Source organism: Aromatoleum toluclasticum ATCC 700605, from assembly GCF_000378245.1.
GTDB lineage: Bacteria > Pseudomonadota > Gammaproteobacteria > Burkholderiales > Rhodocyclaceae > Aromatoleum > Aromatoleum toluclasticum.
On the sequence record NZ_KB899495.1, the window covers coordinates 1 to 56252 of the forward strand.

Annotated in this window: 56 protein-coding genes and 1 pseudogene (1 of these 57 running past the window's edge); 19 read left to right on the forward strand and 38 right to left on the reverse strand. The window is 67.0% G+C overall.

The features are described 5' to 3' along the window. The coding region (locus F464_RS0109410) for an FCD domain-containing protein (protein ID WP_018989549.1) at window positions 1-591 on the forward strand (591 nt) is incomplete at its 5' end. A 267-nt stretch (window positions 592-858) separates the two neighbouring features. Here F464_RS0109410 and F464_RS0109415 read toward each other — a convergent pair. The 8 genes from F464_RS0109415 to F464_RS0109450 form a co-directional block, all read right to left on the reverse strand. After that, window positions 859-1788, reverse strand: a complete 930-nt coding sequence (locus F464_RS0109415) for a catechol 2,3-dioxygenase (protein WP_018989550.1) — start codon at window positions 1786-1788, stop codon at window positions 859-861. A 126-nt stretch (window positions 1789-1914) separates the two neighbouring features. Further along, window positions 1915-2967, reverse strand: a complete 1053-nt coding sequence (locus F464_RS0109420; RefSeq protein WP_018989551.1) for an NADH:ubiquinone reductase (Na(+)-transporting) subunit F — start codon at window positions 2965-2967, stop codon at window positions 1915-1917. Between the two features lie 10 nt (window positions 2968-2977). Further along, a complete protein-coding gene (locus F464_RS0109425; protein ID WP_018989552.1) occupies window positions 2978-3337 on the reverse strand; it encodes a phenol hydroxylase subunit P4 in 360 nt (119 codons plus the stop codon). 33 nt (window positions 3338-3370) lie between these two features. Beyond that, entirely contained in the window at window positions 3371-4924 is a 1554-nt protein-coding gene (locus F464_RS0109430; protein WP_018989553.1) for an aromatic/alkene/methane monooxygenase hydroxylase/oxygenase subunit alpha, read from the reverse strand. Between the two features lie 35 nt (window positions 4925-4959). Next, window positions 4960-5229, reverse strand: a complete 270-nt coding sequence (locus tag F464_RS0109435; RefSeq protein ID WP_018989554.1) for an MmoB/DmpM family protein — start codon at window positions 5227-5229, stop codon at window positions 4960-4962. A 10-nt stretch (window positions 5230-5239) separates the two neighbouring features. Further along, window positions 5240-6235 (reverse strand): aromatic/alkene monooxygenase hydroxylase subunit beta, encoded by a 996-nt coding sequence (locus F464_RS0109440; RefSeq protein ID WP_018989555.1) that lies wholly within the window; start codon window positions 6233-6235, stop codon window positions 5240-5242. A gap of 33 nt (window positions 6236-6268) precedes the next feature. Continuing rightward, the gene (locus F464_RS0109445) at window positions 6269-6535 is read right to left on the reverse strand and encodes a phenol hydroxylase subunit (protein ID WP_018989556.1); all 267 of its coding nucleotides are present in this window, start codon (window positions 6533-6535) and stop codon (window positions 6269-6271) included. Window positions 6536-6785: 250 nt separating this feature from the next. Then, window positions 6786-7103 carry a 2Fe-2S iron-sulfur cluster-binding protein gene (locus F464_RS0109450; protein ID WP_018989557.1) on the reverse strand — a complete coding sequence of 106 codons (318 nt, stop codon included), beginning with the start codon at window positions 7101-7103 and terminating at the stop codon, window positions 6786-6788. Window positions 7104-7413: 310 nt separating this feature from the next. Here F464_RS0109450 and F464_RS0109455 point away from each other — a divergent pair, with 310 nt between their 5' ends. Beyond that, window positions 7414-9096: a sigma-54-dependent Fis family transcriptional regulator gene (locus tag F464_RS0109455; protein ID WP_018989558.1), complete on the forward strand. Its 1683-nt coding sequence runs from the start codon at window positions 7414-7416 to the stop codon at window positions 9094-9096. A gap of 84 nt (window positions 9097-9180) precedes the next feature. On the opposite strand, the gene F464_RS0109460 is transcribed toward F464_RS0109455, so the two are convergent. From F464_RS0109460 to F464_RS0109495, 8 genes are all read right to left on the reverse strand, one after another. After that, entirely contained in the window at window positions 9181-10956 is a 1776-nt protein-coding gene (locus F464_RS0109460; protein ID WP_026295879.1) for a sigma-54-dependent Fis family transcriptional regulator, read from the reverse strand. 192 nt (window positions 10957-11148) lie between these two features. After that, the gene (locus F464_RS0109465; protein WP_026295880.1) at window positions 11149-12513 is read right to left on the reverse strand and encodes an OmpP1/FadL family transporter; all 1365 of its coding nucleotides are present in this window, start codon (window positions 12511-12513) and stop codon (window positions 11149-11151) included. An 11-nt stretch (window positions 12514-12524) separates the two neighbouring features. Then, the gene (locus F464_RS0109470; RefSeq protein ID WP_018989561.1) at window positions 12525-13529 is read right to left on the reverse strand and encodes a 2Fe-2S iron-sulfur cluster-binding protein; all 1005 of its coding nucleotides are present in this window, start codon (window positions 13527-13529) and stop codon (window positions 12525-12527) included. 39 nt (window positions 13530-13568) lie between these two features. Then, window positions 13569-14555 carry an aromatic/alkene monooxygenase hydroxylase subunit beta gene (locus F464_RS0109475; protein WP_018989562.1) on the reverse strand — a complete coding sequence of 329 codons (987 nt, stop codon included), beginning with the start codon at window positions 14553-14555 and terminating at the stop codon, window positions 13569-13571. An 18-nt stretch (window positions 14556-14573) separates the two neighbouring features. After that, window positions 14574-14888, reverse strand: coding sequence for an MmoB/DmpM family protein (locus F464_RS0109480; protein ID WP_018989563.1), 315 nt, complete (start codon window positions 14886-14888; stop codon window positions 14574-14576). Window positions 14889-14905: 17 nt separating this feature from the next. Beyond that, on the reverse strand, window positions 14906-15241 hold the full coding sequence (locus F464_RS0109485; RefSeq protein WP_018989564.1) for a Rieske 2Fe-2S domain-containing protein: 336 nt from the start codon (window positions 15239-15241) through the stop codon (window positions 14906-14908). A gap of 4 nt (window positions 15242-15245) precedes the next feature. Beyond that, window positions 15246-15506: a toluene-4-monooxygenase system B family protein gene (locus tag F464_RS0109490; RefSeq protein WP_018989565.1), complete on the reverse strand. Its 261-nt coding sequence runs from the start codon at window positions 15504-15506 to the stop codon at window positions 15246-15248. 25 nt (window positions 15507-15531) lie between these two features. Beyond that, window positions 15532-17037 carry a ferritin family protein gene (locus F464_RS0109495; RefSeq protein WP_018989566.1) on the reverse strand — a complete coding sequence of 502 codons (1506 nt, stop codon included), beginning with the start codon at window positions 17035-17037 and terminating at the stop codon, window positions 15532-15534. Between the two features lie 291 nt (window positions 17038-17328). Here F464_RS0109495 and F464_RS0109500 point away from each other — a divergent pair, with 291 nt between their 5' ends. The 4 genes from F464_RS0109500 (at window position 17329) to F464_RS0109515 (ending at window position 19393) form a co-directional block, all read left to right on the forward strand. Continuing rightward, window positions 17329-17643, forward strand: a complete 315-nt coding sequence (locus F464_RS0109500) for a gamma-glutamylcyclotransferase (protein WP_232428878.1) — start codon at window positions 17329-17331, stop codon at window positions 17641-17643. Window positions 17644-17957: 314 nt separating this feature from the next. Further along, window positions 17958-18341: a succinate dehydrogenase, cytochrome b556 subunit gene (gene sdhC / locus F464_RS0109505; protein WP_026295882.1), complete on the forward strand. Its 384-nt coding sequence runs from the start codon at window positions 17958-17960 to the stop codon at window positions 18339-18341. Beyond that, window positions 18338-18514 (forward strand): hypothetical protein, encoded by a 177-nt coding sequence (locus F464_RS28140; protein ID WP_018989569.1) that lies wholly within the window; start codon window positions 18338-18340, stop codon window positions 18512-18514. The genes sdhC and F464_RS28140 overlap by 4 nt, the downstream gene beginning before the upstream one ends. Window positions 18515-19024: 510 nt before the next feature. Next, window positions 19025-19393, forward strand: a complete 369-nt coding sequence (locus F464_RS0109515) for an integration host factor subunit alpha (RefSeq protein ID WP_018989570.1) — start codon at window positions 19025-19027, stop codon at window positions 19391-19393. A 134-nt stretch (window positions 19394-19527) separates the two neighbouring features. Here the strand turns inward: F464_RS0109515 and F464_RS30275 are convergent, their stop codons facing one another. The 4 genes from F464_RS30275 to F464_RS0109535 all read right to left on the reverse strand — a co-directional run bounded on the left by F464_RS30275 (window position 19528) and on the right by F464_RS0109535 (window position 22085). Next, on the reverse strand, window positions 19528-19998 hold the full coding sequence (locus F464_RS30275) for an acetyl-CoA hydrolase/transferase C-terminal domain-containing protein (protein WP_232428879.1): 471 nt from the start codon (window positions 19996-19998) through the stop codon (window positions 19528-19530). Continuing rightward, entirely contained in the window at window positions 19899-20330 is a 432-nt protein-coding gene (locus F464_RS31560; protein WP_018989572.1) for a hypothetical protein, read from the reverse strand. The genes F464_RS30275 and F464_RS31560 overlap by 100 nt, the downstream gene beginning before the upstream one ends. A gap of 13 nt (window positions 20331-20343) precedes the next feature. After that, a complete protein-coding gene (locus F464_RS0109530; RefSeq protein WP_018989573.1) occupies window positions 20344-21159 on the reverse strand; it encodes an AAA family ATPase in 816 nt (271 codons plus the stop codon). Window positions 21160-21374: 215 nt separating this feature from the next. Next, the gene (locus tag F464_RS0109535; protein WP_018989574.1) at window positions 21375-22085 is read right to left on the reverse strand and encodes a DUF1499 domain-containing protein; all 711 of its coding nucleotides are present in this window, start codon (window positions 22083-22085) and stop codon (window positions 21375-21377) included. 181 nt (window positions 22086-22266) lie between these two features. Here F464_RS0109535 and F464_RS0109540 point away from each other — a divergent pair, with 181 nt between their 5' ends. The 3 genes and pseudogenes from F464_RS0109540 to F464_RS32005 all read left to right on the forward strand — a co-directional run. After that, the gene (locus F464_RS0109540; RefSeq protein WP_026295884.1) at window positions 22267-22647 is read left to right on the forward strand and encodes an antitoxin Xre/MbcA/ParS toxin-binding domain-containing protein; all 381 of its coding nucleotides are present in this window, start codon (window positions 22267-22269) and stop codon (window positions 22645-22647) included. A 61-nt stretch (window positions 22648-22708) separates the two neighbouring features. Beyond that, a complete protein-coding gene (locus tag F464_RS0109545) occupies window positions 22709-23338 on the forward strand; it encodes an RES family NAD+ phosphorylase (protein WP_018989576.1) in 630 nt (209 codons plus the stop codon). Window positions 23339-23540: 202 nt separating this feature from the next. Next, a pseudogene (locus tag F464_RS32005) lies at window positions 23541-23618 on the forward strand (hypothetical protein); the annotation flags it as partial. Between the two features lies 1 nt (window position 23619). Here the strand turns inward: F464_RS32005 and F464_RS31565 are convergent. Beyond that, window positions 23620-23850 carry a hypothetical protein gene (locus tag F464_RS31565; RefSeq protein ID WP_018989577.1) on the reverse strand — a complete coding sequence of 77 codons (231 nt, stop codon included), beginning with the start codon at window positions 23848-23850 and terminating at the stop codon, window positions 23620-23622. A 12-nt stretch (window positions 23851-23862) separates the two neighbouring features. Here F464_RS31565 and F464_RS32125 point away from each other — a divergent pair, with 12 nt between their 5' ends. The 4 genes from F464_RS32125 (at window position 23863) to F464_RS28145 (ending at window position 26747) form a co-directional block, all read left to right on the forward strand. Continuing rightward, on the forward strand, window positions 23863-24369 hold the full coding sequence (locus tag F464_RS32125) for a MalT transcriptional regulator family protein (protein ID WP_018989578.1): 507 nt from the start codon (window positions 23863-23865) through the stop codon (window positions 24367-24369). A gap of 14 nt (window positions 24370-24383) precedes the next feature. Next, window positions 24384-25769, forward strand: a complete 1386-nt coding sequence (locus tag F464_RS32130) for a hypothetical protein (protein ID WP_026295886.1) — start codon at window positions 24384-24386, stop codon at window positions 25767-25769. 311 nt (window positions 25770-26080) lie between these two features. Next, window positions 26081-26452: a group I truncated hemoglobin gene (locus tag F464_RS0109570; protein ID WP_018989579.1), complete on the forward strand. Its 372-nt coding sequence runs from the start codon at window positions 26081-26083 to the stop codon at window positions 26450-26452. A 46-nt stretch (window positions 26453-26498) separates the two neighbouring features. Further along, complete coding sequence (locus F464_RS28145) at window positions 26499-26747, forward strand: hypothetical protein (protein ID WP_018989580.1); 249 nt, start codon at window positions 26499-26501, stop codon at window positions 26745-26747. Window positions 26748-26855: 108 nt separating this feature from the next. On the opposite strand, the gene F464_RS0109580 is transcribed toward F464_RS28145, so the two are convergent. Continuing rightward, window positions 26856-28565: a thiamine pyrophosphate-requiring protein gene (locus tag F464_RS0109580; RefSeq protein WP_040394853.1), complete on the reverse strand. Its 1710-nt coding sequence runs from the start codon at window positions 28563-28565 to the stop codon at window positions 26856-26858. A 376-nt stretch (window positions 28566-28941) separates the two neighbouring features. Here F464_RS0109580 and F464_RS28150 point away from each other — a divergent pair, with 376 nt between their 5' ends. Further along, window positions 28942-29484, forward strand: coding sequence for a MarR family winged helix-turn-helix transcriptional regulator (locus F464_RS28150; protein ID WP_018989582.1), 543 nt, complete (start codon window positions 28942-28944; stop codon window positions 29482-29484). Window positions 29485-29563: 79 nt separating this feature from the next. On the opposite strand, the gene F464_RS0109590 is transcribed toward F464_RS28150, so the two are convergent. The 10 genes from F464_RS0109590 to F464_RS0109635 form a co-directional block, all read right to left on the reverse strand. Then, window positions 29564-30166: a UbiX family flavin prenyltransferase gene (locus F464_RS0109590; RefSeq protein WP_018989583.1), complete on the reverse strand. Its 603-nt coding sequence runs from the start codon at window positions 30164-30166 to the stop codon at window positions 29564-29566. 57 nt (window positions 30167-30223) lie between these two features. Further along, the gene (gene idi, locus F464_RS0109595) at window positions 30224-30754 is read right to left on the reverse strand and encodes an isopentenyl-diphosphate Delta-isomerase (protein WP_018989584.1); all 531 of its coding nucleotides are present in this window, start codon (window positions 30752-30754) and stop codon (window positions 30224-30226) included. Window positions 30755-30780: 26 nt separating this feature from the next. Then, window positions 30781-32427 (reverse strand): MFS transporter, encoded by a 1647-nt coding sequence (locus tag F464_RS0109600; protein ID WP_018989585.1) that lies wholly within the window; start codon window positions 32425-32427, stop codon window positions 30781-30783. A 121-nt stretch (window positions 32428-32548) separates the two neighbouring features. After that, window positions 32549-32941 (reverse strand): Zn-ribbon domain-containing OB-fold protein, encoded by a 393-nt coding sequence (locus F464_RS0109605; RefSeq protein WP_018989586.1) that lies wholly within the window; start codon window positions 32939-32941, stop codon window positions 32549-32551. Between the two features lie 5 nt (window positions 32942-32946). Then, on the reverse strand, window positions 32947-34110 hold the full coding sequence (locus F464_RS0109610) for a thiolase domain-containing protein (protein ID WP_018989587.1): 1164 nt from the start codon (window positions 34108-34110) through the stop codon (window positions 32947-32949). 33 nt (window positions 34111-34143) lie between these two features. Next, window positions 34144-35004 carry a MaoC/PaaZ C-terminal domain-containing protein gene (locus tag F464_RS0109615; protein WP_018989588.1) on the reverse strand — a complete coding sequence of 287 codons (861 nt, stop codon included), beginning with the start codon at window positions 35002-35004 and terminating at the stop codon, window positions 34144-34146. Between the two features lie 14 nt (window positions 35005-35018). Continuing rightward, the gene (locus F464_RS0109620) at window positions 35019-35933 is read right to left on the reverse strand and encodes an SDR family oxidoreductase (protein ID WP_018989589.1); all 915 of its coding nucleotides are present in this window, start codon (window positions 35931-35933) and stop codon (window positions 35019-35021) included. 44 nt (window positions 35934-35977) lie between these two features. After that, entirely contained in the window at window positions 35978-37111 is a 1134-nt protein-coding gene (locus F464_RS0109625) for an acyl-CoA dehydrogenase family protein (RefSeq protein ID WP_018989590.1), read from the reverse strand. Between the two features lie 9 nt (window positions 37112-37120). After that, complete coding sequence (locus F464_RS0109630; RefSeq protein WP_018989591.1) at window positions 37121-38314, reverse strand: acyl-CoA dehydrogenase family protein; 1194 nt, start codon at window positions 38312-38314, stop codon at window positions 37121-37123. Window positions 38315-38361: 47 nt separating this feature from the next. After that, window positions 38362-40485, reverse strand: coding sequence for an acetate--CoA ligase family protein (locus F464_RS0109635; RefSeq protein WP_026295887.1), 2124 nt, complete (start codon window positions 40483-40485; stop codon window positions 38362-38364). Window positions 40486-40731: 246 nt separating this feature from the next. Between F464_RS0109635 and F464_RS0109640 the strand changes: the two genes are divergently transcribed. Further along, complete coding sequence (locus tag F464_RS0109640; RefSeq protein WP_018989593.1) at window positions 40732-41433, forward strand: GntR family transcriptional regulator; 702 nt, start codon at window positions 40732-40734, stop codon at window positions 41431-41433. Window positions 41434-41489: 56 nt separating this feature from the next. On the opposite strand, the gene F464_RS0109645 is transcribed toward F464_RS0109640, so the two are convergent. The 5 genes from F464_RS0109645 to F464_RS0109665 form a co-directional block, all read right to left on the reverse strand. Next, window positions 41490-43073, reverse strand: coding sequence for an ABC transporter substrate-binding protein (locus F464_RS0109645; RefSeq protein WP_051092269.1), 1584 nt, complete (start codon window positions 43071-43073; stop codon window positions 41490-41492). 61 nt (window positions 43074-43134) lie between these two features. Next, window positions 43135-44049 carry an ABC transporter permease gene (locus F464_RS0109650; RefSeq protein WP_018989595.1) on the reverse strand — a complete coding sequence of 305 codons (915 nt, stop codon included), beginning with the start codon at window positions 44047-44049 and terminating at the stop codon, window positions 43135-43137. 40 nt (window positions 44050-44089) lie between these two features. Further along, window positions 44090-45043 carry an ABC transporter permease gene (locus F464_RS0109655; protein WP_018989596.1) on the reverse strand — a complete coding sequence of 318 codons (954 nt, stop codon included), beginning with the start codon at window positions 45041-45043 and terminating at the stop codon, window positions 44090-44092. A gap of 13 nt (window positions 45044-45056) precedes the next feature. Further along, window positions 45057-47180, reverse strand: a complete 2124-nt coding sequence (locus F464_RS0109660; RefSeq protein ID WP_018989597.1) for an ABC transporter ATP-binding protein — start codon at window positions 47178-47180, stop codon at window positions 45057-45059. Between the two features lie 324 nt (window positions 47181-47504). Next, window positions 47505-49097, reverse strand: coding sequence for a UbiD family decarboxylase (locus F464_RS0109665; RefSeq protein ID WP_018989598.1), 1593 nt, complete (start codon window positions 49095-49097; stop codon window positions 47505-47507). A 626-nt stretch (window positions 49098-49723) separates the two neighbouring features. Between F464_RS0109665 and F464_RS0109675 the strand changes: the two genes are divergently transcribed. The 4 genes from F464_RS0109675 to F464_RS0109690 all read left to right on the forward strand — a co-directional run bounded on the left by F464_RS0109675 (window position 49724) and on the right by F464_RS0109690 (window position 55288). Beyond that, window positions 49724-50089 carry a ubiquitin family protein gene (locus F464_RS0109675; protein ID WP_018989599.1) on the forward strand — a complete coding sequence of 122 codons (366 nt, stop codon included), beginning with the start codon at window positions 49724-49726 and terminating at the stop codon, window positions 50087-50089. A 3-nt stretch (window positions 50090-50092) separates the two neighbouring features. Next, window positions 50093-52699 (forward strand): molybdopterin-binding protein, encoded by a 2607-nt coding sequence (locus F464_RS0109680; RefSeq protein WP_018989600.1) that lies wholly within the window; start codon window positions 50093-50095, stop codon window positions 52697-52699. Window positions 52700-52772: 73 nt separating this feature from the next. Continuing rightward, window positions 52773-54359, forward strand: coding sequence for an ABC transporter substrate-binding protein (locus tag F464_RS0109685; protein ID WP_232428880.1), 1587 nt, complete (start codon window positions 52773-52775; stop codon window positions 54357-54359). 128 nt (window positions 54360-54487) lie between these two features. Next, window positions 54488-55288 (forward strand): IclR family transcriptional regulator, encoded by an 801-nt coding sequence (locus tag F464_RS0109690; RefSeq protein ID WP_018989602.1) that lies wholly within the window; start codon window positions 54488-54490, stop codon window positions 55286-55288. A gap of 90 nt (window positions 55289-55378) precedes the next feature. Here the strand turns inward: F464_RS0109690 and F464_RS0109695 are convergent, their stop codons facing one another. Then, on the reverse strand, window positions 55379-56252 hold the 3' portion of the coding sequence (locus F464_RS0109695) for a porin (RefSeq protein WP_018989603.1). It continues 161 nt past the right edge of the window; 874 of the gene's 1035 nt are visible here — the last part of the coding sequence; the start codon falls outside the window, past its right edge; it ends in the stop codon at window positions 55379-55381.

A 56252-nucleotide genomic window follows, 5' to 3' on the forward strand; every position in this document is an offset into this window, starting at 1 on the left:
GAGCACCTGAAGGAGCAGTACGACGTCGGCGCCGGCACGCTGCGCGAGGCGCTGCTGCTGCTCGTCACCGACGCGCTGGTGGTCGGCCAGGGGCAGCGCGGCTTCCGCGTCGCGCCGATCTCGCTGGCCGACTTCGAGGACATCACGCGCACCCGCGTGCTGCTCGAAACCGAGGCGCTGCGGCAGGCAATCGCGCGCGGCAACGAGGAATGGGAAGCCGGCCTGGTCGGCGCCTTCCATCGCCTGTCGCGCGCCGAACAGAAGCTCGCCGAGCACGATCCCGGCGCCACCGAGGACTGGGAGAAGCGCAACCGCGCCTTCCACGAGGCGCTGATCGCCGCCTGCCCGTCGCGCTGGATCCGCCACTTCCAGCACATCCTCTACCAGCAGTCGGAGCGCTACCGGCGCATCAGCCTGTTCCGCCAGCCGATCCCGCGCGACATCCACGCGGAGCACCAGGCGCTCGTCGACGCGACGCTCGCGCGCGATGCGACGCGCGCGACCTCGATCCTGTCCGAGCACATCCTGCGCACGCTCGACGCCGTGAAGCAGATGCCGCAGGACTTCTTCGCACGCGGCAAGCGCCCCTGAGCGCGCGGCGCCGCGCCGGCGCGGCTACGCACCCCGCAGCGCATCCCGCACACGCTGGAGCAGGCCGGCATCGCGTCGAGATTAGTCGGAGAAGCTCCTTCGTTCCACTGCCGACGAGGCGGCCGGCGGGGATGAGACGCACACGCCCGTGCTGCGAGCCGATGCAAAAAAGCCTCGTCCGCACCGCGGGGGCGCGGGCGGCGAGGCAACGGGTGACACAGGGAAAAAGCGGGCTGCGCGCCGCTCGATGGCGGCGCCGGCCGGGTCTCAGGACACGACCGAGAGGAAGCGCTCGTTGAGCGCGCGGTCGTGATAGAACACGCTCGCGCCGACCTCGTCCCAGGTCCACTTGATCGGCTTCCAGTCCGGGTAGCACTGGTAGCCGCCGCAGAAGGTCTCGAAGCGGTTGCCCGACGGATCGAAGGCGTAGATCGTCGTGCCGCGCGTCACGCCGTGACGGGTCGGGCCGATGTCGACCGACACGCGGTTCATCGACATGAGGTCCGCCGCACGCAGCACCTTCTCCCAGCTCTCGAGCAGGAAGGAGACGTGGTGCAGCTTGCCCGGCTCGGGGTGGCGCACGAAGGCGATGTCGTGCGCCTTGATCGAGCACGACAGCCAGATCGCCAGATCGGTCTTGCCGTCCTCCATCACGATGTGCTCGACGAGGTAGAAGCCCAGCACATTGACGAAGATGTCCTGCACCTTCTCGATATCCGGCCCGTACAGCAGGCAGTGGTCGAGACGGATCGGCGCGATGCCGCGCTCGGCGTCGGGCGTCCACGGATCCGGGTTCACGTATTCCATGCCGTTGCCGACGTCGGTCTTCTCGGCGTAGAGCTCGATCTGGTGGCCCGAGGGCAGTTCGAAGCGGATGCGCTCGCCGGTTTCGAGCATTTCGCCCGGCGGGATGCGCTCGGTGTTGAGGCCGTAGGCGCGCAGATCCGCATTGAATTTCTCCAGCGTCGCCTTGTCGGCGACCTTGAAGCCGAAGAAATCCAGGCCCGCGCTGTCGGCCTCGCGGATGATCACGCTGTTGTGGTCGCGCTCGTCCCAGGCCTTGAAATAGACGCGCCCCTGCGCGTCGCGCCCGGTCTCGATCAGCCCGAGCACGTTCTTGTAGTGGTGGATGCCTTCCTCGAGGTCCAGCACGCGAAGTTGCGCGTGACCCGGACGCAGTACGCCAGTCATTGCCATTTTGTCGTCTCCTCCAGTTGTCTGCGGTACGGGCTCTCTTCGTTGCCCGCCCGGCGTTTTCCGGCTCGCCGGCGCAATCTCCATCGCGCCGGGCAAGCCGTTCACTAAGTCGTGTCGAACACCCCCTCAGATGCGCTTGAACAGCGGGCTGCGCACCTGCTGTACGTCGGCGGCGGAGAAGAACTTCTCCGTGTAGATGTCGTTCTCGAACAGCCGCCCCTGCATCAGCGTCGTGATGCAGGCGTCGATCATCATCGGCGGCCCGCACAGGTAGGCCTTGTGGCCGCGGAAGTCGCCGTCGAAGTGCGCCTTCGCCGCGTCATGCACGAAACCGCGGAAGCCCTCCCAGCCCGAACTGGCGGGCTCGTCCGAGAGCGCCGGCACGTAGCGGAAGTTCGCATGGCGCGCCGCGAGCGCGACGAACTCGTCGTGGTAGTAGAGTTCGGCGCGGCTCCTCTGCCCATACACCAGCGTCATGGGCCGCGCGTCGCCCGCCGCGAGCAGGTCGAGGATCATCGAGCGCGGGCTCGACAGGCCGGAACCGCCCGCCATGAAGAGCAGCGCCTCCGGTGCCGACTTGCGCACGAAGAAGCGCCCGTAGGGCCCGGACAGCTTCACGCGGTCGCCCGCGCGCAACGCCTCGTGCACCCAGGTCGTGCCCTCGCCGCCCGGCACGAGGCGGATGTTCAGCTCCACCTCGCGCCCGCCCGGCGCGCCGGCGAGCGAGAACGCACGAGTGCAGCGCCCGCCGTCGATCTCCAGGTTCACGTACTGCCCGGCCTGGAAGCGGATCGGCGCGTCGAGCTCGACGAACACCCCCTTGATCGTCGGCGTGAGCTGCTCGATGCGGCTCACCGTGCCGGGGAAATCGCGCACCGGAATCGACTCGGCATCCGGCTCCTCCTCGATCTCCGCCTCGATCGTCGCGTCGCTCTGCAGCCGTGCGCAGCACGCCAGCGCCTTGCCTTCGTCGCGCTCGAAGTCCATCAGCGCGAAGCTCGACGCCTCGCCGTGCTCGACCTCGCCGTCGGTAACCTGGATCTTGCAGGTCGCGCACAGGCCGTGGCAGCACGCATGGGGGATCCAGACGCCGGCGCGCAGCGCGGCGTCGAGAATCGTCTGGTCCTCCTCGACCGTGATCGTCTGGCCGAGGGGTTCGATCGTCAGTTCATAGCTCACGACATCACTCCTAGCTGCAGGAGCCGGCGATTCCCGTCAGCCCCTGGGTGCGGAAGCGGATCACGTCCTTGTGACCCAGCCCGTTGTCGGCGAGCGACTTGTCGAAGTCCGGCGTCCACGGCCGGCCCGACTTGAACCACTCGGCCTTCGCCCAGTCGATGCGGGCGAAGTCCGGGTGGTAGCCGAACGCACCCGGCAGCACCTGCTCGACCATGGCGCGGAAGGGCATCGTCGGCGGCAGCGGAAAGGCGAAGGGCGCGCAGAACATCAGGTGGTCTTCCCAACCCACGTACAGCAGTTGGGCGCCGTGGAATTTCGCCGGCGCGTCGGCGGGCTCGAACTCGTATTTGCGCAGGGCAGCAACGGCCATTTGTCTCGTCTCCTCTCTGTCTCTCGGTCGGCGTCAGGCGTTCTTCGTCGCCTGCCCGCGCCACTGGTCGAAGTTCTTCTGGTCCTCGGAGCCCTCGAAGTCGAGGTTGTCGCGGCCCATTTCGACGTGGTAGTACTTGAGCACCTCGGCCAGCGGGTCGAAGCCCTCGGCCGTGGGGTCGGCCCCTTCGGGGAAGCAGTTGCCCTGGTAGATCTGATGCACCGGCAGCCACGCCTGAACGTACTTCTCGGGCTCGTACTCGAAGATCTCCTTGCAGCCGTCCGAGCAGAAGTGGTACTTGCTGCCCTGGTAGTCGACCTCGCGGTAGCAGATCTTCGTCGGGTCGCCCGGCTCGGTGAACAGCATCGGGATCTGGCAGGTCTGGCACAGCATCGGCAGCGTCTTGTTGTAGAAGCGCTTGCCCTGCGCCGCCTGCTCGCGCCAGTACTCCAGGCGCGGGCGGTAGTACTTGTCGAAGCTGTTGGGGTACTTCTGCGACAGCCAGTCCATCTCCTCGTCGTTGGGCGTCCAGGTGTTGAAGGCCGCCGCCGCGCCGTACTGGTAGAAGGTCGCCCAGGCCTGGTGCGAGATGTGGTCCTTGTCGAAGGAGATCTGGTCCAGCCACTTCGGCGGACGGATGCCGTAGCGCGCCAGATCCTTGAACAGCGCCCCGCCGTTCTCCTCGAAATACACCTCCCAGGCTTCCTTCCAGCTCATGATGCGCTTGGGCAGCATGTAGTCCATCATCATTCCGACCAGCGTCAGCACGCGGTAGCCGCGCCACATCCACTTGTCGATCCAGCGCTGCACGATGGGCAGGTTGTCCGGATCCTGCTCGAGGATGAACTTGATCACCTCCAGGCCCAGCGTCATGTGGCGCGCCTCGTCCGACTGCGCGGAGAAGCCGAAGGTCATCGTCCCCATGTCGCCGTTGTAGGCCGCGCCCGAGACGAAGGGCACGAACAGCAGGTTCGTCAGCACGTACTCAAACGAGAAGCCGATGGCGACCATGAACTCGAACGGCCCGGCGGTCACCGCGTCGTCGAAGAAGGAGCGCGGCACCGACAGGTACCACACGCGCTCGAGCATGTGGCGGAAGTCGTGGAAGCCGTTGTAGTACTTGTTGTAGTTCGACAGCGAATGGATCTGCGTCTGCGCGTGGCGGATCTCGTCGATCGACTGCATCAGGCACGCCACGCGCGGGCCGGCGCCGGGGAACTGGCGGCCGACGTGCGCGAAGCCGCGGTGCGCCATGTATTCGAGCGGGCTGATGCCGGTGAGGAAGAGCTTCACCGCATTGAGGTAGCGCGCGTCGGTCACGTTGAGGTGGCCGTTGTTCTGCGCGTAGGCGTCGATGATCGCGTAGAGCTTCCGCTCCTTCTCGGCCTGGTACTTCCAGTAGGCGTCCATCGTCAGCCGGAACGGGTCCTCCCACTTGTCCCAGTCGTGGATCTTGATGCCCTCGTAGGCGGCGTACGGGTAGATGTCCTCCATCTTCTGGTACGAGGGCGTCCAGTCGAGCCCGCGCGTCATGACCTGGTAGCGTTCCTTCAGGCCGAGCTTCTTCTTCGCGACTTGCATGTCCATGAATCCGGTCTCCTCTCTGTTCTTGTGGCGGGCGCTCAGGCGCCCCAGCTCAGCGTCAGCTCGTCGTCGGACTCGTCGATATTGCCCGACAGCGAGATCAGGTTGATGTGCAGCTCCTGCAGGTCGAAATCGCGCCCGATCCGCTCCTCGATCGAGCTGCGGCGCACCACCAGCCGCCCTTCGGCGTCGATCTTCACCATTGCCGGCTGCTCGTTGAGCCGGGCGTGCGGGTTGTCGTCGAGGATCGCGCCGATGATCGGGCGGGTGTCCTCGTTGGTCTGCAGGGCGATGAATACGGTCGACATCACGGGCTCCTCAGATCTCGACGCCGGCTTTCGCCAGGCGTGCGTTGAATTGGCAGACGACCTCGGCCACGACTTCGTCGCTGCGCTCGCCGAGCGCGATGCGCGCCACCGGCAGCAGGGCCGCGGCGGCGCGGTCGCGCCAGTGCACGATCCAGCGCGCGAGCAACGCGCGGTTTTCGGCCGACTCGGCGGCGGCGGTCTTCACCGTCGCATCGACCCATTTCTTCGTCTCGCCGAACCAGTCGGTCATGAACTGCGTGAGCATCGCGACCGCGGTGCCGCCGCCCGCCGACAGCACGTCGTCGACGATGGTCTCGAACACCAGCGGATACAGCAGGCCGTCGAGCACGACGTTCTGCACGACGAAGAGCTCGAACGGGTCGTGCACGACGAAGCTGTCCTCGACCAGGCGGCGCAGGCCCTGCCACGCGTCGTCCGCGGTCCACGCGCGCTTGCCCTCGTCGAGCGCGTCGGTGTCGCCGAACAGCAGGCCGACGCGCGTCAGGTACTGCGCGATGCCGAGCTGGTCCATCGCGTGGTAGATGCACGGCTGCGAGAACGCGGTGCCGTAGCCGTAGGCGCAGATCGACGCGTTGTTCATGTTCGCGCCCCACGCGACGTGGCGCAGCGGCACGAGGAGCTTCAACACGGTCGCGGTGAGCTCGGCCGGCAGCCCGGCGGCGAGGCCGCGCGACTCGACGAAGTCGAAGTTCGCCTCGGCGGTGTCCTGCTGCTTCGCGCGCGCCAGCGTGTAGGCGCCGTAGTAGAACTGGCGCGGATCGCGAAACGCGTACCAGTCGGCCATGCGGATCGCCGTGCGCGCGGCGTCGAAGATCTCGTGCTCGGGATCCCAGGTCGGACGGTATTGGAAATTCGCCGTCGCCTGCAGGTCGAACGTGCCTTCCTGGTAGCGCGAGGCGGGCTTGTCGCCGCCGATGCGGCGTGCGACGTGATCGAAGGTTTGGCGCAGCGGCTTGATCGCCACCGTGCGCAGATCGATTTGCATTGAGGTCTCCTCCTTGGTTTTCTTTACAAGTACTCAGCGAAAGCGCTGCTGCGTGGCCTGGCGCATGTTCCAGTTCCAGCCCTCCGCCTCGTCCGCGACCGGCGCCGCGTCGCGGGGATCCAGGCGGATCACCCGGTTCGCGGCGCAGAACTGCTCGTAGGCCTCCGCGGGCAGCAGCATCTCGACGCACAGATCCGGCTCGCCGATCGCAAACTCGAACTCCACGAGACCGTCGGCACGGCGTTCGACGAGCCGCACGTACTTGCGGTCGATGTCGATTCCGGGGCTGTTTGCATCCATGCCTGCATCTCCTCGTTCATTTCGTCTGTTTTGCGGTGCCGCCGCGATAGAGCACTCAAGAGTCGTGCCAGATTTCGCAATTACCGATGTTTTCTGGCGTTTGCTCGATTTCTCGATATTTCTTACGATCTCCGCAATTTGCCGATCGATCAAATGATCAATCTGCCCGCAGGAAAAGTGATCAAATGGTGAAGCGGTTTTTGCGCGCTGCAGCAGGACCCGGAGCACACGGGTGGAATGGATTGCCGGGTCAATAACGCGGGCGCGCGAGCGCCTTGCGCAGGCCGCCGACGACGCGCAACGACAGGTCGCTGGTCGCGAACACCTTGCACGCGAGCACGACGCCGTCGCGCTCCTCTTCCTCGGAAAGGCAAGCGCGGCTCATCTTGCGCGTGCTGAACCGCCCCTCGGTCACGCGCACCTTGCACACGCCGCAGCCGCCGCCGCGGCAGCCGACGGGAATCCCCCGCCGGCCGAGGACCTCCATCGCGCGCAGCAGGTTCTGCTCGCCCGTGCAGTTGAACACCTCGCCGCTGTCCTCGATCCGCACCGAAAAACGCTCGCTCATCTCTCTGTCTCCTCGCTCGCCGGCCTGCGCCGGTCTCTCGTCGTTGATGATCCGGTCACCGCCGGACCACCGTCTGCAGCGACAAACAAGATCCGTGCCGCTTTTTTCGCGCTATTTTTAAATCTCGATATTTTCGTTTTATGGCAGGATAGCTCCGCAGGCCCGGGCGAACGCTGCGCCCACGGGGCGCCTCGGTGGTATATCGTTCGCACAACGACGGCCCCCGCCGACCGCGGTGTTCACCGCGGCGAGCCCGGCCGCAGCCCTCGCCCCCCGGCCCGGCGCCAGGGGGCGAGCCCCAGGAGGAGAGGTGAAGGACATCCGTTACCCCGAGAATTCGGACCTGCGCCAGCTGCTGCGCTTTTCGCCCAAGGAAGGCCTGATCTGGCTCGGCGAGCACCGCATGGTGCTGCTGCACACCGCCGCGCTATCGGAGCTGCGCAAGGAACTCATCGCGTCGGTCGGCAGCGAGCAGGCGCGCCGCATCCTCACCCGCATGGGCTTCGCGTCGGGCCTGCGCGACGCCGAGCTCGCGCGCAAGATCCGCGGCGGCGACAGCCTCGCCGACATGTTCGTCGTCGGCCCGCAGCTGCACATGCTCGAAGGCTGCGTCGAAGTCGAGCCGGTGCGCCTCGACATCGACGAGGCCGCCGGCGGCTTCTACGGCGAATTCCTGTGGCGCCAGTCGTGGGAAGCGGAAGTCCACGTGCAGCAGTTCGGCGAAGTCGACCACCCGGTATGCTGGATGATGATCGGCTACGCGTCGGGCTACACCTCGGCCTTCACCGGCCGCTTCATCCTGTTCCGCGAAGTCGAGTGCGCGGCGATGGGCGCCGGGCAATGCCGCATCGTCGGCAAGCCGGCCGAGGAATGGCCGGACGCGCACGAGCTCACCCCCTACTTCGAGCCCGACTCCATCGTCGGCCGCCTGCTGGAGCTGCGCGAAGAGGTCGAGGCGATGCGCCGCAGTATCGTCTGCCCCGCCGCGATGCCGAGCCTGATCGGCGCCTCCAGCGGCTTTCGCCAGGTCTACGAGCTCGTCACCAAGGCCGCCGCGACGAACGTCTCGGTGCTGCTCCTGGGCGAGACCGGCGTCGGCAAGGAACGCTTCGCGCGCGCGCTGCACGCGCTCAGCCCGCGCAAGGACGCGCCCTTCGTTGCGGTCAACTGCGCGGCGCTGCCCAACGAGCTGATCGAATCCGAGCTCTTCGGCGTCGAGCGCGGCGCCTTCACCGGCGCGGACGCGTCGCGCGCGGGCAAGTTCGAACGCGCCGACGGCGGTACCCTGTTCCTCGACGAAGTGGGCGAGCTGCCGCTGCCCGCGCAGGCCAAGCTGCTGCGCGTGCTGCAGGAAGGCGAGATCGAGCGCCTCGGCGACGAGCGCACGCGCAAGATCAACGTGCGGCTGGTCGCGGCGACCAACGTCGACCTGCAGCAGGCGGTCGCCGACGGGCGCTTCCGGCGCGACCTGTTCTACCGCCTCAACGTCTATCCGGTGACGATCCCGCCGCTGCGCGAACGCGTCGCCGACATCCCGCTGCTCGTCGACACGATGGTCGACCGCTTCCGCTCGCTCCACGACAAGCGCATCGCCGGCGTCACCGACCGCGCGATGACGGCACTGAAGACGCAGCGCTGGCCGGGCAACGTGCGCGAGCTCGAAAACGTCATCGAGCGCGGCGTCATCCTCGCGCCGCAGAACGGCTGGATCGAAGTGGAACACCTCTTCGTCGGCGCGCCGCCTGCCGCGGCGGCGCACACCTGCATCGACGGCAGCGGCAAGCTCGGCCAGACCCTGACGCCCAGGGCGCCCAGCGCCGGCCCCGACCTCACCGACGCGATGCTCGACGCCGGCATTTCGCTCGAAGTGCTGGAGCACGACCTGCTCGAACGCGCGGTGCAACGCGCCAACGGCAATCTCGCAGCGGCCGCGCGCATGCTCGGCATGACGCGGCCGCAGCTCAACTACCGGCTGAAAAAAACGAACGCCTGAGCGGCAGGCGCTCAGCCCCCCGCCAGCACAAGGTCTGGCAGCGGCCGTGCGCCACCTGCAGGCTGCAGGTGGCGCACGGCTGATTCATTCCGCTTCGATCTTGTGCTTGCGAAGGCGGTATGCAAGTTTGGGACGGGTGATGCCGAGCAGGCGGGCAGCGCGCGAGAGATTGCCATCGGCCTCGGCCAATGCCGTGCGCAGCATCAGCGCCTCCGTGTCGGCCAGCGTCGGGATGCTTCCCGACGCCGGCAGGGTGTGCGTGGCGGCGATGTGGTCGCGGCTGCGGGCGATGTTGCCGTTCCGTCTCAGGATGAACGAGGTGGAGTCGATCTCCTCGCCCGCGGTCAGGAGGTGGCACAGATCGAGTGCGCCATCCTCGTCGGCAAGGATCACCGCGCGCTCGATCATGTTCTCCAGCTCACGCACGTTGCCTGGCCACTCGTAGTTGAGGAGCGCGTCGACGGCGCGTTCGCGAAAACCGGTGATCGGCTTCCCGTGCTTCTTCGTGAATTTCCGGAGGAACCAGTTCATCATCAACGGGATGTCGTCGCGCCGTTCGCGCAGCGGCGGGACCTTGATCGGAAAGACGTTGAGCCGGTAGAAGAGATCCTCCCGGAAGGTGCCGTCCTTGACTGCTTCGCGCAGATTCACGTTGGTGGCGGCGATCACGCGCACATCGACGTGGCGTGCCCGGGTGTCGCCGACGCGGTCGATCTGGCCGAGCTGAAGCGCGCGCAGCAGTTTGCCTTGGGCAGTGAAGCTCAAGGTGCCGATCTCGTCCAGGAACAGGGTGCCGCCGTGGGCGCGCTCGAACCGCCCCGGGCGCGAGGTGGTGGCGCCGGTGTAGCCGCCTCTCTCCACGCCGAAGAGCTCGGATTCCATCAGAGGTTCCGGGATGGCTGCGCAGTTCACCGCGACGAAAGGGCCCTCCGCGCGCCGGCTCAGGCGATGCAGGTTGGCGGCGAAGACCTCCTTCCCCACCCCGCTTTCGCCGAGAAACAGCACCGTGGCCTCGGTGGGTGCCGCCTTCTTGACCATGTGGCACACGGCATTGAATCCGCTCGAGATCCCGACCATGCCGAAGTCGTTCTCCGCGCCTGCCCAGGGGCGTGCGGCGAGCCGGCTGGCCGCGGGGAGATCGGCCTCGGGCCTCTTCGACCATTTGACGAAGTCGCCGATCTGCAGGAAGCGCAGGTCGTCGTCGGCATCGTCCCCCCACTCCTCGACCGGTTTGCCCACGACCCAACACTTGTGGTGGCCCATCGAGCGACATTCGAGTTCGCGCCACAGGATGGGCCGCCCCATGAAGGTGCTGGTGTAGCCGCAGGCGTAGCCGACGAGCATCCAGCACACCGGCTCCTGGCCGATGCCGTAGCTGCCGATGTGGGCCTCGTCCTCGGCGCAGTCGATGAGGTAGAAATCCCCGAAATAGTGTCCACGTTCCACATCGATGTCGAGCGCAACCGGCTCGCAGTGAACGATCCCTTCGAGCGACACCAGCTGCGGGCCGGCGAGAAAGTCGTCGAAGGTGCCGGAAGCCGCCCGTACCTTCTTGGTCATTTCGGCATCGCGCGCGCCGGCCTGATAGCCGATGCGGGTGATCAGACCGCGCGCAGCCTCCTTGCCGATGCCCTCGATCAGTTCCTGCCGCAATGCGCCGAGCGAACTCACATGCAGCAGCAGCATGCGCTGGTCGTCGAGCCAGATGCGCCCCTGCTGGGGGGCGAAGCGCAGGCGCTTGGCGAGGTCCTGGATGTCGGGCACGCGAATCGTCGGAGCGTGCAGCTTGTCGCGCTCGATGATGTTGCCGACGAGCGCGAGGCCCTCCGACTCCACCCTGCGCGGGCTTCGAACGGTCATGTTCTCTCCTCCGTTGGATGCGGTCCGTACCCTTTTCCGGGCCGGAACTCTATGTCTGCGCGCGGCTCACTGGCCACACGCTAATTCTAGTCAGGAACGGCAGCGCAGCGCATTTTCTTTCCCGGCCGCAGGGCGCGGGCAGCCGGCGGACCGGCGGGGCGGTCCGGTCACGGCCTATTCTTCCCTCCCGCGTCAGAAGCGATACGAGTAGTTCACGACAAGATTGTCCTGTGCATGTTCGACACGAATCGGAGCCGAAGTGTTCGGCAACTGCCGGTTCGTCATCGTCTCCCTGAAAGCGTGCGAGTAGGCGACGTTCACGCTGCCCGATTTCCCCAGGTCGTAGGAAAAGCCGACGCTCGCATGTTTCGTGGGCGTTGCCGGCACGACGGCGAACAGGCGGTCGTCCGGAATCGCCTGGCCGGCGAAGCTTGCGCCGGCCCGCAGCGTCCAGCGGCCGATGCGGTAGGCCGCGCCCAGGTTCAGGACGTTGATGTCGCGATAATCCTGCGGCAGCCGGATGTCGAGATCGCCTCCGCCGTCGCTTTCATAGCGCACCTTTATGTCCTTCATCGCCTCCTTCCAGCGCACCCGCGAGAGGTCGGCAGCAAGCAGCAGGCGCTCGGTGGCCTGATGGGCGACGCCGATGGTGAGCGCGTCCGGCAGCTGGAAGTCGATGATGCGGATGTTGCCGGTGAGCGGAATCTGGCCGGCGACCGAGCTCACCGCGGTGAGGCGGGCGCGGCCCTTGAGGTCGTCGAGGCGAGTCTTCAACGTGTAGTAGGCGCCGATGCGTGTGCTCTCCGAGGCGCGGAAAGTGGCGCCGAGCCGCCCCCCCCAGCCCCAGGCATCGACGCCGCTGCGCACGTCGTTGCTATCGGACACGCTCATGTGGGCCCCCTGCAGGCCCGGCAGGCCGCCCAGCACCGGCACCAGCGAGCCGCGCACGCGGTTCTGCCCGATGAGGGTGCTCACCTGATCGGCGCCCAGCAGGAGGTCAAGGTTGATCCCGGTCCACACGGCCTCGAGCGAGGCGCCGACCTCGAGGCGGTCGCTCACGGCATAGGAGACGCCCGCCGGCACTTCCAGCACCAGCAGGCGGCTGGCGTTCTCCAGGCCCGTGGAGGTGCCGTCGGGCGTGCGCGACAGGAAGGAGTGGCGGCCGTACTCGGTGCCCAGGCCGGCGCCGGCGAAAACACCCGCTCCCCAAGTGAGCGGGCCGTCGCGGTGCACGTAGCTCAGCTGCGGCGCGTAGTAGGCGCTGGCGAGATCCTTGCGCGAGGACTTGGCGTGCTCGCCGGTGGCGAGATTGTCGGCCTCGATGTCGGTGACGACCAGATCGAGGCCGAGCTCGAGCTGGCCCCCTTCGGGGGAGAGGCCGAGGGTGGCCGGATTGGCCATGAGTGCGGCGTTACCGACGTCATGAGCGGCGGCGGTGCCGCCCATGGCGCGCGAGACCGGGCCGTAGCCCTCGAAACGGAACACGTTCGTGGCCTGGGCTTGGGGCGCGAGACACAGCCCGGCCAGCGCCACGGGGAGGTAGCGACATCTTTGCATGGAGGATTCCCTCAGAGAAAGCGGTCGAAGTGAAGCTGCTGGTAGGGGATGCCGTGGCGTTGCATCAGCAGGGTCTGGACGGCCTCGATCATCGGCGGCGGACCGGCGAAGTAGAACTCGTAGCGGTCGAGCGGCCCGGGCAGGTCGCGCTCGACCGCCTCGTGCACGAAGCCGCGCGCACCGCTCCAGGTCTTGCCGGTTTCACCGCCCGAGACGACCGGGGTGTAGCGCAGGCGGCCGCTCGCGGCCAGGCCGCCGAGCAGGGGCGCCGCGCACAGGTCGGCGGGCGTGCGAACGCCATCGAAGAAGTGCACGGGCGGCCCTTCCGGCCGGTCCGTGGCGGCCCGCGCGATCGACAGCATCGGCGCGAGCCCGGAGCCGCCGGCAATGCACACGATTTCGCGCGCGCCCTCCTCGCGCAGGAAGGCGTTGCCGTACGGGCTGTCGAGCGCGATCGCGTCGCCCACCGCCAGCCGGTCGAAGAGCGCATTGCTGCCCCGACCGCCGGGCACGCGGCGGACAATGAACTGCCAGCGGCCTTCCGCATTGGCCAGGTTGGACATCGAGTAGGCCCGCGCTCCCGGAGTGCCGGGCAGATAGAGCAGCGCGTACTGCCCGGACAGGAACGCGGCCGGTGTCGCCGTGCGGAAAGTGAATTCGGCCATGTCTGCGGTGAGCGGGCGCACCGATTCGAGCACCGCAGGCCGGCGCTCGGGCGGCACCGCCGGACGATACTCGTCGTCGCAGCGCATGCGCACCGTGCACCGGCCGCGCGGGCGGCACTGGCAGGCGAGCCGCTTGCCACGCCGCCGGTCGCGCTCGGACAGGCCGGGCGCCTCCGGCCACAGCTCGTCCAGCTCGCCTTCGATCAATTCGAAACGGCAGGCGCCGCAGCCGCCGACGCTGCACTCGTGGGGAAAGCCGATGCCGGCGCGCAAGGCGCCGCGCAGCAGCGTGTCTTCTTCTGCGGAGACGGCAAAAGCCTCCCCGCCCTCGATGAGGATGGTATGTTCCATGATGGAAGTCGGGCAGGGCGTCGCCGCCCCGCGCCGGAATCAGAGACCGAGACTGCCGCGGAAGGCGTGCGTCGCTTCGCGCGCCCGTTCGGCCCCGCCCTGTGCGTCGGGCAGGGCGAGGCAATAGGCGTCGATGGCCGCATCGCCCAGCGGCGCCCACTTGCGCACCCAGCGCGCCAACACGTCGCCGTTGCCCTCGTGCTCGAGCGCCATGCGCGCGAGCGCCGTCGCCCAGCGGCGGTGGCGGGCGGCATCGACGAGCTGGGCGTCGCACAGCATGCCGAGCAAGGTGTCGCCGTGATGCCGCCCGGCGTGGCCGAGACCGCGCAACACCGCCTCCTCGACGGCGGGCCGGGCGACCAGGTTGAGGGCGACGAAGCTCTCGCCCCAGTCCCACGCCACCAGGGCGCGCTCCATCAGCTCGCGGAAGCCCTGCCAGGCCGGGTCTTGCTCCCAGTAGCGACGCTCGTCGGTGCCGAAGCCGAGGTCGCCGAAGCCGTTCGCCAGCTCACGCGTGCGATAGGCGGTGTGGGTGAGCCAGCGCAGGGAATCGGCGGCCTGGTAGGTGGCGCAGTTGGAGATGGTCGAGGCCGGAGCGATCTGGCACAGATAGGCCGAACCCATCTGCAGGGAGTGGAACAGATAGCGCGCCGGCGTGTACAGGCGGGCGAGACTGCCGGCCCAGGGGCGCTCCACCATGGCGTCGTGGCCGCGCGCCGAAAACTGCTCGAACAGGCCGAAGACGTAGGCCTCCTGGCCGTCCTGCAGCATGTTGTAGGTGCGATAGACGATCTCGTCCGGGTCGCGGAAGGCGTTCCAGTCCGGATGCTGCAGCGGGCTCGCGTTGCGGTAGGTCTTGAACCACTGCGCCAGGGGAAAGTCGGGACTGAGCTCGAACGGCGCGTCGGGCCGGTCGGTGGTGTAGTGCAGGTTGGTCGAAACGATCTCGTATTCGCTCGGCTTGCGGCGCCGCGCGGCGAGGTGGCTCCAGGTCTTGAGCGGCTTGAGGACTTCGCTTTGGTTCATGTCGGCTGTCTCCGCGGGTCAGAGCATTTTTTCGTAATAGAAGCGGACGTGGTCGTCCGTCGTTTCGATGCGGCCGGCGAAGGAGCCGAGGTTCACCTCGAGCTCCGACATCTTGAACGGCCGCCCCAGCGTGCGCTCCAGCGTGGCGCGGCGCAGCACGAGCTCGCCCTCGGTGTCGATGCGCACGTAGGCGATCTTGTCGTCGACGCGGATCGTCTTGCCCGGGTTGTCCTCACGGGCGGCCTCGATGACGCCCTCGGTGATCTCGCTCAGGCGCAGCACCGGGCCCACCCGGTTGTTGCGGTAGCCGTCGGCAGTGTTTTGGGTAGTCAAGATCCATCGCTCCTGATTCAGCTGTGGGCGAAGAGGGGCTCGACCCCCTCCACTGCCACATAGACGTCGTCGCCTTCGATTCGCACCGGGTATTCGGCGAGCCGGCAGTCGCCGGGGTTGATGCCCTGGCCGGTCGCGGCGTCGAAGGTCCATTGGTGGGCGCGGCACATCACCACGCGGCCGTCGAACTTGCCCTCGACGAGCGGGATGTCCTGGTGTGGACAGATGCCCTGGAAGGCCCGCGGCGGGCCGCCTTCGGGGCGCACCAGCAGGATCAGGTGATCGCCCACCTCGACCTCGGTCATCTCGCCCTCCCACAGGTCGTCGAGGGAGCACACTTTTTCGAATGTCATCGCCTCAGCCCTCGCAGAAAATGAATTCGAGGGTTTCCATGGGGCGCACGTCGGTGTCGCTCAACCGGCAGTCGCGGGCGAAGAACTCGCTCGCGCCCTGGCGGCGCACGCGCACCACCTTGCCCGGCTGCGGGGCGACGCGCCGCCCCACCGAGTGGTGGGCCGCCGCAGCGGCGATCTCGTCCATGGTGTTGTCGCTATCGACGGGCAGGAGCTGCAGGACGAAGTCGTACTGGAAATTGGAAATGAGCGGGAACAGAGCCATTTGTCATCCTCCGGGGGGAGCCGCCTCAGGCGGCCTTCTTGTCGTAGGGTCTGTTGCGGAATGCCTCGGCCCAGGCGTACTGGTGGGCGTCGTCGCCGATCTCGCCGGGCGCGAGGTTCATGTACTGCAGGGCGCCGGCAAGGTTCGCCGGCTGGATCTGGCCGGCGAGGAAGCGGTCGACCAGGGTCATGTGGCCGCGATAGCGCACCGGATCCTGCTGGAACACCCAGCGGTCGATCTCGGAGTTGAAGTGGTAGCTGCGGCCCTGGTAGTCGAGCGGATAGTCGCGCACGTTCCAGCCGTTGCCGGGGATGGCGCAGATCGGGAGCTGGCTCATGTTGCACACGACCGGCAGGGTCTCGGGCAGGGTGAGGTCGATCCGGCCGGCGAGGACGTTTTCGGTGATCACGTCCCATACCTTGCCGAAGCTGTCGTTCCACCCCGGGTACTTCTCCTCCAGCCAGTCGCGCGACTCCGGGCTCATGCCGGCGGCGGCGTTCCACCACAGCGTCGGCCGCCAGTAGTAGAGGCCGATCTGGTAGGCGTGATGCTGGTAGTCGAACTCGGCGATCATCTTTTCCCAGTACCAGGGCAGGTCGAGGCCGAGGTCGATGAGCGAGCGCTCGAACTGGCCGACGATCCACTCCTGCATGAACTCCTTGAACGACTGCTTGCGGTGCGCGAGCGGCGTGTAGTAGTCCATCGACGGACCGGTGAGCACCGCGAACAGGCGCCACGCCCGGGCGATGGCGACATCCACCAGCTTCTGCGCTTCGGCCTTGCGGCCGTCGGCGATGAGCACCTGCAGCGCCGGGCCGCCGATCTGGGCATGGCGCGACTCGTCGGTCTGGATGCTCGAAATGACGCTGGAGAAGGTGAAGTCGCCCACCTCGGCGGCGTCGGCCGCGAGGCCGAGGAACTGCATGTTGGTGAAGCCCGTCTCGAAGGCGAAGGTGAGCATCACCGCGATCTCGGTGGCGCTCCTCGCCATGAAGAGGTCATCGAAGGTGTGGCGGGCGGCGATGGCGGCCCACTCGTTGGAGTGGTACGCCTTGTGGGCCCAGTCGAACTGGCGGTCCTTGGGGCAGTGCTCGTGCGGGAAGAAGAGTTGCAGCTGCGCATGGCGGTTCTCGTCGAGCATGCCGAAAGTCGCCATGTTGCGCATGCCCGGCGCGCGCCCGAAGCGCGTCATGCGGGCCTCGGCGCTCATCGCCGCGTACTCGCCCAGCGCGATCGCGCCGTAGTGCGCCTTGAGGATCGACAGCCACCCCGGATCGGCGTCCTCGAACAGGCGGTTGCGCTCGAGCGCCGCCTTCACCGAATAGGCTCCGGCATCCTTCTCGCGCTGCACCCGCACGTATTCGGGATACGACGTCTTGTAGGGCTCGTCGTAGGCCTCCCACTTTTCCACCGCCACGCCCTGGGCTCCGGTCATGACGTCGGGAAAAAGCTCGGACTCGGCGACGTACTTCGGCGTCCAGTTCGTGGTACGAGCCAGGTCGTACCAGTCGGAGCGTTCTAACAGTCCCATGTAATGTCTCCTCTCGTTGTTGGTGCCTGCGGCCGCTATTGCGACTCGCAGGCCAGGACAGTTCAGCAAGGGCGATGCCACACGCCACGCCGAAGGCCCTGCAGCGTCTCGAAGACCGAGCGGAAACCGTTGTGGAACATGAACTTCGATCTCTCCAGGCAAATAAAGGGAGGATTTACCGAGTCATCTAAAAGTGGGGGATTTTCACCAGTTGGTAAAATCCGAGGGGACTGCAGGCGACCTCAATTGTTTCCTTTTGGTTGACCACGAGGGGCGGCGCCCAGCCGAAGCGTGCACGCTGCTGTGCAGCAGATGCGCATCCTGTGGCGCCGCGAAATGATCTTCGGCGGCTATCAAGCCAGGATCCTGCGTATTTCGACGCCCCGTGACGAACTCGACGCCCTCGTCCTCGTCTCCGAGCCCTGCTCCCCTTGCCATGCCCCCGCGATGCCGCTGCGCGACGTGGCCGCGGTGATCGCCCAGGCCTGCGGCAACCGCGACACCGACCACGACTACCTGCGGCAAGCGGTCGAGCAACTCGATCGACTGGGGGTGAATGACGCTTACGTTCGACGCCTCGCCGGCCTCGTCGGCATCGGCTCCTGACGGGAGTCGGATCGCCTCGCCGCGAACCGGGGTCCCCGGACGGCAAGCCGCCACCGCGCCGCAACCGGACGCGTCTTTGCCCTCATAGTTAAAATGCGAAGGAATAGAGGGAAAGGGGCAGATCGAGTGCCGGGTGCCAAGCATCCGGCAGGACGCATCGATATCCGCGACAGCATGTCGGCCGGAATCCAAAGGCGCTCCGCGTCAGGCGCGCGGACATAGCAGCGGCCGGCGCGGCCCCAGCCTGTGGTCTATGGTTCCGTAAGAGCCGTTCCGCCGCCACCGGCGACGATTTGAACTGCTCGGGAGCCCACATGGCCAGGCATTCTCGTCGCTTGCCGGTATTTCTGAATCTGGCGCAGATCCGCTTTCCGATCGGCGCGATCGCATCGATCGCGCATCGCGTGGCCGGGGTGCTGCTGTTCATGGCCCTGCCCGCCGTGGCTTTGCTGCTCGACACCTCACTGCGCACCGAGGCGGGATTCGCTGCGGTGCGCGATCTGCTTTCGTCGCCCTTCCGGGTCGCGACGGCGGCCTTGTTGTTGTGGGCGCTCGTGCATCACGTGCTGGCCGGAGTCCGCCACCTGCTGATGGACGTCGGTATGGGCCGCGAGCTTGCCAACGCTCGTGCCAGTGCACGCCTGGTCCTGGCCGCCGCGCCCGCGCTCACCCTGTTTCTCGTCTGGGGGCTGACATGAGGCTGTTCGACGGACAGCGGGCCTGGGTGGTCCAGCGCATCAGCGCCTTGCTGCTGCTCGTGCTGATCGTGTGCGGCGTGTTTGCACAGCCCTTTGCGTCGCAGCTCGATTTCTCCGCGTGGCGCGCCTTCGCCGGCGGCGTGCTGGGAGGGCCGCTGATCGCACTGTTGTAGTGAAAACGGCTCGCTTTTCAGCGAGCCGTTTTGTAGAACGATTGGCGATTTGTAGATTGCCTACTTTCCCCAAGTCCTTGATTACTTGGGGCGACATACCGGGATCGAACCGGTGACACCTGGAGCCACAAGACTGTGTCCTAAACCGCCAAATCAAACACTTACGTCACTTTCCTTTCAAAACAACGTCTCGCCAAACCCAATAACCGCGCGGAACAACGGCGGAGTTTTGAAAGGTCGTCGAGCGTAACTTGAACTGTTTCTTTATCCTAATCTAACGTCAATCACCACGGCGCGTTGCTCAGTGATCCCCCTCGAATCGACCGGCAATCGCAGCCGCACGGCCGCTCGGACTGCAGCACTCCCGGTTCGGCGCCCCCTCTCGTCCCCTCACCTTCTCGCCGTCGATCCTGCGGTGGTCTTGTTGAGGCAGTCCTTTCTGCAGCTGCTGAAGGCATCGATTACTATGCTCGTAGCAATATCCCTCTACGTCGCGCGAGTCACCCCACCATGACCCTTACCAAGGCTGATCTCATCCAAGACATCGCTGCCGCCATCGGTCTCAACAAGCGAGAAGCCGCCGAAATGGTCGAAGCGTTCTTCGAGGAAATTGCCGGGGCACTCGTCGGCAGGCAGGAGGTCAAGTTGTCGGGCTTTGGCAGCTTTGAGCTGCGTGAAAAGCGTGCGCGTCCCGGACGAAATCCAAAAACGGGCGAAACGGCGCTCATCAGCGCGCGCCGCGTGGTGGTGTTTCACCCCAGTAACAAGCTCAAACTTGCAGTTGCCCCGGGCAATCGATCGTCGGGGGCAACCGGTACGGCGACCGCACCGACTGGTGCAACGCGGAGTTCTTTGCGTGAGGTCGAGGAATTCATGTAGGCCGCGAGCAAAGTGAGGGCCAGTACCCGCGACCCGCAAGCGGACAATAGTAGCAAGGAGTACCTCCGGCGGCGCGTCCTGTCGCTCGCATTCAGTAATGAACAGGGCCAGCCCCTGAAAATGGCAGCGATGTATTACCGGTTCGACAAGGCGCATGAAGCCGCCGCCGCTGCGATCGAGAATAAAGCCCGAGCAGAACGTCTTAAGTCAATCCAGTTCCGTGACTTGCAGGCGGAAGGCGCCGATTGGCATGGAAGCGCTGGACGAGGCGCAAAAGATGCACGACCCAAAAGTGCGAGCTCTACGTGTTCACATTCAGATGAACTGTTGCACCCCCGCCACCCCTCCCTGAGCTGCTCGCGGTGCCTCGGATCGGCAACGGCGACAAGGCGCGCCGCGCGTTCTCCGAGCGAGGCGCCACGAAGGTCGGCGACGCCGTGCTCAGTCACGATCAGATCGGGGAGATGGCGCGGCGCGCCGACGAGTGATGTTGTATCGAGACGGGCTACGATGCGCGAGGTTGCGCCGCCGGATGCGCTGGCAAGCAGAGCGAAAACCGCCCGACCGTTGCTCGACAACTTCGCGCCCGCAGCGAAAGCGGGCATGCCGCCGACGGTAATCCCCCCGGCAAACGCTCGGTGATCCGTTCGCAGCAACGCTCGACTTCCAGCACGAGAAAACGCTGCCGCTGCTCGATGCTGCCGACCAATGCCCGCAGGCCCACCGCCTTCAGCGCCCCGCCGGCCAGCAAGACACATTGCACCAGCAGTTCGCGCCCGCCCTCGCCCGCCTGGCGCTCGGCCGACAGGTAAATGCGTTCGCCGTCGGTCCAGCAACGCGCGCCCGGCTCGGTCAGGTGGCTGATCGCCACCGGCGACCCGGCGACGGCAGCCGCGAGCATCCTTAGCGGATGGGTGTTGATTGGCGAGGCAACCATCGTCTCCTCCCGCTCAGTCGGGCAGGTAGGTATTCACCACCTCGCGCAGCCCGCGCATCACTTCCGCGTCGTCGCACAGCGGAAGCAACATCGCCGCCATCGCCGCAGCACGCGAGGAGAGCCCTTCGCACAGCAGGCGTGCGGTACTGACCAAGGTGCGCGTCGAGCAGACGTCCGGCAACATGCTGGCGTCCAGCCCGCGGATCGCGTGGGGGAGCGTGACTAGCTCCACCGCGTGCACCTGGTCGATGCCGCTTTCCTGCATCAGGATCCGGATCTCCCGCTCGGCCGGCGGATAATCGAATTCGATGCCGACCATGCGCTCGCGCGTCGACTGCTTCAGATCCTTCAACACGCTCTGGTAGCCGGGGTTGTACGACAGCACCAGCATGAAGTTGTCGGGCGCGTGCAGCGTTTCGTCGAGCCGTTCGAGGTTCAGCTCGCGGCGGTGGTCCGCCAGCGGATGGATCGCGACCGTGGTATCGGCCCGCGCCTCGACCACCTCGTCCAGATAGCAGATCGCGCCGCGGCGCACGGCCCGCGTCAGCGGCCCGTCGACCCACACCGTTTCGCCCCCGTGCAGCAGGTAGCGGCCGACGAGATCGGCCGCGGTGATGTCTTCGTGGCAGGCAATCGTGATGAGCGGCACCCCGAGCCGGGTCGCCATATGCTCGACGAGCCGCGTCTTGCCGCAACCCGTCGGCCCCTTCAACATCAGCGGCAGCCGCTGGCGATGCTCAGCCTGGAACACCTCGATCTCATTGCCGCTCGGCAGGTAGTAAGGCTGCTCCACCGTCCGCCACTCATCCGCACTGAAGGCCACCTGCATCGCCTGTCTCCATCGTTATCGACCTCTTCCGATGGAGAAGTTAGCCCTAGCCGCGCAATCGCCCCCCTACCGATAGTTAGGAAGGCAAAGATGCGCGCGGTCAACCGGCGACGCGATCAACCCAGCCGGCGCCATTTCGCAAGAGCGCCGGCCGTGCAGGCGCGCCCGCATCGCGGCACCGGGACGTGGGGCGGCATGCACGCCGCCCCGGCCACCTATCTGCGGAGTTTTGCCAAGTACGCGCGGATCCGCTTCGCATTCGCACCGACGTCGCTGACGCCCACGCGCGACACGGAACGTACGTCGATGCGGCTGCCGCCGCCCGATGGCGTGATGCGGACGACGACGTCGTCCTTGAACCCGAACCACATCGTCGTCGCCGTGGCTTCGATGCGGCCGGCGGCTTCATCCTGCGCGATGAGCTCCCAGCCCATGCCTTTGGCCGCCGTGACCGCCCGCGCGAACGCCGCGGGCGGTGCCAAGGGCACGGTCAGCGGCTGGATGTCAGGATACGCGAGGCGTTGCGCTTCGGCGACCTCCATGCTGCGGTCGATCACGGGATTCGCCGTCTCGCCACGCCGTGCGAGCGCCGCGGCGAAGGCCGGAGGATCGCCGGCATCGGTACTGATGTCGTGAATCGCCGGCAGCGTTCGGGCCTGCTGCAGCCAGTATGCGGGTATCGCCGCAACCGCGAGCCCGAGCACCAGCGAAACGGCGAACACCCCGGATTGTCCGCCCCGAAGCTTCGGCAGCAGCAACCCCGCGAGCCCCACCGCCGCCGCAGCAAGGCCAAGGAAGGCGGCCCAGGTCAGCAGTTGGAAACCGACCGGGAACGGCCACAGGCCGAAACGGGTGCCCGAACCCGACACGAACATCGTCATGCCGCCAAGCAGCGTGACGGCCAGCGTGAGATGCGACAGTTTCATGGTGGCGGCCTCCTCTGTGCTTGGCTCCGTTGCGGCATGAACTTACTCGATGTTGCACCTGAATCTAGAGTATGCCCCTATGGGTTGAGATTGCCGTGGCGGTCAAAGCCGAGACATCGGGTGGACCTGGGCGACCATATCCACTAGAATAAAACTGCAATTATTAATTCTGGAGAATGCCGTGCGAAAGCAATCCGCTCCCTCCCCAGCCGATCGCGCGAGCGTGCTGGGACAGGCGGTGAGTGAAGCCGCAAAGCGGCTCCACATTGGCCCCACCGACCTCGGGCAGATCATCGGCGTCAGTCAACCCACCGCCTCGCGCCTGCTGAAGGGCGAATACGGTCTGCGTGCCTCGACCAAGGAGTGGGAACTCTCCGCGTTCGTCGTGCGACTCTACCGATCGCTGTTTTCCCTGGTCGGCGGCGACGACAACCTCGCTCGCGGCTGGCTGCATTCTCCGAACCGGGCTTTTCCGGGTCAGCGCCCGATCGATCTGATCAAGCGTGTGGACGGTCTTATCCATGTCTGCGAATACCTGGACGCCTACCGCGCTCGCGTCTGAAGTCCAGCCGTGGTCCGGCTCGGGCTGGCGCGCCGTCGAAGCCCAGCACAAGGTCGCCACGATGGCTCTCGTCGGCGGCGATCTCGTCCATCAGGCTGTGCTCGAAGACATCCTCGAAGAAGCCAAGCCCCAGCTTCCCGAGGCGACAAAGGGACTGCACTGGCTACTCGCGACGCCTTTCCGCTACTGGCCGCTGCCGGGAGGTTCACGCTTCCGCCGGCGACACGATCCCGGTGTGTTCTATGGCGCGGAGGAACGACAAACCGCCTGCGCGGAAAGCAGCTATTGGCGACTTCGCTTCTGGACCGATAGCGAGTTCCTGCAGGGACAGTCGAAATCTGTGTCCATCACGCTCTTCGAATTCTTCGCGGCGACGCGACGGGCCCTGGACCTCTCGACACCTCGGTTGGTCGAAGACCGCGCGGAATGGATGCACCCGTCCGACTATTCCGCGACTCAGCAACTGGCCGAGGCGGCGCGCAAGGCCGACGTCGAAGCCATACGCTATGAATCCGTGCGCAATCCCGGTGGCTACTGCCTCGCGCTGCTCGCCCCGGACGTCTTCAAGGCCGTTGCGGATCCGTATCGCAACACTCAGCAAAGCTGGATGCTTCTGATCAACCCGCCGCACCGTGTCGTGTGGCAACGCGAACTGTCGGGAGAAAACTGGCTGTTCGAGTTTGCGGCTTAGGATCGGTTGCCGAAGGCAAGCGGACGCTTTGCTCGACATCGATACCGGTGTGCCCACGCCATGCGCGGCGATAATGCCATACGATTATTTCACCTTCAAACCTCGTGCCACGTCAGCCCCGAACTATCAATGCTACGTTGGACCGATGCTCGAACGCTCAGGGTGAAATGGCAATCGAGAACGTACGGCAAAAGGAGCCCACATGGCCAAGCGCCCCATCATCCGCTGCGGGGACCGCACAACTCACGGTGGTACGGTCGTCAGTGCCGACGCCACGTACATCATCGATGGCAAACCAGTCGCTCGAGTGGCTTACCGTCATGCACGCTCGCCACCTCGAGCGCCTCGACGCGCCCGTACTCGCGGCCTTCCCAAGAATTGCGGATATAGGGGGTGGGCTGCATCGCCAGCGGCGTCGACATCATCGACACCTGTTCGACAGACACCGACGCCCAGCCGGGATCGCCCGGGTCTAGCATCGGCGCAACGTTCTTGACGCGACGTGTGCGCAATTTCGTCTCCTGTTGTCGTGCGCATCCGGCGGCACGTGTCGGCCGCCTCGTGAGCTGGATGAAGGCCGCCCCGATTTCGCCGCCGCCGTCGCGCACATCGAGCGGCTGCTAGGCTGCGACACCGAAGGCGCCGGCATGATGTTCTACGGCGTGCCGATGATCGAGATTGACGCGCGTATCGACGCCATCCTGCAAGCCGCCGAGCGGCTCGAAGAGGATGTCGTCCTGCTCATCGACGGCTTCGACGCGAATCGCGATGGCGAGCTCGGCAATCGCATCGAACGCCTGGTGCTCAGCCGCCAGACGCGACTGCGCATCGTGGTGAGTTCGGTCGAACTGCCGATCGACAGCTTCCACCGCATCCGCCTCGAAGACGGATTGCGCGAACTGGGCGCGTCGGACCTGAGCCTGCGCAGCGAAGAGATCCGCAGCCTGTTCGATTCAAGCTCGAATCCCGTCCCGCTGTCGCCGGAGCAGGCCAAGATCATCCACACGCAGACCGAAGGCTGGCCGAGCTGATCCGCCTCAACCTGATGATCTTCCCGGCCGCCGACCGCCCCGGCTGGTTCCGCTTCCACGGCCTGTTCAGCGACTACCTGCGCCGCGAATCGCGCGCCACCCGCAGCGAGGCCGAACGCCACGCCGTGCTCGGGCGGGCCGTGCAGTGGTGCCGCAAGCACGGCGAATACCGCGATGCCTTCGAACTGGCGCTGACGATCCGCGACGGCGCCCAGGCCAGCGACATCCTCGCGGGGCGCGCCCAATGCCTGGTGCGCGACGAGGGCCGTCACCTCTTTTACATCAACGCCTACGAACGCCTGCTCGAGATCGAGCCCTTCCCGGCCGACGAAGCGCATTACTGGTACGTTTGGGCGATGCTCTTCGCACGCCAGTACGAGAAGGCCTACCGCGTGCTCGCGGCGATGCGCCTCGGCACGAAGAGCGACGACCTCGTTGCCGACCGCATGCCGGGACGCAAGCAGGCCCTGCTCTCGATCATCCTGCTCTCGATCATCCTGTTCTCGCTCGACCGGGTTCCCGAAGCGCGAATGCGCGGCGAACGCTGGCTCGAGAGCGACGACGGCCTCGATCCCTTCGAGAGCTCCGGCGTCGCCTGCGTCGTCGGCACTTCCGCCGTCGCCGATCTCGACTTTCCGGCCGCCCGCTGCGCCATCATGCTCGCGCGCAACTCGATGAGCCGCACCGGCAGCGAATACGGCCTCGGCTGGATGTCCTGCCTGGACGCGCTGATCGACATCGAGGAAGGCGACCTCGCCTTCGTCCACGACACGCGCATCGCCTGGCTGATCGCCCAACGCGACTTCCAGGCCGCCCTTGCAGCCACCGACATCGAGCTGCATTCGGCCCTGAAATCGCCCTGCGCCACCTGGCAGGTGCACCTGCTCCTCACGCGCCTGCAGATCGAGGCCGCGACCGGCCATGCTGCGCAGGCCTCCAAGACGCTGCTGCGCGCGATCGGCATCGCCGCGCCGCGCCGCCTCCTGCAGCCCTTCATCGAACATGGCGACGTGATCCAGCCGCTCATCATGGCCGACCCGAAGAAGAACTGGCCCCTGGTCAACGACAAGGAGTTCGTCTTCTTCGCCGACCTGCGCCAGCGCCTCGGTTCCGCCCTTGCCCCCGCAGCAGGAAGCCGCCGCCGACAGCTTCGAACTCGACGCGCCGACAAGCCGCGAGATCGAGTTGCTGGGCTTTCTCGACAGCGGACTGTCGAACCAGGAGATCGCCGATCGCCTCGGCCTCACGGTGGGCACCGTGAAGTGGCACCTGCACAACCTCTTCATGAAGCTGCGGGTGCGCAACCGCTCCGCGGCGATCTTCAAGGCCAAGCGCGCGGGGCTGCTCAACCGCTAGTGGGCTGCGGCGCGCGTCAAGGTAGTCGTCGCAGAGGACGTTGAAACCGAATCGGCGTGGAATCAACTGGTCGCCCTCGGCTGCGACACCGGTCAAGGCTATTACATGGCCAAACCCATGCCGGCGGACCAGTTCAGCGATTGGCAGATGCAGTACGACGCCGGCATCGGCACCTACCGGATGCACTGAAGAGCGTCGGGTCGACTCCAGCGACGCATCCGCGGCTGCAGATTCCGGTTGCGGTCAGGGGGCCATCGTCTAAGTTGAATCAATCCCACAAGGTTCGGTGCCGGGGAGCAAGGCGGTCCCCGAACATCGAAGTCATGTCCAATCGCAACAAGAAGGAGACAAGTCGATGACTGCGAAAACGCTCTATGAACGTCTTGGCGGCTATGACGCCATTGCGGCCGTCTGCAATGATCTGTTGCCGCGTTTGCAGGCGGACCCGCAACTGGGGCGCTTCTGGCTGCATCGAGGCGACGATGGCATAAGTCGTGAAAAGCAGCTCCTGGTAGATTTTCTGTGTTCGAGTGCGGGCGGCCCGCTGTACTACACCGGACGAGACATGAAGATCACCCATAAGGGCATGAAGATCAGTGAAAGCGACTGGTCGGCATTCATCGGGCACCTCAATGCCACGCTGGACGCCTTTCAAGTCCCGCAAGCCGAATGCGACGACGTGCTGGCATTTGTACAGAGCACGAAGTCGGACATGGTGGAGGCATGACTGAGGACGCATCGGAGCACGACTGATCTGGCGCTTGGGGCATCGCATGGCCACGTCGAACGACTCCATGCTCCAGCGCCTGATGGCCACCTTTCCTCGCCCGGGGCGTATCGAAGCGATCTATCTGCGCGCCGCGCGGAATGAGCCGGTCCGCTTGGCCGAAACCGCGACAGCCATCGCCGGCCTCGGACTCGACGGCGACCGTGCAGCGCGCCAGCCGCGTACCGGGCAGCCACCCTCCGACCGCCAGGTCACGCTCATCCAGGCCGAACACCTCCATGACGCCTCATTGTGAGGCAAAAGGGTGTCTAGGAAACCCGGGGCGATTCACACATCCTTTACGGGTACAACGTACTTCAACTCTTCTCCTTCCACACGACAATTTAGTTCTGTGTCGACGATGTCAGATCGACCTGATCCGCGCCACGAGGATGGCTGATCGTCCCTCCGCCAGCGCCCGCATGCAGCGTCCGATGGCGCCGGGAAGGGCGGCGGGGTCATCGACCCATTCACCGTGGGCACCGGCCGCCTCCCCGACCTTTTCGTAGCGAATACCGTCGGCGATTGCCGCCTGATAATCTCCGCCGGCCCGGGCGGCCCCATCAGGATAGACCCTGAGCGTCGCGCCCTTGACGGCACCCCATCCGCCGTTGTCGAGCACAATCGTGAAGATCGGCAGGTTCCGCTCCCTGGCGACGATGTAGGCAGGCGTCGGCCCCGAGAAACAGAAACTGGCGTCGCCGGTGATATGGAAAACGGTGCGCTCAGGGTAGGCGAGCTTCGCGCCCAGCGCCGCGCCGGCACCGAATCCCAACCCGCCTCCGCCGTTGCCGAAGAGTGTACCGGGGCAGTTGCGGCGGATCTGGCCGAGCACGGGCAACACGTTGGTGATCGCCTCGAGAATGACGATATCCTCGTCGTCGATGACCTCGTTCAGCCGCGCGGCCACATGCGCCGCAGACATCGGCTCCGAGATGCATTGCGCGTCAGCAGCAGCCTGCGCAGCCTCGGCCTGCCGCCGCTTCGCGAGCTCGGCGAACCGGGCCTGCGCGGCGCGGTGGTAATCGTCCGAAGCCCTGTCGCGCACCACTTCCAGCAGTCGCCGCAGCACGCGGCAGCTGTCGGCCTGAATCCGAAGGTGGCTCGGGAAACCCCACATCGGCATGTCCTTCTTGATGACGTCGACGTCGAGGTGCACCCACTGCGTCGCCGGGTTCTCCCGCGCGAACTTCGGAATCCACGGCACATCCACATCGACGAGCAGCCCGAAATCGCAGTCGGCAATCGCCGGCGAAGCCGAGTACCCGCCGAAGCACGGCGAGTCGTGCGGAATGTTCAGATAGGTCGGATTCGACTCGTACACGCGCATACCCGTCAGCCGCGCCAGTTCGTCGATGACGGGCGGACAGGCCGGATTGCGCCCCGAATAAGAGGTGATCAGCATCGGATCTCGGGCGGCGAGCAGCCGATCTGCGATCTCGATCACCGTCGCGTCGTCGACGCCGCCAACGGCCACGGCACCGTAGCGCTCGGCACCGAAGCTGCGGCCCGCCTCGTTCGGGCAGTCGGCTGCCAGCACTTCGCGTGCGGCGGTGAGGAACACCGGCCCCGGCGGGTCGCTGTGCATCACCGAATGCGCGCGGCGCACGACCTCCTTGGCGACTACTCCCGACGGCAGGTCGTAGGCCCATTTCACGTAGGGCCGCACGAGGCTCGCCATGTCGTAGGGGTCCTGCACGAAATTCACGTAGGTGTCGCGCGTCCCGAGCAGTTCTCCCCGCTGCGAAAACGGAGCCTTGCCCGCGAACAGCAGGACCGGCACGCGCGTACGGAACAAGTTGTGCAGCCCCATTGCCGCGTTCGCGGCGCCCACATCGACATGCACGAGAACCGCCTGCCCGCGGCCGGTGCACATCGCGTAACCGCCAGCCATATGCACGGCGAGATTCTCATGCGGACAGAGAATCACCGTCGGCGCTTTACGTCCTGACTCGCGCCAGCGCGCGATCTCTTCAATGAGCGGAACGTGGTCGGTGCCTAGGTTGCAGAAGAGGTACTCGATCCCCGCCTCCTGAAGCCCTTCGAGAAACCAATGCGCGGTCGTTCTGTTCATCGTTTCCTCCGTGCCGGGCATCCCCGGAAGGTTGTCGTATGGTCAGCTACCGATTCCGTCCGAGCCGCTCAAACGATTGCTGCGAAATAAAGTTGTTTATATTTCAATATATTCTGAACTTTTCGTCAGACGTATGTCAATTATGCAGGCACGCAGGCGCGATCCCGGTCGAACCCGCTGGCGGCGACACCGACCACCCGTCACGATTCGCGCGCCCACGCCGAAGATCCGCGCCGGGAATGGTCCACGCCGTCCGATGGCGGAGGCACCGTCGGAGAAACAACGAGACGCCTCTTCGCGGCAGCGGCAAGTTGAGCTAAATTGATCATCCGACGTCTGCCGATGACGGCCGCAGCACCGCGGCCGCGCTCCTCTCATGACCGCCCCCTCCAAACTCGATGATCTCTACTGCCGTCCCGGCTTCCTTTTCAAGCGCTGCCATCAGGTCGCCGCGGCGATCTTCATCGAGGAGTGCCGCGAGTTCAACGTGACCTCGTCGCAGTTCAGTGCGCTTTACGTCCTTCATACACACCCCGGCGTCGACCAGATCGCGCTCGGCCGTCTCACCGGCCTCGATCGCTCGACGGTCGGCCTCGTAATCCGGCTGCTCGAAGAGCGTAAGCTTCTCGAGCGATGGCCCAATCCGCACGACAAGCGGCGCATGCAGCTGAAACTATCGGCAGCGGGCGAGCGACTCCTCGAGGAGGTCACGCCCGCCGCGGAGCGCGCGCGGCAAAGAGTCCTGGCGATCCTGCCGCCGTCGCAGCGGGACGAGCTGATGCAACTGCTCGTCAACTTACTCGAACGACATGGCGCCGTAATCGACGCGGAGGCGATTCTCGAAGGAAAACACCGGCCGGGCCGATTCGATTTTTCCGAAGCCAAACCCGCGCGGCCCGCCCGGCGCCGCGGCGCCTGAGCGGTCGCCGCGCAGCTGCCCGACCTCAGCCAATGCAACCGTCCGTCCGAGCGGACGCGGTAGGACGGGCTTGCTCCCGTCAGACCGCCACCTTCAGCGGCGCCGCGAGCTCGCCCGACTCCGGTTCCTTCCAGCGGCGGAACAGCCGGTGCGGAATATCGAACTGGTCGAGCGCCTTGCCCACGCTCTGATTGACGATGTCGTCGATGCTCTGTGGCCGGTTGTAGAACGCCGGCATCGGCGGCAATAGCACTGCACCGTAACGCGTCGCCTGCGCGAGCAGTTCGATGTGGCCGAGGTGCAGCGGCGTCTCGCGGACAAGCAGTACGAGCCGGCGCCGCTCCTTGAGGCACACGTCGGCCGCGCGCGTCAACAGATTATCGTTGTACGACGCGACGATGCCTGACAGCGTCTTGATCGAGCACGGAGCGACGAGCATCCCCATGGTGCGGAACGAGCCGCTCGCGATCGCGGCACCGATGTCGCGGTGCGGATGGACGACGTCGGCGAGCGACTCGACTTGCTCCACCGTCCAGTCCGTTTCGTCGTGAATGGTGCGTCGGGCCGAAGGCGACATCACGAGGTGAGTCTCTATATCCGGGAATTCCTTCAGTGCTTCAAGCGCACGAATCCCATAGATTGCGCCGGATGCGCCAGAAATTCCGATGATCAGACGTTTCATCTTGCCACCTCCAGCCCGTTATAATAAGTCTCACAGTATGAGATTACAAAATCAAAGTCAACGTAAAACCCACCCTGTTTCGAAGGATCGCGTGACGTGCTCGAAGCAGTCGCCCAGCCAGTAGGTGTACGCGTCCGGCCGCGCCTTCAGCTCGGCGCGCAGCCGCGCGAGGTCCATCCATGACCAGCGCGCGACTTCCTCCGGCGCCGGGGTCGGCGAACCGTCGAAACGCCCGAAATACACATAGTCGTACTCGTGTTCGATGAGCCGGTTCGGCAGCACGGCGCGATAGACGAAGCCGAACTGCTCCTCGAGCGCGCAGTCGATGCCCATCTCCTCGCGCAGGCGCCGGCGCGCGGCCGCGGCACGCGGCTCGCCGGGGCGCGGGTGGCTGCAGCAGGTGTTGCTCCACAGTCCCGCTGAGTGGTACTTGCCCGCGGCGCGCTGCTGCAGCAGCAGCCGGCCGGCGGCGTCGAACAAGAACACCGAGATCGCACGATGCAGCCGGCCGTCGACGTGGGCAGCGAGCTTGCCCGCGGTGCCGATCTCGGCGTCGTGCTCATCGACGAGTATGACCCGATCTTCCATTCTCTTCCCTCCCGGTGCCGTCGCTTTCAGCCCGGCCCCTTCGGCACATCGGCGCCGACGAAGGCCTTGACGAGCGGCGGGCGCTCGCCCACGTGGAACGCGAGCTTGCGGTTCTCGATCGCGCGCTCGGCGGCGGTCACGCGTTCGCGATGCCGCAGGTGCGCGAGCCAGTTCTCGTCGATGAACTGCTCGACGTAGCGGCCCGCATGCGCGACGTCGCGGAAGATTGCCCACGACATCGCGCCGTTTCTCAGCCGCGTGCGCCGGCTCGCCTGCATCAGCTTGAGGAAGTCAACCGCCCGCCCGGGATCGATCAGGTATTCGACCGTCACCATCACCGGGCCCTGCGCGGGTTCGAGCGGAACCGCGAGCTTGACCGCGCGGCGGTACGGCGACGGCGTCAGGTCGCCGTCGCCGTGCCCGTCAAGTTTCAGCCGCCACGTCGCCGCGAGGCCGACGAGCGAAGTCACCGCGGCAGTCAACAGGCTCGTCGCCACGCCCGCCTTCGTCGCAAGCTGCCCCCATACCGCGCCGCCAAATGCCATACCGACCCACAGCGCCATCAGCACGAGCGCGAGACCGCGGCCGCCGACCCAGCGCGGCAGCGCCATCTGCGCGGCGACCTGGAACGCACTGAACGCAGCCATCCAGCCGAAGCCACCGGCGACCATTGCAGCGCCGACGGCATATGCGCTCGACGACAGGCCGACGACGGCGGTCGCGGCGGCGCTCAGCGTCCATGCGCTCGCAAGCAGTTGGTCGCGCGACACGCGCCGGCGGACGCGGCCGAGCACCAGCGCGAGCACGAGTGCCCCCAAGCCGAAGCACGATACGAGCAGGCTGTAAGTCGTGGGGCCGGCCTGCAGTTGGTTCTTCGCAACGACCGGCAGCAGTACCAGCGGCGCCCCACCGAAGAACGAGCAAACCGCGCCGCGCGCGAGCACTGCGAGGAGCGCTGGCGTGTGGAGCGCAAACTGGATGCCGACGCGGATCGCGCCGATGAAGCGCTCGCTCGGCAGGTTGCTCGCCGGGGACGCGTCGCGCCGCCAGCGGAGCAGAAAATAGACCGCGACAGCCGACAGCAGCGCGTTAAGCAGGAAAACCTGGCCTGCACCGGCCGAGGCGACGATCGCGCCGGCGATGACCGGCCCTACCGCGCGCGAGCTATTGAGCGCGACGCCATTAAGCACGACGGCGCCGGCGATCTCATCGCGCGGCACAACCTCCTGCATCAGCGACTGGTAGGTGGGCAGCCGCATCGCGAGACCGCAGCCCATCAGGAACGCGACGAAAAAGAGCCACCTGCCCGTGAGAGCGCCGCTGACCGCGAGCACGCCCGCGAGCAGCGACGCGGCGGTGACCCAGCACTGCGAGAAGATTAGGTAGCGGCGCCGGTCGATGATATCGGCGAGCGCGCCGCTCGGCAGCGCGAGCAGGAATACCGGCGCGGTGGCCGCCGTCTGCACGAGTGCCACGAGCAGCGGCGTACTATCGGGCATCGTCGCCATCGTCCAAGCGGCCGCGACCTCGAACATCCAGCTGCAGATGTTCGCGGTCAGCGCGGTGATCCACAGCAGCCGGAACACAGGGCGGCGCAACGGCGCCCAAGGGTCGATGACGGTGGCGGACGCGGGCGGCCCGGCGTCCGCGACAGGCGACGTGTCGCGCTTCATCCGTGTCTCCGTGGAAGTGGCGAGCCGCACGCGAGCCGGCCCGTGCGGGCCGCGGCCCGCACGCGCATCCGTCCGCCTTTCGCCACTGTGGCCGCCGTCGCCACGCTCTGCCCCTCGGTGCTCACGCCGGCCGGAACATCGGCACCGGCGGGCCGCCTTCGGTGGGGACGAACACGACCGACACCGACTGCCCGATGGCGAGCGCCGCTGGATCGCAGTCGATCAGGTTCGTCAGCATCGTCACGCCTTCATCGAGCGTCACATACGCGAGGGTATAGGCGGATTCGGCTTTGCCCATCGTGCTGTACGAATAGATCGTGCCGCGGCCTGAGGCGGTAAGCCACTCGGTACGCCCGCTCAGGCAGTGCGGGCAGATCGCCCGCGGGTAGTAATGCACTTCGCCGCAGTCGCCGCATTTCTTTAACAGCAGCTGCCCTTCGCCGGCCGCCAGCCAGAACGGCTCGGTCTCCGGATGCGGGCGCGGGGCAATAATCTTTCTGTTGACCGTGGTCATGCTGCTCACTCCCTTCCGAGGATCACGGTGCCGGCGACATGGCGCGACGCGAGCGCGCCGCCAATGCCGCTGGCGATCGCGAGATCGCAGTTGCGGACCTGTACCTTCTCGTGCGCCTCGCCACGCAGCTGGCGCACCGCTTCGATGATCTTCGTCATGCCGCCGCGATTGGCCGGGTGGTTGTTGCACAACCCGCCGCCGTCGGTGTTGAACGGCAGCCGGCCGATGCCGGCGATCAGATTGCCGTCGGCGACGAAGCGGCCGCCCTCGCCTTTCCTGCAGAAGCCGAGGTCCTCAAGCTGCACGAGCACGGTGATCGTGAAGCTGTCGTAGAGCGATGCGTAGCGGATGTCCGTCGGCGCGACGCCCGCTTCGGCGAACGCGGCGGGTCCCGACCACGCGGCGGCTGAGAACGTCAGGTCGACCTTGCCCGCGGCGGCGTTCTTGGGCGCCTCGCCCGCGCCGAGCACGGCGACGAGCGGGCGGTTCAGGCTCTTCGCGATTTCGGGGCGCGCGACGATCACCGCGCCGCCGCCGTCGCTGACGACGCAGCAGTCGAGCCGGTGCAACGGGTCGGCGACCATCGGCGAATTGACGACCTCCTCGACGGTGACCACCTGGCGCAGCATCGCGTTCGGGTTGTGCTGCGCATGGTGCGACGCGGCGACCTTGATCCACGCGAGCTGCTCGCTCGTCGTGCCGAACTCGTGCATGTGACGGCGCGCGACCATCGCATAGAGGTTCTGCGTCGCCGGGGCGAACGGCAGCTCGAACTGGACGTCCGGCGTGTCCGGGTCGGGCGGGCGCAGCGCGAGCGACGCCGCGGCGGCGCGCGGCCGCCCGGCGAGCGTCACGAGCGCGACGTTGCACTTGCCCGCCGCGATCGCCTGCGCCGCATGCGCGACGTGCAGGATCGGCGCCGAGCCGCCCGACTCGGTCGAATCCATGTGGCGCACCTTCAGGCCCATGTACTCCACCATCGACGCGGTGCCGAGCCCCGGCGCGTCGCCGGCGCAGAAGTAGCCATCGATATCGGCCTTCGTGAGACCCGCGTCGTCGAGCGCGCCCTTCGCGACGTCGGCGTGCAGGCGCGCCACCGACAGCGTGTCGGCCTTGCGCGTCGGATGCTCGTAGGCACCGACGATGTAAGCCTTGCGTTTGATGCTCATCGTGTCATTTCCTCGTTCGTCAAGAGCCGGACGTCAGCCGGCGAGCACCGCGCGGCCGTTGTCGAGCACGGTCGCGTCGCGCTCCTGCACGCGCGCGCGGAAGGACACGACGTTGCCGCGCTTCCAGAACGCGAACGTGACCGTCTCACCGGGAAAGGTGGGCGCCGAGAAGCGCACGTCAAGCTCGCGCAGCGCCGCCGCGTCGTAGTCGCAGAAACGCCGCAGGATCGCGTGCGCCGCGATGCCGTAGGTGCACATGCCGTGCAGGATCGGCCGCGGAAACTTCGCGCCGCGCGCGGCTTCCGGGTCGGCGTGGATCGGGTTGCGGTCGCCGTTGAGGCGGTAGAGCAGCGCCGCCTGGGGCGACGTCGGCATCTCGAGCACCGCGTCGGGCTCACCCTCGGGGATCGGGTGCACGGGGCGAACCGGTCCCGACGAGCCGCCGAAGCCGCCGTCGGCGCGCGCGAACACCGTGCCCTTGACGGTCGCGTAATGCGTGCCGTCGGCGGCGTCGGTGATCTCGCGCTCGAGATACAGCAGCGCGCCCTTGTCGTGACCCTTGTCGATGACCTCCGCGACGCGCGTGACCCCGCGAACGCGGCCCGCGGGGGGCAGCGGCCGATGCACGACGAGGCCCTGCTCGCCGTGCAGCATCATGCGGTAGTTCAGCCCCGCGCGCGGATCGACCGCCCAGCCCTGCGGCAGGCACAGCACGACCGGCATCGTCGGGAAGGCCGCGAGATCCTTTTCGTAGACGTAGCGCAGCTGGCCTGCGTCAAGCGGGTCGGCGCCGAGTCCAAGGCTCAACGCGTAGAACATCGTCTCGCGGTCGGTGTAGGACTCCTCGACCGGATCCATCTTCCAGCCGAGTAGAAAATCTCTGTCGATGGGCATGTCGTTTCCTCCGCTCAGAGCGAGTCCCAGGCGGCGAAGTACTCGCCGCCGTCGAGCGGCGTCAGGAACGGGCGCATCGCGGGGATCGCGTTCTCGGCGATCGTCTGCAGCGACCAGCCGTCGCCGTAGGTCACCGAGCGGATCGGGCGCATCTGGTTGAACAGCATGATCTCGTTGCGGCGCACGCCGAAGATCTGGCCGGTGACATCCTTTGCGGCGTCGGAGATCAGGTAGGCCGCGAGCGGCGCGATCTTCTCGGGCGTGTTGAGCTTCGCGCGCTCGAGCCGCGCGGCCTGCTCCGGGGTCTTCGGCTCGATGCCCGCGAGCATGCGGGTGAAGGCCTGCGGGGAGATGCAGTTCGAGCGCACACCGAAGGCCTTCATGTCGAGAGCGATGCCTTTCGACAGGCCGATGATGCCGGCCTTGGCTGCGCCGTAGTTCGCCTGCCCCATCATGCCGACGACGCCGGTCGGCGACGTCATATGCACGAACGCGCCCGAGCCCTGCTCCTTGAAGAACGGCGCGGCGGCAACGGCGACGTAGAACGCGCCGCTCAGGTTCGTGTCGAGCACGAGCTTCCAGTCCTCGACGCCGAGCTTGTGGAACATCTTGTCGCGCAGCACCCCGGCATTGTTGACAACCGCGTCGATGCGGCCGAACCGCTCGACCGCGGTCTTGACGATGCGCTGCGCGCCGTCCGGGTCGGCGACGCTGTCGAGGCTTGGCGCTGCGACCCCGCCCGCCGCCTCGATTTCGGCGCAAACCTCCTTCGCCGGGCCTTCGCTGCGTCCGTCGCCCGACAGCGACGTACCGATGTCGTTGACGACGACCTTCGCGCCGAGCTGCGCGCAGTACATCGCGATCGCGCGGCCGATGCCGTTGCCCGCACCGGTGACGACGACCACCTTGTCCTTCAAGCCATATTCCATTCCTGTATCCCCCGTTGGATGTGTGATGAATCGTGATGAATGGGTCAGGCGAGCGCTTCCTGGCCGAAACGGCGCAGGTGATGCCGCACGTCGCCGAACGACTGACCGATGACCAGCAGGCGCTTGGCGTAATGGCCGACCTTGCATTCGTCGGTCATACCCATCGCGCCGTGCATCTGGATCGCCTCGCGCGTGACCAGCCGCGCCGCGTTGCCGACCTGCACCTTCGCCGCCGAGACGAGCCGCGCGCGCTCGGCGGCGTCGCCGCCGTCGACCGCCATCGCCGCGACCCCGGCCATCGCGCGCGCCTGCTCGCACGCGATCAACATATCGACGAGACGGTGCTGCAGCGCCTGGAAGCTCGCGAGCGCGACACCGAACTGCTTGCGCACCTTCACGTAGTCGACGGTGAGTTCGAGCAGCGCGTCGAGCGCACCGACCGCTTCCGCGCACAGCGCGGCGATGCCGCGGTCGAGCGCCGCCTCGACGAGCGCGAGCCCTCCGCCGGCCTCGCCGAGCACGCGGTCGGCCGGCACGCGCACGTCCGTGAAGCGGAAATCCGCGGCGCGGCGCCCGTCGAGCGTCGGATAGGCGTGCAGGTCGACGCCGCGCGCTGTCGCGTCAACGAGGAAGAGCGTCACGCCGTCGCGATCTCCGGGCGCACCCGAAGTGCGCGCCGCGACGATCAGCGTGTCGGCGGCGTCGCCGTCGAACACCAGCGTCTTGCGCCCGTCGAGCCGGTAGCCGTCGCCGTCGCGCATCGCCTTCGCCGCGAGCGGCAGCGGGTCGTAGCGCGCACCGGGCTCGTCGAGCGCGATCGCGAGGCGTCGCTCGCCGCGCACGACGGCTGGTAGCAGCGCGTCGGCCTGCGCCGGCGTGCCCGCGGCGGCGACGAGGCCGCCGGCGAGCACGACCGTCGAGCAGTACGGCTCGCACGCGAGCGCGCGGCCGAGGCCTTCCATGACGATCATGACGTCGACCGCCGACAGCTCGCTGCCTCCGTGCCCGGCCGAGAACGGCAGCCCGAGCAGGCCCATGTCGGCCATCAGCCGCCAGCGCTCGTCCATGCGTGCCGGGGCGTCCGGGACGCCGCGCGAGGCGGCCGGGTATTCGTGTTCGCAGAACCGCTGCACCGCATCGCGCAACTGCAGCTGCTCGTCGGAAAGGGAAAAGTCCATCGCGTTCTCCTAGAGGCCGAGCAGCGCGCGCGCGGCGAGGTTGCGCTGGATTTCGTTCGCACCGCCGTAGATCGACAGCTTTCGCGAATCGAGGAAGTTGGCCGCGAGCGCCGCGAGCTCGGGCTCGACCGGCGCCTCATCGGCGCGCTCGAGGAACAGCGCCTCCTCGACGAAGGGCACCGCCGCGGGGCCGGCAGCCTCGAGCAGCAGCTCGTAGATCGCCTGCCGCAGCTCGGTGCCGCGGATCTTCAGCAGCGACGCATCGACGCCGGGCGCCGCAGCGATCTGCGCACCGCTCAGCATGCGCAGCCCCATGTATTCGAGCGCCAGCAGCTCGACCTCGAGCGCGGCGATGCGCTCGCGCCAGCCCGGCGATTCGATCAGCGGACGGCCGCCATCGCGCACCGTCGCGGCGATGCGCTTCAATCGCGCGAGCTGCTGCTTCGACGCGCCAACTCCGGCGATGCCGGTGCGCTCGTGCCCGAGCAGGTACTTCGCGTAAGTCCAGCCCTTGTTCACTTCGCCGATCAGGTTTTCGGCGGGGACGCGCACGTTGTCGAGATAGACCTCGTTGAGATCGTCGCCGCCGTCGATGCCGCGGATCGGCCGCACCGTGATGCCCGGCGTCTTCAGGTCGATCAGCAGGAACGAGATGCTCTCCTGCGGTTTGCCACTGCCGGTGCGCACGAGGCAGAACAGCCAGTCGCAGAAGTGCGCGTACGACGTCCAGATCTTGTGGCCATTGACGACGAAGTCGTCGCCCTCGCGCACCGCGCTCGTGCGCATCGACGCGAGGTCAGACCCCGCGCCGGGCTCCGAAAAGCCCTGCGCCCACCATACCTCGCTCCTGCGGATCGGCGGCAGGTGGCGCCGCTTCTGCTCCTCGGAGCCGAACGCTATCAGCACCGGCCCGAGCATGTTGATACCGCTCGCGATGATGCGCGGCGCATTGCCGAGCAGCGTCTCCTCGTCGAAGATGTAGCGCTCGACCGGCGTCCAACCCGGTCCACCGTGCTCGACCGGCCACGACGGCGTGATCCAGCCGCGCTCGTAGAGCTTCGCGTACCACGCGACATAGTCGTGCCGCTCGAGCCGTAGGCCGCGTTCGACCTTCCGGCGGACGTCCTCGGGCAGGCGCTCGCGCACGAAGGCGCGCACCTCCTGCCGGAAGCCTTCCTCTTGCTCGGAAAACTGGAGTTTCATCGGTTCCCTGTCCCGTTGGTTGGATTCAGTGGGTCGACTTCACCGCTTCACAGCGGGTCGCACACGACGAGCGCGTCGAGTGCGACGACGCGGTCCGGGTACGCGACCAGCGGATTGATGTCGATCTCGGTGACGGCCGGCGTCGTGCGCATCAGCGCGCCGACCCGCGCGACGACGCGCGCGACCTGCGCCATGTCGACCGCCGGCGCACCGCGCAGCCCCCACAGCAGCGCCGCGCCCTTGAGCCGGCAGAGCTCCTCGACGATCGCAGCCTCGTCGAGATCGACCGGCAGCAGCCGCACGTCGGCAAGCGCCTCGATCCAGATGCCGCCGAGCCCGACGAGCAGCACCGGGCCCCAATCGGGATCGCGGCGCGCGCCGACGACGAGCTCGAGCCCCTTGTCGGCCATCGTCTCGACGAGCATGCCGTCAAGCGCGAGACCGGGCCGTGCGCGAGCGACGCTGTCGACGACGCGCGCCCACGCAGCACGCAGCGCCGCCTCGTCGGCGAGTCCGACCGCGACGCCGCCCGCGTCGCTCTTGTGCGGCAACGCGGCCGCCTGCGCCTTGAGCACGACCGGGTAGCCGATGTCGGCGGCGATGCGCACGGCCTCGTCGGCGTCGCGCGCGAGCCGCCCGCACGGGATCTCTATGCCCGCCGCGGCGAGCCACTGCTTGCCGCGGTATTCGGCGAGCGTGCCGCCGCCCCACGGCAGCGCGACGGTCTCGCCGAGCGCTGCACACCCGGCCCCGGGCTTTTGCAGGCGTGCGACGGCATAGCGCGCGACGTGCGCCATCGCGCGCAGCGCGCGGTCCTGCGAGCGGAAGAGCGGCACGCCCGCGTCGCGCACCGCGTCGAGCAGCTCCGGCTCGAGCGGCGACTGGTCGCCAACGATGACGAGCACGACCGGCTTCGCCGCGCTGGCGAGCGCGGGCACGAGGTGGTTCGCGCGGTCGATCTGCGACACGCGCGCGCCGCCCACCTGCGACACGACGAGACTGCCGACGCCAGGATCGTCGAGCAAGCGGCGCGCGATCTCGCCCGGAACGGCCGGGCGGCCGACATGCACCGTCGTGACGTCGAGCGGGTTCTCGATCGCCGCATAGGCTGGCAGCGACTCGCGCAGAGCCTCGGCAGTCGCGGGCGCGAGCGCCGCGAATTCCAGTCCGACGTCCTCGCCGAGATCGAGCGCGGTGTTCTTCAGCGCGCCCGACATCGTCATGAACGCCGCCCCGCCGGGGCATGGCGCCGGATAGCGCGACAGTACGGCTGCGGTGTCGACGAGCTCGTCGAGCGTGTCGACGAGCACGACCGCATGCCGTGCGAGCATCGTGCGCATCATCGCGAAGTCGCCGGCGAGCGCGCCGGTGTGCGACTGCGCGGCGTCGCGCGCGCGTTGACTCCGCCCCGTCGACAGCAGCACCAGGGGCTTGCCGAGCCCGCGTGCCCGCGCCGCGAGCGAGAGGAACTCGCGCGGCCGGCGGATCTGCTCCAGGTACAGCGCGATCGCGTTCGTCGCGCCGTCGGTCAGGAGGTATTCGACGAAATCCTCGGCGCCGAGCACCGCCTCGTTTCCGGTCGAGATCGAATGGCTGACCGGCTCGCCGCGCGCGAGCAGCGCGTCGCGGATCGTCGCGGCCATCGCGCCGCTTTGCGCTACGATCGCGACGCCCGCGCCCGTGGGCGCGCCGCAGCGCTCGAGCGGCTCGAAGGTGAGCGGCACTCCATCGACGTAGTTCGTGAGGCCCATGCAGTTAGGGCCGACGAGCGCGACGCCGCCGGCGAGCGCGGCCGCGGTCAGCGCGTCCTGCTGCGCCTTGCCCTCGTCGCCCGTTTCGGCGAACCCCGACGAGAAGATCACCGCCGCGTTCACGTTGCGCCGGCCGCACTCGGCGACGGCGTCGAGCACGCCGTTCTGCGGGATTGCGATCACCGCGACATCGACACCCCGCGGCAGGTCGGCGACGCGCTGGAAACACGCGCGAGCGCCGATCTCGCGCCGGTCGCGATTCACGAGGTGGATCTCGCCTCCGAAGCCGAAGCGCTCCAGATTCGCCAGCACGAAGCCGCCGAACGAGCGCGGCTCGGACGACGCGCCGACGATGGCGATCGAGCGCGGGCGCAGCAGACGCGCGACCACCGCAGCGCTATGCAGATTGCTTGTTGTCATTTCCCTAGTCACCGAAAGCCTCTCGAAACCGACTCGCGTCCTACGTCCGGCGGCCGTCCTGGGCGCCACCACCACGGCAAGCTGCAGTCGCAGCGACGCCGTTTTCATTATTCTGCAACAGCATTGTGGTATACACAAGATAATTTATTGTGTTCCACGTGCAAACAATTGAGATCAACCGGTGTCGAATATTTTATCCAGACGTCTTGGTATAATTAGTACTCTTCGCATTCGATTGGTCCCTTCATGAGCCAGATCCGTAACCAGAAACCAAATCTCGCTTCGTCGATCCGCGACACGCTGCAGTCCGAGATCGAAAGCGGGAAGGTTCCGCCGGGCGCGTCGCTCGACGAGCGCGAGCTCGCCGCACGCTTCTCCGTGTCCCGCACGCCGGTGCGCGAAGCGCTGCAACAGCTTGCCGCGCAGAAGCTCGTGCGCATCACGCCGCGGCAGGGTGTCGCGGTCTCCCGCCTGTCGATCCCGCAGCTGCGGGACATGCTGGAACTGCTCGGCGAACTCGAAGCCTTGTGCGCGAAACTCGCCGCGCGGCGTGCGTCGGAGGAGCTGCGTGCCGCTCTCGACGCGGCGCTCGCACACGGCCGGGCGATCGCTGGCGGCGCCGGCGACGCGGACGATTACAGCGACGCGAATCTGGAATTCCACGAGGCGATCTACGCCGGCAGCCGCAACGAGCTCCTCGCGCAGCAGGTGCGCCCGCTGCGGCGCCTGATCCAACGCTACAATGTCAACAACCGGCAACTGCATACCACCGTTCAGATCGAACGTTCGGTGGCCGCGCACGAAAAGATCGCACAGGCGATCCTCGCCGGCGACGAAGCGCTCGCTTACCGGCTGATGCTCGAACACGTGCCGGCCGGCGGCAGCGGCTTCTCGGAGTTCCTGTCGGCGCTGCCGGCGAGCCTGCTAGAGGAGACCGCCGCGGCCTGAACGCGCGTGACGGCGCAGCGCCGGACGTCGGCGCCGCCCGCCCCTTCCGTCTCCCGTCAGCGCTTGATCCAGAACTGGCTCAGGTCCTGCCCGACGTAGTTCGTCGGCGCCGGGACGTAGCCCTGCAGCCTGGAATCGACGACCGTCGTGCGCCGGCCCCAGAACAGCGGCAGCGTGTAGCCCTGGGTCAGGATGTACTCCTCCAGCTGTCGGATCACCACCAGACGCTTCGCCGGATCGCCGATGCGCGACTGCTCCTCCATCAGCGTGTCGACCTTCGGGTCGTTGTAGCGCGCGATGTTCGCCGGATTCTTCTCGTGCGAGACGAAGATCGACCACTTCGCAGTCGGATCGTCGAGGTAGTCGGGCAGGTACTCGACCGCGAGGTCGAACTCGCCCGCACGGCGGCGCGCGAAGAATTGCGAATCCTCGACCTGCTCCTGCACCATCGTGACGCCGATCTGCCGGAACTGGTCGATCAGATAGACGCCGAGGAACGGCCACGGCTTGCGGTTCAGAAAGGTGAGCTTGAGGTTCGCCTGCCCGGCCTCGGCGAGGAGCCGCCTCGCCTCGGCGCGCGCCGCGTCGACGTTTCGGCCGAAGCCCGGCAGCTTTTCGAGCTCCGCGTTGCTGCGCGCGAACTCCGACCCGGGGCGCGCGAGGCCGCCGACGACGCTCAGCGTCGTCGAGCGCTCCATCGCCTTCGAGCCTTCCCAATGGTCGAGCGCGAGCGCGAGCGCCTTGCGCACGCGCGGATCGCGGAGCGCGGGCTTCTGGGTGTTGATCATCGCCATGAACAGCGTCGAGATCGCCGGATTCGCTTCGAAGATCTGCACGTCCTTGCCCCGAGTCGAGACGATGCGGTCCGCCTCGAGCGGCGAGACGCCGCGGAAATCGACCATCACTTGCCCCCCCGCGAGCGCGTTGACGGCGGACGGCGGCGTCAACGAAATCGCCTTGAAGCCGTCGAGATGGGGCAACCCAGGACGGAAATAGTCGGGGAAACGCTCGCCGACCCATTCGGCGCCGGGTGTGTAGGACACGAACTTGAACGGCCCCGTGCCCATGACTTTCTTTGCGGGATAGGTCGGATCGCTCTTCAGCAGCGCTTCGGAATAGATGCAGCCGTACGGCTGCGCGAGCAGCGCCAGCATCGACACGTTCGGCTTCTCCAGCCGGAACACCACGGTACCTGCGTCGGGCGTCTCGATCGAGGCGACGTCGGCGAGCAGCTCCTTGCGCACCGACAGCACGCCTTGCGGCGGATTGCGCATGCGCTCGAAGCTCGCGCGCACGTCGCCCGACGTCAGTTTGGTGCCGTCGTGGAACTTGACGTTGGGCCTCAGCTTGAACTCATACACCAGCCCGTCGGGCGACACGGTCCACGACTCGGCGAGATCGCCAACGACCTTCGGATAGTGTGCGGCGTCGATCTGAAGCAGCGTCGAGTAATGGGGAGCGACGCGGTACATCACGTTGAGCGAGCCCGCCGCGTGGCAGTCGAAGGTCGCCGGCTCGCCGAGCGAAACTGCGAACACGAGGTTGCCGCCGCGCTGCGGCGTCGCGTTGGCGAGCCCCTCGGCACTGAACAGGACCGCCGTCGCGGCCACCACCGCGCACACCGAACTTCTCACTTTCATGGTCTCCCCCTATGGTTTTGCAGTCCGTCATCGCGGACATCGACTTGCATGGCATCCGCCGTCAGTGGCGGAACTTCGGGTCGAGCGTGTCGCGCAGCGCGTCGCCCAGCAGGCTGAACGCGAACACTGTGAGGCTGATCGCGAGGCCCGGAAAGATCACCGTCCAGGGCGCCTGCGAGAACGACTGCACCGCGACGCCCGACAGCATCAAGCCCCACGACGGCGTCGGATCGGTGACGCCGACGCCGAGGTAGGACAGCGCCGCCTCGAGCAGGATGGTCTGTGCGGTGAAGGCCGAGACCAGCACGAGCCACGGCGCAGCGAGGTTCGGCGCCATGTGGCCGAGTACGATGCGCGGGTGCGAGAAGCCCGCGGCGCGCGCCGCGTCGATGTAGGGCATCGTGCGCACCGTAAGCGCAGCCGCGCGGATCACGCGCGCGGCCTTCGGCATGTAGGGAATCGCCACCGCGAACATCAGGTTCGCGTCGATGCCGTAGATCTCGTGGCGGCCGAGCACCGCGGCGACGATCAGCGCTAGGATGATCACCGGCAGCGACAGCAAGATGTCGACGAAGCGCTGCAGCACGGTATCGACCCAGCCGCCGAAGTATGCCGACGTCACTCCGAGCAGGCCCCCGGCGATGCCGCCCAGCAGCGACGAGCAGATGCCGAGGATCAGCGCGGTGCGCGCACCATAGACGAGCCGCGAGAAGATATCGCGCCCGAACTCGTCGGTGCCGGCCCAGTGCGTGGCGTCGGGCGGCAGCAGCAGCTTCGCGAAGTCCGTCGCGAGCGGATCGTACGGCGCAACCCACACGGCGAACACGCCCGCGAACAGGATCACCAGGATGATCAGCGCGCTCGCGAGCCCCAACGGCTGCTCGCGAGCGAACCGCCCGATTCCCTTCAGCCACCTCAGCCCGCGTCGCCCTGCCGGGCGCGCCGCGCGCTCGAAAGGCACAGCCATCGCTTCCATGTCGATCTCTCCGTTGATTGTGTCCGTCGGGTTCCCGCGTTCAGCGCAGGCGCACGCGCGGGTCAAGCGCTGCGTACAGCAGATCCGTCGCGAAATTGACGCTGACGAAGAACACCGCGAACAGCATCACCAGCCCCTGGATCAGCGTGAAGTCGTTCTGGCCGACGGCTTGGATCAGCAGCTTGCCGATGCCGTTGAGGTTGAACACCTGCTCGGTGACAACGAGCCCGCCGAGCAGGAACGCGAACTCCATGCCGACCACTGTCACCGCGGGCAGCAGCGCGTTACCGAGCGCGTGCCGCGCGACGATGGTCGATTCGCGCACGCCCTTCGAGCGCGCGGTGCGGATGTAGTCCTCGTTGAGCACTTCGAGCAGCGACGAGCGCAGCATCCGCGCGATCATCGCCGACATGCGTGCGCCCACCACGAGCGCGGGCCAGATCAGCTGCGTGAGGTTGCCGAGTGGATCTTCGAAGAGCGAGATGTGCTCGATCGGCGGCCCCCACTCGAACACCAGCAGCAGGCCCAGCAGCACCAGCATGCCGAGCCAGAACGCCGGCACCGACAGCCAGGCGACCGTCAGGACGCGGATCGCCTGGTCAAGCCAGCTGCCGTGCGCGAGCGCCGACGCGATACCGAGCGGCACGGCAATGACGATCGCAATGACGGTCGCCATCACCGCAACCTCCATCGTCACCGCGAGCCGGCTCGAGATCTCCTCGGCGACCGGGCGGCCGGTCCACATCGAACGGCCGAGCTCGAGGCGCACAAGCCCGCCCATCCATTCGGCGAACTGCTCGTGCGTAGGGCGGTCAAGGCCGAGGCGCGTGCGCTCGGCGGCGAGCACCTCCTCGGACACATTGCCCCCTTCGGCCAGATACTTCGCCTCGACGACGTCGCCGGGCAGCACGCGCAGCAGCAGGAAGATCAGCGCGGCCACGCCCGCAAGCGTGAGAACGAGCTGGAGCAGCTTGGCACCAAGATATCGCGGCACGGATCATCTCCCGTCAGATTTTCAGGCAGGCCACGCGGTGGCCGGGGCGCACTTCGCGCAGCTCAGGCACCGTGAGGCTGCATTCAGCGTCGGCAACGGGGCAGCGCGTGCGGAACGGACAGCCCGACGGCGGCGCGAAGGGGCTCGGTAGTTCGCCGCGGATCAGCGCCGCCTCGCGCTGCTTCTCCTTCACCGGGTCCGGCGTCGGGGCCGCCTCGAGCAGCAGGCGCGTGTAGGGATGCAGCGGCTCGCGGTAGAGACTTTCGCGGCTCGCGACCTCCATCACGCGGCCGAGGTACATCACCATCACCCGCGTCGAGATGTGGCGCACGACCGCGAGATCGTGTGCGATGAAGAGATACGCGATGCTGTGCTTCTCCTGCAGGTCGGCGAGGAGATTGACAATCTGCCCCTGGATCGACACGTCGAGCGCCGACACCGCCTCGTCGCAGACGATGAAGGACGGCTCCATCGCGAGCGCCCGCGCGATGCCGACCCGCTGGCGCTGTCCGCCCGAGATCTGGTGCGGGAAACGGTCGTGCAGGTCGGGGCGCAGGCTGACCTGCGCCAGCAGCTCATCGACACGCTCGCGCGTGGCGGCCGCGCCGCTCGTTATGCGGTGTACGCGCAGCGGCTCGGCGATGATGTCGCCGATCGACTTGCGCGGGTTCAGCGACGCGTACGGGTCCTGAAACACGACCTGGAAGCGGCGCCGCAGCGCGCGCAGCTCGCCGTGACCGGCGTGCGTGACGTCGCGCCCCTCGAACTCGATACGTCCGGCCGTCGGCTCCTCGAGTCGCAACAGCAGTCGGCCCACCGTCGATTTGCCGCAGCCCGACTCGCCGACGAGCCCCAGCGTCTCGCCGACGTCGATCGTGAAGCTCACATCGGAGACCGCCTTCACGGTGCGGTTCGGCCCGCCCCAGCTCGACTGCACCGCATAGTGGCGCGTCAGTCCGTCGACGCGCACGAGGACCTTGCGCGCCGGCGCCGCCGGTTCGTTCTGCCCGGGCTGCGCGGCGCCATAGGCGTTGCCGACCCAGCGCACGCGTCCGTCGGCGAGCTCGTCGGCGCGCAGGCATGCCGACAGCCCTCCGGTGTCGGTCGGACGCAGCGCCGGCACCTCGCGCAGGCAGGCCGCGACGGCCTGCGGACAGCGCGGTGCGAAGCGGCAGCCTTCCTGCGCCTTCGACAGATCCGGCGGCAAGCCTTCGATCGCTTCGAGCCGCGCACGCCGCTCGCTGTCGAGCCGCGGCACCGAGCACAGCAACCCGGCCGTATAGAGATGGCGCGGCCGGAAGAACACCGCTTCGGCGCTGCCCTGCTCGGCCACGCGCCCCGCGTACATCACGACTACGCGGTCCGCGTAGCGTGCGACGACGCCGAGGTTGTGCGTGATGATGACCATCGCGATGCCCAGGCGCACCGACAGGTCCTTCATCAGCTCGAGGATCTGCGCCTGGATCGTGACGTCGAGGGCGGTGGTCGGCTCGTCGGCGATGATCAGCTTCGGATCGCACGCGAGCCCGATAGCGATCATCACACGCTGGCGCATGCCGCCCGAGAACTGATGCGGATACTGGTCGAGCCGGGACTCGGCCTCCGGCACGCCGACCAGCGTCAGCAGCTCGGCCGCGCGCTGCCGCGCCTGGTCGGCGCTCATGCCCTTGTGGATGCGCAGTGACTCGGCGATCTGGTAACCGACCGTCAGGATCGGATTCAGCGACGTCATCGGATCCTGGAAGATCATCGCGATGTCGCGGCCGCGGATCTCGCGCATCGCCTTCGCGTCGAGCGTCAGCAGATCGCGGCCTTCGAAGTTGATCCGCCCCCCGGTCACGTGGCCGGCGTCAGGAAGCAAGCCCATGATCGACAGCGCGGTGACCGACTTCCCCGACCCCGACTCGCCGACGACCGCGACGACCTCGTTGCGATCGACCTCGAAACTGACGTCCGTGAGCGCTTCGGTGTGCCCCCGGGCGGTCTTGAATGCGACGTGCAGTCCCTGCACCGACAGCAACGGACCGTTGTAACAGCGCTCGCCGAAGGGCGCGTGCCGTCCGTCGGGCGTGTGCCGGCCCGCTCTACTCGGCTCGTCCGCAACGCGCGCCATCATGGCTTCGCAGAAAGCCACCATGTCTCACTCTCCTCGTCTCCACCGATGGTGCACTGGAGCCCAGCGCTAACGGTGTTTTTTTATGCTTAGGTATACACAACGTTCGTATTTGTATTTTTAACGATCATACTCCGATACGGATCGTGTACCACAAAAAAATAAAATTTCGACGAGTCGGGCCCGCCTCACCGCGCGCACGTCGCGGCGGGCGCGCCTTTTCCCGGTCCCGCTTCCCGCTGCGGGAAGCGGGCGATCCCGTCGGCGGCCCCCGCCGGATACGCTGCCGGGCCTCCGTTTCGAGCCCGGCAACCGCCGTGCGGACGTGGATCGCCGCGCCGCCCCCGCTCACTCTTCGCCGGGCTGCTTGCCGGGCTCGAAGCCGCCGACTTCATGGTAGACGACCTTGTTCTCCTCCTCGAACGCCCGCACCGTAGGGATCTGTCCCGGCAGGCCGAGCTCGCTCCAGCGCGAGGCGACCTTGTCGTAGGTCTGGCGACTCAGCGTCGTGCGCTTCGAGAACACCGGCAGATGGCGGTGATCCTTGCATGCGTTGATCAGCGCCTTCGAGCCGTACGGGCGCTTCTCGGGCGGGTTCTGCGTGGGATCAAGCCAAGTGCTCCAGGTGTTGCGCAGGATGTCGATGTCGTCGATCGGGTTGCAGCGGCTCGCCATCGCCCAAATCACCTGATCCATGTCGGTCGGGTCGATGTCCTCGTCGACCGCGATGATCAGCTTCGTGTAGTACGCGCCGCCCGGGCACTGCGCGGCGAGCGCGAGCGCCTGCGCGGCGTGGCCCGCGTAACGCTGCTCGAGGCTGATGACGGTGACGCCGAAGCCGCCCGCCGCCGCCGGATGCGCGTAGACGCCGGCGATGCCGGGGATGCCGAGCTTGTCGAGGTCGTCCCAGATCTTCGCCGAGCGCACGATCGAGAAGAAACCGCTCTGCTCGCACGACGGGTAGTCGGCCATCAGCGCGTTGGTCAGGATCGGGTTCGAGCGGTGATGCACCGCGGTGACCTCGACCAGCGGACAACCCGCCTCGGGGCGGCCGTAGTAACCCGGGAACTCGCCGAACGGACCTTCGGGCTTGACCGAATTCGGCCGGATGATGCCCTCAATGACGAGTTCGGCGTTCGCGGGCAACAGGAGGTCCGTTGTCGTGCCGCGCACGACCGGGATCGCCTGCCCCTTGATGCCGCCGGCGAACTCGTACTCGGACACGTTCTTCGGGAAGGTCTGCGAGCCCACCATCATGAACAGCGGGTCGATGCCCCACGCCGCGGCGACCTGGATCGGCTCGCCCTTCTGCCAGGCGCGCGTGATGTGCAGCCGCGCATCCTTGCCCGGCGACATGTACAGGCCGACCTGGTTCTTGCCCTGCAGCATCATCCGGTAGGTGCCGATGTTCAGATACCCGCTGTCCGGGTCGCGCGTGATCACCGCGTCGGCCGTGCCGGCGTAGCGCCCGCCGTCGAGCGGCCAGTGCCTCGGGATCGGCAGCTGGTTGAGATCGATCTGGTCGCCGGTCAACGTGTTCTGGCACACCGGTGCTTCGGCGCGCGACACCTCACGCGGCGGGATGCGCTGCTTGAGCTTGTCCTTGGCGCGGCGGATCAGTTCGACGGTCGGCGTATCGACCGGCTCCTCGAGCGTCAGCGCGACGCGTTTCAGGCTCGGGCCGAGGATGTTCCACAGCAGCCGCGCGCCGATCTTGCTGTCCTCGAAACCGGCGGCCTTCTCGAACAGCACCGCGGGCGACGGCTGCTGCTTCGCGAGCAGGTAACCGACTGCACTCATTTCCTCGTCGCGATCGACGGGCTGTTTCACGCGCACGAGCTCGCCCATTTGCTCGACGCGGCTCAACCACTCGCGCAAGTCCTGGATCGGCTCGCTCGCCGTGCTGCTGTCGATCCGTTCTGCCTCAAGACGCTTGTTCATTCCAGCTCCCCCAAGAAAAGGTAAGACCCGCCATCCTTAGCGCACGCCGGCGGTCGCGTGATTGCTTTTTACATGTCTCATATTGTGAGACTGTAGAATGCTTGTCAACGAAAATTTTTCTGAACCGGAAAAAAAGTTTTCTCATATTTACAGGAGATGATTGGCGACGACAGAAAATTCGGCAGGCTTATTGAGACGCACCCCATCAATTTATTGATCTCGATCTACGAGACTACATAAATGAAACGTGATGCTGATTCTTGTGAATCCCCGGGTTGACGAAACGGATTTCGGCGTCTAACTTTCAATTCATCATACGTGTGATCATTAGAGTCCCGTCCCCGACCCGAAGTCCCGGAACGGAGCGGGCTCGTCGAAGCGCGAGGGAATGGCATTTTAATGAATGATCAGTCACTCATTACTCGAAGCGTAGCGACCAAGGCGGGCGAGGACGTGCGAACGCATCCCGTTCCGCTAGACGGAGCAACGCAGCGATCCCTGCACGCGCGGCGCGGCGCGATGCCGGCAGCCCGCCACGTGGCTCACCCGCCGCAGTGAGAGTGAGCCCCGAGGCGAGGGACGGCCCGCACGCGCCGGTTCCAGCTGCCGGCACCGTGCGCTGGGACATGGCGGTCTCAGATCGGCACTTCTGGGCACCCGCGCCCCCCGCCGTCCCTGACGCCGATATCGCATCGGCCGCGACCGAGGTCCGCGTCCGTCTCTTCGGCGCCCTCGCTCCGGCAGGGCTGCCCCAGCCCGTCGTTTTGCGGCTCGCGCCGCCCGCGACGGTCGCGAGCGTGCTCGCGTCGCTCGGCCGCGTGCTGGGCCCGGAGCGCGTCACCGATCTGGCCGACACCCACGGCAGGAAACGGCGCACCTGCCGGCTCTTCGTCGATGGCCGCGCGGTCGACGAGGTCGAAACCGCCCTCGTTCCGGGCGCGCGGCGCACCGACATCGAAATCATCGTGCTTGCGGGAATCGAAGGAGGCTAGCGAATGCGGACAACGGCGTATCCTTCGACCGCCCCGGCAACCGACGATGACGCGTGGATTCAGTCGTCGTGCGCGCTGTGCTACGGGTCGTGCTCGATCCTCGCGCATCGCGTCGACGGCGTCGTCGTCAAGATCGAAGGCAACCCCGAGTCGGCCGTGGGCAAGGGGCGGCTCTGCGGAAAGGGCGTATCGGGCTTGATGACCCATTACGACCCCCACCGGCTGAAGAAACCGCTGCGGCGCACGAATCCGCGCAAGGGGCTGCACGAGGACCCCGGCTGGAAGGAAATCTCGTGGGAGGAGGCGCTCGACGAAATCGCCGCCGTGCTGCGGCGGCTGCGCGCCGAGGACCCGCGCAAGCTGGTGATCCAGCGCACGACGACGGTCACCGCGAGCGGCATGCCGTTCCGCGCCTTCGCGGGCGCGTTCGGCACGCCGAACGTGTCGACGTCGGGCGGAGGCATCCACTGCGGCAACGGGGCACACCTGATCAGCGGCACGATGCACGCGTCCTGGTCGATCGTGCCGGACTTCGCCTACTGCAACTACGCGATGTATTTCGGCGCCTCGAAGGGGCATGCGGCCGGTCACGCGTCATGCTCGAACATGGGGCTCGCCGCCGAGGCGCGCGCGCGCGGCATGAAGATGGTGGTGATCGACCCGATGGCGAACTTCGCCGGTGCGAAGGCCACCGAATGGGTGCCGATCCGCGTCGGCACGGACGCCGCGCTCGCGCTGGCGATGGCGCACGTGCTCGTGCGCGAGCTCGGTGCGTGCGACTTCGCCTACCTGCAGGCGAAAACGAATGGCCCCTACCTGATCGGCCCCGACCGCCGCTATATGCGCGATTCGGCATCCAACAGGCCGCTCGTGTGGGACCGCAGCGCCGGCGCAGCGCGCCCCTTTTCGGACGTCGCCGCGACCGACATGGCGCTCGAAGGCGAATACGAGGTCGGCGGCGTGCGCTGCGAGCCGGCGTTCGCGAAGCTCAAGGCGCATCTCGCGAAGTTCACGCCCGAATGGGCCGAGGGCGTGTGCACCGTGCCGGCGCGCGACATCCGCCGCCTCGCCGCCGAGTTCGCCGCCGAGGCGCGAATCGGCAGCACGATCACGATCGAGGGCGTGACGCTGCCGTACCGGCCGGTGGCCGCGATCGCCTTCCGCGGCAACCAGGGGCATCTGAACTCCAACTACAATTTCATCGCCGTCGACCTGCTGAACCAGCTCGTCGGCGCCGCCGACGTCGTCGGTGCCTGCCTCGGCTTCAACCCCGCCTGCGCCGGCTTTCCCGAAACGGGGCGGCTGCGTTACGTGCCGAAAGCCGACGCCGACGGGTTGATGGTGGCCGGCATGTGGCTCGGCTTCCACTACCCGTATCCGCCGACCGAACCGCGTGCGCCGCAGAACCTCGGCCTGCAGGATCTCTTCGTCATGGGCCTGAACTCGGCCTTCCTGAACTCGGCCGACCAGGAGGCGTACTGGCGGACGTTCGACCTGCCCTACCGGCCCGAGGCGCTGATCAATTTCGGCTGCAACCTGGTGATGGCGATCGGCAACGCGGAGACGGTCGCGCAGTCGCTGCAGCGGCTGAAGTTCATGGTGTCGTTCGACCTCTTCCTGACCGAGACCTCGCGCTTCGCCGACATCGTGCTGCCCGACGCGAGCTACCTGCAGATGACCGATTCGCGCTCGAACTTCCCGTTCATGTTCAGCCTGCCCGGCGGCATGGGCGAGTGGTGCTGGCCGATCCGCCAGCCCGTCGTGCCGCCCGACGGTGAGCAGCGACCGTTCGCCGACGTGCTGCTCGATCTCGCCGAGCGCATCGGCATCGGCGCCGATCTCAACGCGGCCTACAACGCGGCGATGAACCTCGAGCCGCCGTATCGGCTCGACCCGGACCGCCGCTACCGCTACGAGGAGATCTGCGACGCCGACCTGAAGAACACTTTCGGCCCCACGCGCGGCCTCGACTGGTTCCGCCAGCATGGCCTGATCAAGTGGAAGAAGCAGCCCCAGGAGGTGTATTGGCGCGCCTTCGTCGACGTGCGCGTGCCGATCTACTGGGAGTACCTGCCGCCGGTATGGGAGGCGATCGACGCGATCTGCGCGCCGCGCGGCGTGCACGTTCCGCGCGCGTTCTACGAACCGCTGCCCGACTTCCTGCCCTGCGCCTCGCATCGCTGCGCGAAGCCGGATTTCGATTTCTACGCGTTCTACTACCGCGACATCGTGCATACGAACAGCTTCACGATGGAAAACCCGTGGCTCGACGAGGCCGCGCGCCTCGATCCGTTCTCGTACGCGATCGCGATCAACGCGGACAGCGCACGCCGGCGGGGCTTGCGCGACGGCGCCGCGGTGTGGGTCGAATCCGAAACCGGGCGGCGCGTGCAGGGACGCCTGAGATTCACGCAGGCGATTCATCCCGAAGGCCTCGGCATTGCCGCCTGCGCCGGGCACTGGAGCGACGACATGCCGGTCGCGCGCGGCAAGGGCGTGTTCTTCAACGAGCTGCTCGAACTCGACTTCGAGCATCTGAGCCCGATCAACCTCAGCCTCGACCTGTGCGCCCGGGTCAGGGTGACGCTCGTGGAGGAGGCGGCGCGATAAGTGTGCACAACGGTCGCAACCCGCGCCCGGCCCGCCGGCGCGCAGGCCGCGACGGACTATAAGGGAGACGACGGTGAAGACTGGAAAACGGATGATCGCGGCCGCATCGGTGATGGCGACCCTGTTCGCGGCGCCCGGCGGCGCGGCGCAGGCGGAGCCGCAGCGCGGCGGCAACCTCGTGTTCGCGGTGTCGATGGGCGAGCCGGCGACTTTCGACTGCCACGCAGCGGGCTCGCTGAACGTGATGTTCCGCGTCGCGCCGCACTATTCGACACTGCTGCAGATCGACCCCGCGCGCTATCCGGCGATCGTTGGCGATCTGGCCGAATCGTGGACCGTCTCCGACGACGGACTGCTCTACACGTTCAAGCTGCGCCCGAACGTGCGCTTCCACGACGGCTCGGCGCTGACCTCAGCCGACGTGCGCGCGAGCTTCGAGCGCATGCGCAACCCGCCGCCGGGTGTGGTGTCGGTGCGCAAGGAACTCTACGCCGACATCGCCTCGATCGACACGCCCGATGCGGCCACCGTCGTGTTCCGCCTGTCGGAGCCGAACGTGTCGATGCTCGCGATGCTCGCCCAGCCCTATGGCTGCATCTATTCGGACGCGCTGCTGAAGAGCGATCCCGCCTATCCGGCGAAGAAGGTCATAGGCTCGGGTCCCTTCAGGTTCGTCAGCTACACGCCGGGGGCCGAATGGGTCGGGGAGCGCTTCCCGCAGTATTTCCGCACCGGCCTGCCTTATCTCGACGGCTTCAAGGCGCTGTCGCTGACGACCGCGGCGATGGTCAATGCGCTCGCGGGCGGTCAGGTGATGGTCGATTTCCGCGGCGTCACGCCGCTCGAGGCGCAGCGCATCGTCGCCACGCGCGGCAAGGACGTGAATGTCTTCGAGGCGAATCCGGCGATCACCACGCTCTTCATGGCGACGATCAACACCGCGCGGCCCGGGCTCGACGACGCCCGGGTGCGACGCGCCCTGGCGCTCGCGCTCGATCACTGGGAGGGCTCGAAGGCAATGGAGCGCACGACGACGGTCAGCGCGGTTGGCGGCCTGTCGCGACCCGGTTCGGAGTTCGCGCGCAGCAACGCCGAGCTCGAGAAGCTGGCCGGCTTCAGCCGCAACATCGAGGCGGCCCGCGCCGAGGCGCGGCGCCTGCTCGCCGAAGCCGACAAGACGAACTTGAAGCTCGTCTTCCTCAACCGCAAACCGTGGCCGTACATGGGCACCTACCTCATCGACCAGTTCCGCCAGATCGGCGTCACGATGCAGCAGGAGCAGGTCGAGGACGCGCAGTTCTTCGCGCGGCGGCGCGCGGGCGACTTCGACCTCGTGCTCGAGTACCTGCCCGACTACCTCGACGATCCCACCGCGAAGTGGTCCGGTTTCCTGTCGTACGACCGGAACCCGAACAACCTCGGCAGGTTCTCGGACCACAAGCTCGACGCGCTGCTCGAAGCGCAGTCTCGCACCGCCGATGCCGCGCAGCGCCTGGCGATGATCCGCGGGATCGAGGAATACGTCCTCGACCAGGCCTACGCGCTGCCGCTCTTCTGGGGGCGGCGCACGACGGTCGTCGACGCGAAGCTGCAGGGCTATGTCCCGGCACCGACGAACTACGTGGGGCAGGATCTCGCACATTACTGGCTCAGGCAGTAGGCGGCGCCCACGGGGGCCGCGACCGAGGTGATGCTGATTCTTTGCCCTGCTGCGGGGAATACAGTAGAGTGCGCACCGTTTCACCGTCCCGTGGCGATGCCGGAACAAGACCGAGGGAACGCGACGACATGAAGAGCGAACAAGCACCGGTCGACAAGCCCGAGGGCGCCGCGCGCCGAACCAGCCCCGAGAAGGTGATCGAGATCCTCGACCTGTTCGAGGAGGAGCACCTGCGCTGGACGCCAGAGCAGATGATGGAGCGGCTGCGCTGCCCGCGTTCGACGCTCTACCGCTACCTGCGCGTGCTCACCGAGGCGGGCCTCGTTACGTCGCTGCCGGACATCGGCTATACCCTCGGCCCCCGCATCGCCGAACTCGACTACGTGATGCGCACGAGCGATCCGCTGATCATGAGTGGCCGCCCGCTGCTGCAGGCGCTCGCCAAGGAGATCACCGGCGTCGGCCTGCTGTGCCGCTATTACAAGGACCGCGTGCTGTGCGTGCACCAGGAATCCAGCGCAGCGCAGATCCACAGCAGCTACGAGCGCGGGCGGGCGATGCCGATGTCTGCCGGCGCGACCTCGCGCGTGATCCTCGCGTACCTGAAGCCCGCACAGTTGCGCCAGCACTACCAGCAGCAGGCGGCCGAGTTCTCCCGCAACCGCAGCGCCGACACGTTTGAGCAGATGCAGGACGAGTTGCGCGAGATCCGCAAGCAAGGTTACTGCCTGTCGCATGGGGAAATCACCCCGGGCGTGGTCGGCGTCGCCGCACCGGTGTTCGACAGCGAGAACACGATCATCGGCAGCGTGAGCCTGGTGATCCCGGCTGCTGGCTTCGGCGAGCAGCGCCAGCGCTTCGTCATCGACCGCATCACGTTTAGCGCCCGCGTGCTATCGAACGGGATGCACTCGCGCGCCGACGGCTGAGCGCGGCGCGCAAGGAGCGCCCCCCCCGCGCGCCGCCAGTGTGCCGGTCGGTCGATGGTGCTCACGTCGAACGACCGGCACCCCACACTCTCAGAAGATGTGGTCGATGCCGAGGAACACGCCGGTGGCGTCGTCCCCGAAGTTCGTCGTCACACCGTTCGGCCGGATGTTCGGGTCGCGCTGTTTGTCCCCGTTGTTGACGCGTGTGTAGGCGCCATACAGCGAGGTGCGCTTCGATAGCACGTACCGGTAACCGATCGTGCCGGCCTTCGCACTCTTGTCGGAGTCGTCCGCATCGTGCCTGCCGTAAGCGGCGAAGAGGTAGCTCGCCCCGACCGGCACCCGGAAGCCCAGGTGCCAGACCTTGTCGGTGTCGTGGATCTTGATCGTCTGATAGGTGCCGTACAGCGACACGACGCGGAAGTCGTAGATCGCGCCGAGCCCCCACTCCTTCTGATCCTCGCCGCCGATGCTGGTGAGCTCCCTGCCGCGCTGGTAGAGCAGACCCACCGCGAGCGGGCCGTTCGCATAGTCGCCGGAGAGCGCCCAGCGGTCGTTGGCGTCGCGGTTGTTGTTCTGGTTCGTCTCGCCGTACGAGTAGATTGCATTCGCGACGACCCCGCCGAAATTCGGCGAGCGGTACGCGATCGCGTTGTCCCAGCGCGCCGGACTTGCCGGAACGATCGTCGCCCCGGCGCCGCTCGCGAGGATCGCCTGCGGGCCGAAGGGCACGCCGCCGGCCGCGTCGTAGCGCGCGATCGCGTAGCCGGGCGCATACTGGCGGCCGAGCGACAGCAGCCCGTAGCGGCTTTCCAGCCCGACGAAACTCTGGCGCGAGCGCAGCGCCGAGCTGGTGCCGATGCCCTGGTTCTGGTCCACTTCGATCGGATATTCCAGCGTGAACACCGCCTTCAGGCCGCCGCCGAGATCCTCGCTGCCGCGAAAGCCGAGCCGCGAGCCGTAC

Bases quoted from the DNA above. Each gene is read 5' to 3' on its own strand.
- F464_RS0109445 (WP_018989556.1), bottom strand. From the start codon at position 6,535: ATGGATGCAAACAGCCCCGGAATCGACATCGACCGCAAGTACGTGCGG.
- F464_RS28150 (WP_018989582.1), top strand. From the start codon at position 28,942: ATGACCGCCCCCTCCAAACTCGATGATCTCTACTGCCGTCCCGGCTTC.
- F464_RS0109610 (WP_018989587.1), bottom strand. From the start codon at position 34,110: ATGAGCATCAAACGCAAGGCTTACATCGTCGGTGCCTACGAGCATCCG.
- F464_RS0109490 (WP_018989565.1), bottom strand. From the start codon at position 15,506: ATGGCTCTGTTCCCGCTCATTTCCAATTTCCAGTACGACTTCGTCCTG.
- F464_RS0109440 (WP_018989555.1), bottom strand. From the start codon at position 6,235: ATGCAAATCGATCTGCGCACGGTGGCGATCAAGCCGCTGCGCCAAACC.
- F464_RS0109675 (WP_018989599.1), top strand. From the start codon at position 49,724: ATGGCGGTCTCAGATCGGCACTTCTGGGCACCCGCGCCCCCCGCCGTC.
- F464_RS0109470 (WP_018989561.1), bottom strand. From the start codon at position 13,529: ATGGAACATACCATCCTCATCGAGGGCGGGGAGGCTTTTGCCGTCTCC.
- F464_RS0109415 (WP_018989550.1), bottom strand. From the start codon at position 1,788: ATGGCAATGACTGGCGTACTGCGTCCGGGTCACGCGCAACTTCGCGTG.
- idi (WP_018989584.1), bottom strand. From the start codon at position 30,754: ATGGAAGATCGGGTCATACTCGTCGATGAGCACGACGCCGAGATCGGC.
- F464_RS0109590 (WP_018989583.1), bottom strand. From the start codon at position 30,166: ATGAAACGTCTGATCATCGGAATTTCTGGCGCATCCGGCGCAATCTAT.
- F464_RS0109635 (WP_026295887.1), bottom strand. From the start codon at position 40,485: ATGACAACAAGCAATCTGCATAGCGCTGCGGTGGTCGCGCGTCTGCTG.
- F464_RS0109640 (WP_018989593.1), top strand. From the start codon at position 40,732: ATGAGCCAGATCCGTAACCAGAAACCAAATCTCGCTTCGTCGATCCGC.
- F464_RS0109600 (WP_018989585.1), bottom strand. From the start codon at position 32,427: ATGAAGCGCGACACGTCGCCTGTCGCGGACGCCGGGCCGCCCGCGTCC.
- F464_RS30275 (WP_232428879.1), bottom strand. From the start codon at position 19,998: ATGCCCGCTTTCGCTGCGGGCGCGAAGTTGTCGAGCAACGGTCGGGCG.
- F464_RS28145 (WP_018989580.1), top strand. From the start codon at position 26,499: ATGGCCACGTCGAACGACTCCATGCTCCAGCGCCTGATGGCCACCTTT.
- F464_RS0109425 (WP_018989552.1), bottom strand. From the start codon at position 3,337: ATGGCCGTTGCTGCCCTGCGCAAATACGAGTTCGAGCCCGCCGACGCG.
- F464_RS0109430 (WP_018989553.1), bottom strand. From the start codon at position 4,924: ATGGACATGCAAGTCGCGAAGAAGAAGCTCGGCCTGAAGGAACGCTAC.
- F464_RS0109665 (WP_018989598.1), bottom strand. From the start codon at position 49,097: ATGAACAAGCGTCTTGAGGCAGAACGGATCGACAGCAGCACGGCGAGC.
- F464_RS0109495 (WP_018989566.1), bottom strand. From the start codon at position 17,037: ATGGGACTGTTAGAACGCTCCGACTGGTACGACCTGGCTCGTACCACG.
- F464_RS0109625 (WP_018989590.1), bottom strand. From the start codon at position 37,111: ATGGACTTTTCCCTTTCCGACGAGCAGCTGCAGTTGCGCGATGCGGTG.
- F464_RS0109460 (WP_026295879.1), bottom strand. From the start codon at position 10,956: ATGACCGTTCGAAGCCCGCGCAGGGTGGAGTCGGAGGGCCTCGCGCTC.
- F464_RS0109605 (WP_018989586.1), bottom strand. From the start codon at position 32,941: ATGACCACGGTCAACAGAAAGATTATTGCCCCGCGCCCGCATCCGGAG.
- F464_RS0109660 (WP_018989597.1), bottom strand. From the start codon at position 47,180: ATGGTGGCTTTCTGCGAAGCCATGATGGCGCGCGTTGCGGACGAGCCG.
- F464_RS0109450 (WP_018989557.1), bottom strand. From the start codon at position 7,103: ATGAGCGAGCGTTTTTCGGTGCGGATCGAGGACAGCGGCGAGGTGTTC.
- F464_RS0109570 (WP_018989579.1), top strand. From the start codon at position 26,081: ATGACTGCGAAAACGCTCTATGAACGTCTTGGCGGCTATGACGCCATT.
- F464_RS0109475 (WP_018989562.1), bottom strand. From the start codon at position 14,555: ATGAACCAAAGCGAAGTCCTCAAGCCGCTCAAGACCTGGAGCCACCTC.
- F464_RS0109620 (WP_018989589.1), bottom strand. From the start codon at position 35,933: ATGGAATATGGCTTGAAGGACAAGGTGGTCGTCGTCACCGGTGCGGGC.
- F464_RS0109645 (WP_051092269.1), bottom strand. From the start codon at position 43,073: ATGAAAGTGAGAAGTTCGGTGTGCGCGGTGGTGGCCGCGACGGCGGTC.
- F464_RS0109435 (WP_018989554.1), bottom strand. From the start codon at position 5,229: ATGTCGACCGTATTCATCGCCCTGCAGACCAACGAGGACACCCGCCCG.
- F464_RS0109485 (WP_018989564.1), bottom strand. From the start codon at position 15,241: ATGACATTCGAAAAAGTGTGCTCCCTCGACGACCTGTGGGAGGGCGAG.
- F464_RS31560 (WP_018989572.1), bottom strand. From the start codon at position 20,330: ATGGTTGCCTCGCCAATCAACACCCATCCGCTAAGGATGCTCGCGGCT.
- sdhC (WP_026295882.1), top strand. From the start codon at position 17,958: ATGGCCAGGCATTCTCGTCGCTTGCCGGTATTTCTGAATCTGGCGCAG.
- F464_RS0109515 (WP_018989570.1), top strand. From the start codon at position 19,025: ATGACCCTTACCAAGGCTGATCTCATCCAAGACATCGCTGCCGCCATC.
- F464_RS0109465 (WP_026295880.1), bottom strand. From the start codon at position 12,513: ATGCAAAGATGTCGCTACCTCCCCGTGGCGCTGGCCGGGCTGTGTCTC.
- F464_RS0109690 (WP_018989602.1), top strand. From the start codon at position 54,488: ATGAAGAGCGAACAAGCACCGGTCGACAAGCCCGAGGGCGCCGCGCGC.
- F464_RS0109615 (WP_018989588.1), bottom strand. From the start codon at position 35,004: ATGCCCATCGACAGAGATTTTCTACTCGGCTGGAAGATGGATCCGGTC.
- F464_RS0109650 (WP_018989595.1), bottom strand. From the start codon at position 44,049: ATGGAAGCGATGGCTGTGCCTTTCGAGCGCGCGGCGCGCCCGGCAGGG.
- F464_RS0109545 (WP_018989576.1), top strand. From the start codon at position 22,709: ATGGCTCTCGTCGGCGGCGATCTCGTCCATCAGGCTGTGCTCGAAGAC.
- F464_RS0109535 (WP_018989574.1), bottom strand. From the start codon at position 22,085: ATGAAACTGTCGCATCTCACGCTGGCCGTCACGCTGCTTGGCGGCATG.
- F464_RS0109530 (WP_018989573.1), bottom strand. From the start codon at position 21,159: ATGCAGGTGGCCTTCAGTGCGGATGAGTGGCGGACGGTGGAGCAGCCT.
- F464_RS32130 (WP_026295886.1), top strand. From the start codon at position 24,384: ATGATCTTCCCGGCCGCCGACCGCCCCGGCTGGTTCCGCTTCCACGGC.
- F464_RS0109680 (WP_018989600.1), top strand. From the start codon at position 50,093: ATGCGGACAACGGCGTATCCTTCGACCGCCCCGGCAACCGACGATGAC.
- F464_RS0109580 (WP_040394853.1), bottom strand. From the start codon at position 28,565: ATGAACAGAACGACCGCGCATTGGTTTCTCGAAGGGCTTCAGGAGGCG.
- F464_RS0109630 (WP_018989591.1), bottom strand. From the start codon at position 38,314: ATGAAACTCCAGTTTTCCGAGCAAGAGGAAGGCTTCCGGCAGGAGGTG.
- F464_RS28140 (WP_018989569.1), top strand. From the start codon at position 18,338: ATGAGGCTGTTCGACGGACAGCGGGCCTGGGTGGTCCAGCGCATCAGC.